This window comes from Saccharopolyspora aridisoli, assembly GCF_004348445.1.
Classification (GTDB): domain Bacteria; phylum Actinomycetota; class Actinomycetes; order Mycobacteriales; family Pseudonocardiaceae; genus Saccharopolyspora; species Saccharopolyspora aridisoli.
The window spans coordinates 1-56,877 of sequence record NZ_SMKV01000034.1; the positions used below are offsets into that span (position 1 = coordinate 1).

At 66.6% G+C, this 56,877-nt stretch carries 54 protein-coding genes, 1 tRNA gene and 1 pseudogene (1 of these 56 only partly in view); 22 read left to right on the forward strand and 34 right to left on the reverse strand.

Annotation, left to right across the window (positions count from 1 at the left end):
* Positions 1-284, forward strand: a 284-nt coding sequence (locus E1161_RS21575) for an integrase core domain-containing protein (RefSeq protein WP_132626160.1), incomplete at its 5' end; no start/stop codon positions are given.
* Positions 285-289: 5 nt separating this feature from the next.
* On the opposite strand, the pseudogene E1161_RS28555 reads toward E1161_RS21575, so the two are convergent.
* The 4 genes and pseudogenes from E1161_RS28555 to E1161_RS21600 all read right to left on the reverse strand — a co-directional run.
* Positions 290-907: pseudogene (locus E1161_RS28555) on the reverse strand (biotin carboxylase N-terminal domain-containing protein); the annotation flags it as partial.
* A 4-nt stretch (positions 908-911) separates the two neighbouring features.
* Positions 912-1,160 (reverse strand): biotin/lipoyl-containing protein, encoded by a 249-nt coding sequence (locus E1161_RS21590; RefSeq protein WP_132626162.1) that lies wholly within the window; start codon positions 1,158-1,160, stop codon positions 912-914.
* Positions 1,157-1,486 carry an AAA domain-containing protein gene (locus tag E1161_RS28560; protein WP_132626165.1) on the reverse strand — a complete coding sequence of 110 codons (330 nt, stop codon included), beginning with the start codon at positions 1,484-1,486 and terminating at the stop codon, positions 1,157-1,159. The genes E1161_RS21590 and E1161_RS28560 overlap by 4 nt, the downstream gene beginning before the upstream one ends.
* Positions 1,384-1,635, reverse strand: a complete 252-nt coding sequence (locus tag E1161_RS21600; protein WP_132626167.1) for a hypothetical protein — start codon at positions 1,633-1,635, stop codon at positions 1,384-1,386. The genes E1161_RS28560 and E1161_RS21600 overlap by 103 nt, the downstream gene beginning before the upstream one ends.
* A gap of 1,250 nt (positions 1,636-2,885) precedes the next feature.
* On the opposite strand from E1161_RS21600, the gene E1161_RS21605 reads away from it, so the two are divergent.
* Both E1161_RS21605 and E1161_RS21610 read left to right on the forward strand, forming a co-directional pair.
* Positions 2,886-3,989, forward strand: coding sequence for a TIGR02679 domain-containing protein (locus tag E1161_RS21605; RefSeq protein WP_132626169.1), 1,104 nt, complete (start codon positions 2,886-2,888; stop codon positions 3,987-3,989).
* Positions 3,990-3,994: 5 nt separating this feature from the next.
* Positions 3,995-4,684 carry a hypothetical protein gene (locus tag E1161_RS21610; RefSeq protein ID WP_132626171.1) on the forward strand — a complete coding sequence of 230 codons (690 nt, stop codon included), beginning with the start codon at positions 3,995-3,997 and terminating at the stop codon, positions 4,682-4,684.
* Positions 4,685-5,131: 447 nt separating this feature from the next.
* Here E1161_RS21610 and E1161_RS21615 read toward each other — a convergent pair whose 3' ends face one another.
* Positions 5,132-6,028, reverse strand: a complete 897-nt coding sequence (locus tag E1161_RS21615; protein WP_132626173.1) for a DUF4231 domain-containing protein — start codon at positions 6,026-6,028, stop codon at positions 5,132-5,134.
* Positions 6,029-6,231: 203 nt separating this feature from the next.
* Between E1161_RS21615 and E1161_RS21620 the strand changes: the two genes are divergently transcribed.
* Entirely contained in the window at positions 6,232-6,996 is a 765-nt protein-coding gene (locus tag E1161_RS21620) for a hypothetical protein (protein WP_132626175.1), read from the forward strand.
* 445 nt (positions 6,997-7,441) lie between these two features.
* Here E1161_RS21620 and E1161_RS21625 read toward each other — a convergent pair whose 3' ends face one another.
* Positions 7,442-8,614: a hypothetical protein gene (locus E1161_RS21625; RefSeq protein WP_235875202.1), complete on the reverse strand. Its 1,173-nt coding sequence runs from the start codon at positions 8,612-8,614 to the stop codon at positions 7,442-7,444.
* Positions 8,615-8,884: 270 nt separating this feature from the next.
* Here E1161_RS21625 and E1161_RS21630 point away from each other — a divergent pair, with 270 nt between their 5' ends.
* Both E1161_RS21630 and E1161_RS21635 read left to right on the forward strand, forming a co-directional pair.
* On the forward strand, positions 8,885-9,097 hold the full coding sequence (locus E1161_RS21630; RefSeq protein ID WP_132626177.1) for a zinc finger protein: 213 nt from the start codon (positions 8,885-8,887) through the stop codon (positions 9,095-9,097).
* Positions 9,094-9,309 (forward strand): hypothetical protein, encoded by a 216-nt coding sequence (locus E1161_RS21635; protein WP_132626179.1) that lies wholly within the window; start codon positions 9,094-9,096, stop codon positions 9,307-9,309. Before E1161_RS21630 ends, E1161_RS21635 begins: the two co-directional genes overlap by 4 nt.
* A 177-nt stretch (positions 9,310-9,486) precedes the next feature.
* Here the strand turns inward: E1161_RS21635 and E1161_RS21640 are convergent, their stop codons facing one another.
* Genes E1161_RS21640 through E1161_RS21660 form a run of 5 tightly spaced genes read right to left on the reverse strand, consistent with a single transcriptional unit; the run spans position 9,487 to position 13,261 of the window.
* Positions 9,487-11,604: an FtsK/SpoIIIE domain-containing protein gene (locus E1161_RS21640; protein WP_132626181.1), complete on the reverse strand. Its 2,118-nt coding sequence runs from the start codon at positions 11,602-11,604 to the stop codon at positions 9,487-9,489.
* Positions 11,601-12,311 (reverse strand): hypothetical protein, encoded by a 711-nt coding sequence (locus E1161_RS21645; RefSeq protein ID WP_408012010.1) that lies wholly within the window; start codon positions 12,309-12,311, stop codon positions 11,601-11,603. Before E1161_RS21645 ends, E1161_RS21640 begins: the two co-directional genes overlap by 4 nt.
* The gene (locus tag E1161_RS21650; protein WP_132626182.1) at positions 12,308-12,643 is read right to left on the reverse strand and encodes a hypothetical protein; all 336 of its coding nucleotides are present in this window, start codon (positions 12,641-12,643) and stop codon (positions 12,308-12,310) included. The genes E1161_RS21645 and E1161_RS21650 overlap by 4 nt, the downstream gene beginning before the upstream one ends.
* On the reverse strand, positions 12,630-12,986 hold the full coding sequence (locus tag E1161_RS21655) for a WhiB family transcriptional regulator (protein ID WP_132626184.1): 357 nt from the start codon (positions 12,984-12,986) through the stop codon (positions 12,630-12,632). Before E1161_RS21655 ends, E1161_RS21650 begins: the two co-directional genes overlap by 14 nt.
* On the reverse strand, positions 12,983-13,261 hold the full coding sequence (locus E1161_RS21660) for a helix-turn-helix domain-containing protein (RefSeq protein WP_132626186.1): 279 nt from the start codon (positions 13,259-13,261) through the stop codon (positions 12,983-12,985). Before E1161_RS21660 ends, E1161_RS21655 begins: the two co-directional genes overlap by 4 nt.
* Positions 13,262-13,380: 119 nt before the next feature.
* Here E1161_RS21660 and E1161_RS21665 point away from each other — a divergent pair, with 119 nt between their 5' ends.
* Both E1161_RS21665 and E1161_RS21670 read left to right on the forward strand, forming a co-directional pair.
* Positions 13,381-13,803, forward strand: coding sequence for a helix-turn-helix domain-containing protein (locus E1161_RS21665; RefSeq protein WP_328591297.1), 423 nt, complete (start codon positions 13,381-13,383; stop codon positions 13,801-13,803).
* A gap of 175 nt (positions 13,804-13,978) precedes the next feature.
* A complete protein-coding gene (locus E1161_RS21670; protein WP_132626243.1) occupies positions 13,979-15,106 on the forward strand; it encodes a tetratricopeptide repeat protein in 1,128 nt (375 codons plus the stop codon).
* Here E1161_RS21670 and E1161_RS21675 read toward each other — a convergent pair.
* The 4 genes from E1161_RS21675 to E1161_RS21690 form a co-directional block, all read right to left on the reverse strand.
* Positions 15,059-15,640 carry an NUDIX hydrolase gene (locus tag E1161_RS21675; RefSeq protein ID WP_132626188.1) on the reverse strand — a complete coding sequence of 194 codons (582 nt, stop codon included), beginning with the start codon at positions 15,638-15,640 and terminating at the stop codon, positions 15,059-15,061. The two genes, E1161_RS21670 and E1161_RS21675, sit on opposite strands and share 48 nt — an antisense overlap.
* Before the next feature lie 106 nt (positions 15,641-15,746).
* Positions 15,747-17,306 (reverse strand): pentapeptide repeat-containing protein, encoded by a 1,560-nt coding sequence (locus tag E1161_RS21680; RefSeq protein WP_165939903.1) that lies wholly within the window; start codon positions 17,304-17,306, stop codon positions 15,747-15,749.
* Between the two features lie 142 nt (positions 17,307-17,448).
* Positions 17,449-18,708 (reverse strand): tyrosine-type recombinase/integrase, encoded by a 1,260-nt coding sequence (locus E1161_RS21685; protein WP_235875203.1) that lies wholly within the window; start codon positions 18,706-18,708, stop codon positions 17,449-17,451.
* 83 nt (positions 18,709-18,791) lie between these two features.
* Positions 18,792-18,867 (reverse strand) — tRNA-Leu (locus tag E1161_RS21690).
* A 266-nt stretch (positions 18,868-19,133) separates the two neighbouring features.
* On the opposite strand from E1161_RS21690, the gene E1161_RS21695 reads away from it, so the two are divergent.
* Positions 19,134-20,438 carry an amino acid permease gene (locus tag E1161_RS21695; RefSeq protein ID WP_132626245.1) on the forward strand — a complete coding sequence of 435 codons (1,305 nt, stop codon included), beginning with the start codon at positions 19,134-19,136 and terminating at the stop codon, positions 20,436-20,438.
* A 121-nt stretch (positions 20,439-20,559) separates the two neighbouring features.
* A complete protein-coding gene (locus E1161_RS21700) occupies positions 20,560-21,171 on the forward strand; it encodes an ANTAR domain-containing response regulator (protein ID WP_093416966.1) in 612 nt (203 codons plus the stop codon).
* 84 nt (positions 21,172-21,255) lie between these two features.
* Here E1161_RS21700 and E1161_RS21705 read toward each other — a convergent pair whose 3' ends face one another.
* Positions 21,256-21,654, reverse strand: coding sequence for a PaaI family thioesterase (locus E1161_RS21705; RefSeq protein ID WP_408012013.1), 399 nt, complete (start codon positions 21,652-21,654; stop codon positions 21,256-21,258).
* A gap of 157 nt (positions 21,655-21,811) precedes the next feature.
* Here E1161_RS21705 and polA point away from each other — a divergent pair, with 157 nt between their 5' ends.
* Together polA and E1161_RS21715 are read left to right on the forward strand one after the other, a co-directional pair.
* Positions 21,812-24,457: a DNA polymerase I gene (gene polA, locus E1161_RS21710; protein ID WP_235875210.1), complete on the forward strand. Its 2,646-nt coding sequence runs from the start codon at positions 21,812-21,814 to the stop codon at positions 24,455-24,457.
* Positions 24,458-24,698: 241 nt separating this feature from the next.
* On the forward strand, positions 24,699-25,085 hold the full coding sequence (locus E1161_RS21715; RefSeq protein ID WP_132626196.1) for a VOC family protein: 387 nt from the start codon (positions 24,699-24,701) through the stop codon (positions 25,083-25,085).
* A gap of 262 nt (positions 25,086-25,347) precedes the next feature.
* Here E1161_RS21715 and E1161_RS21720 read toward each other — a convergent pair whose 3' ends face one another.
* The 4 genes from E1161_RS21720 to E1161_RS21735 form a co-directional block, all read right to left on the reverse strand.
* Complete coding sequence (locus E1161_RS21720) at positions 25,348-27,369, reverse strand: YhgE/Pip domain-containing protein (RefSeq protein ID WP_132626198.1); 2,022 nt, start codon at positions 27,367-27,369, stop codon at positions 25,348-25,350.
* Between the two features lie 16 nt (positions 27,370-27,385).
* Positions 27,386-28,021 carry an ATP-binding cassette domain-containing protein gene (locus E1161_RS21725; RefSeq protein WP_132626200.1) on the reverse strand — a complete coding sequence of 212 codons (636 nt, stop codon included), beginning with the start codon at positions 28,019-28,021 and terminating at the stop codon, positions 27,386-27,388.
* Between the two features lie 48 nt (positions 28,022-28,069).
* Positions 28,070-29,002 (reverse strand): GNAT family N-acetyltransferase, encoded by a 933-nt coding sequence (locus E1161_RS21730; protein WP_132626202.1) that lies wholly within the window; start codon positions 29,000-29,002, stop codon positions 28,070-28,072.
* A 108-nt stretch (positions 29,003-29,110) separates the two neighbouring features.
* A complete protein-coding gene (locus E1161_RS21735) occupies positions 29,111-29,968 on the reverse strand; it encodes a class I SAM-dependent methyltransferase (RefSeq protein ID WP_408012011.1) in 858 nt (285 codons plus the stop codon).
* A gap of 306 nt (positions 29,969-30,274) precedes the next feature.
* On the opposite strand from E1161_RS21735, the gene rpsA reads away from it, so the two are divergent.
* A complete protein-coding gene (gene rpsA, locus E1161_RS21740; protein ID WP_132626206.1) occupies positions 30,275-31,792 on the forward strand; it encodes a 30S ribosomal protein S1 in 1,518 nt (505 codons plus the stop codon).
* Between the two features lie 125 nt (positions 31,793-31,917).
* Complete coding sequence (gene coaE / locus E1161_RS21745) at positions 31,918-33,105, forward strand: dephospho-CoA kinase (RefSeq protein WP_132626208.1); 1,188 nt, start codon at positions 31,918-31,920, stop codon at positions 33,103-33,105.
* Positions 33,106-33,133: 28 nt separating this feature from the next.
* Here the strand turns inward: coaE and E1161_RS21750 are convergent, their stop codons facing one another.
* Together E1161_RS21750 and E1161_RS21755 are read right to left on the reverse strand one after the other, a co-directional pair.
* Positions 33,134-33,640, reverse strand: coding sequence for a DUF402 domain-containing protein (locus E1161_RS21750; RefSeq protein WP_235875205.1), 507 nt, complete (start codon positions 33,638-33,640; stop codon positions 33,134-33,136).
* 116 nt (positions 33,641-33,756) lie between these two features.
* A complete protein-coding gene (locus tag E1161_RS21755) occupies positions 33,757-34,353 on the reverse strand; it encodes a DUF402 domain-containing protein (RefSeq protein ID WP_132626210.1) in 597 nt (198 codons plus the stop codon).
* Between the two features lie 194 nt (positions 34,354-34,547).
* Between E1161_RS21755 and uvrB the strand changes: the two genes are divergently transcribed.
* Both uvrB and E1161_RS21765 read left to right on the forward strand, forming a co-directional pair.
* Complete coding sequence (uvrB, locus tag E1161_RS21760) at positions 34,548-36,713, forward strand: excinuclease ABC subunit UvrB (protein WP_132626212.1); 2,166 nt, start codon at positions 34,548-34,550, stop codon at positions 36,711-36,713.
* Between the two features lie 720 nt (positions 36,714-37,433).
* Positions 37,434-38,993 carry an acyl-CoA dehydrogenase family protein gene (locus E1161_RS21765; protein ID WP_235875206.1) on the forward strand — a complete coding sequence of 520 codons (1,560 nt, stop codon included), beginning with the start codon at positions 37,434-37,436 and terminating at the stop codon, positions 38,991-38,993.
* Between the two features lie 65 nt (positions 38,994-39,058).
* Here the strand turns inward: E1161_RS21765 and E1161_RS21770 are convergent, their stop codons facing one another.
* From E1161_RS21770 to E1161_RS21805, 8 genes are all read right to left on the reverse strand, one after another.
* The gene (locus E1161_RS21770; protein ID WP_132626214.1) at positions 39,059-39,619 is read right to left on the reverse strand and encodes a GAF domain-containing protein; all 561 of its coding nucleotides are present in this window, start codon (positions 39,617-39,619) and stop codon (positions 39,059-39,061) included.
* 37 nt (positions 39,620-39,656) lie between these two features.
* The gene (locus E1161_RS21775; protein ID WP_132626216.1) at positions 39,657-40,229 is read right to left on the reverse strand and encodes a GTP-binding protein; all 573 of its coding nucleotides are present in this window, start codon (positions 40,227-40,229) and stop codon (positions 39,657-39,659) included.
* Complete coding sequence (locus E1161_RS21780; RefSeq protein WP_132626218.1) at positions 40,210-40,569, reverse strand: DUF742 domain-containing protein; 360 nt, start codon at positions 40,567-40,569, stop codon at positions 40,210-40,212. The genes E1161_RS21775 and E1161_RS21780 overlap by 20 nt, the downstream gene beginning before the upstream one ends.
* Before the next feature lie 2 nt (positions 40,570-40,571).
* Positions 40,572-41,012, reverse strand: a complete 441-nt coding sequence (locus E1161_RS21785) for a roadblock/LC7 domain-containing protein (protein ID WP_132626220.1) — start codon at positions 41,010-41,012, stop codon at positions 40,572-40,574.
* A gap of 69 nt (positions 41,013-41,081) precedes the next feature.
* The gene (locus E1161_RS21790) at positions 41,082-42,773 is read right to left on the reverse strand and encodes a sensor histidine kinase (protein ID WP_132626222.1); all 1,692 of its coding nucleotides are present in this window, start codon (positions 42,771-42,773) and stop codon (positions 41,082-41,084) included.
* 305 nt (positions 42,774-43,078) lie between these two features.
* Positions 43,079-43,507 carry a hypothetical protein gene (locus tag E1161_RS27740; RefSeq protein ID WP_207920336.1) on the reverse strand — a complete coding sequence of 143 codons (429 nt, stop codon included), beginning with the start codon at positions 43,505-43,507 and terminating at the stop codon, positions 43,079-43,081.
* Between the two features lie 223 nt (positions 43,508-43,730).
* Positions 43,731-44,657, reverse strand: coding sequence for an ABC transporter permease subunit (locus E1161_RS21800; RefSeq protein WP_408012012.1), 927 nt, complete (start codon positions 44,655-44,657; stop codon positions 43,731-43,733).
* On the reverse strand, positions 44,654-47,386 hold the full coding sequence (locus tag E1161_RS21805) for an alpha/beta fold hydrolase (protein ID WP_132626255.1): 2,733 nt from the start codon (positions 47,384-47,386) through the stop codon (positions 44,654-44,656). Before E1161_RS21805 ends, E1161_RS21800 begins: the two co-directional genes overlap by 4 nt.
* A 567-nt stretch (positions 47,387-47,953) precedes the next feature.
* Here E1161_RS21805 and E1161_RS21810 point away from each other — a divergent pair.
* Positions 47,954-48,922, forward strand: coding sequence for a TerC family protein (locus tag E1161_RS21810; protein WP_207920340.1), 969 nt, complete (start codon positions 47,954-47,956; stop codon positions 48,920-48,922).
* Positions 48,923-48,989: 67 nt separating this feature from the next.
* Here E1161_RS21810 and E1161_RS21815 read toward each other — a convergent pair whose 3' ends face one another.
* Together E1161_RS21815 and E1161_RS21820 are read right to left on the reverse strand one after the other, a co-directional pair.
* Positions 48,990-49,646: an RES family NAD+ phosphorylase gene (locus E1161_RS21815; protein ID WP_207920337.1), complete on the reverse strand. Its 657-nt coding sequence runs from the start codon at positions 49,644-49,646 to the stop codon at positions 48,990-48,992.
* A 35-nt stretch (positions 49,647-49,681) separates the two neighbouring features.
* Complete coding sequence (locus E1161_RS21820; protein ID WP_132626226.1) at positions 49,682-50,266, reverse strand: DNA-binding protein; 585 nt, start codon at positions 50,264-50,266, stop codon at positions 49,682-49,684.
* A 261-nt stretch (positions 50,267-50,527) separates the two neighbouring features.
* On the opposite strand from E1161_RS21820, the gene E1161_RS21825 reads away from it, so the two are divergent.
* From E1161_RS21825 to E1161_RS21845, 5 genes are all read left to right on the forward strand, one after another.
* Complete coding sequence (locus E1161_RS21825; protein ID WP_235875207.1) at positions 50,528-52,219, forward strand: class I adenylate-forming enzyme family protein; 1,692 nt, start codon at positions 50,528-50,530, stop codon at positions 52,217-52,219.
* Complete coding sequence (locus tag E1161_RS21830) at positions 52,216-52,968, forward strand: SDR family oxidoreductase (RefSeq protein WP_132626227.1); 753 nt, start codon at positions 52,216-52,218, stop codon at positions 52,966-52,968. Before E1161_RS21825 ends, E1161_RS21830 begins: the two co-directional genes overlap by 4 nt.
* Position 52,969: 1 nt before the next feature.
* On the forward strand, positions 52,970-53,734 hold the full coding sequence (locus tag E1161_RS21835) for an SDR family oxidoreductase (protein ID WP_268951414.1): 765 nt from the start codon (positions 52,970-52,972) through the stop codon (positions 53,732-53,734).
* 47 nt (positions 53,735-53,781) lie between these two features.
* Complete coding sequence (locus E1161_RS21840; RefSeq protein WP_132626229.1) at positions 53,782-54,393, forward strand: TetR/AcrR family transcriptional regulator; 612 nt, start codon at positions 53,782-53,784, stop codon at positions 54,391-54,393.
* Positions 54,394-54,485: 92 nt separating this feature from the next.
* Positions 54,486-56,045 (forward strand): AbgT family transporter, encoded by a 1,560-nt coding sequence (locus E1161_RS21845; protein WP_207920338.1) that lies wholly within the window; start codon positions 54,486-54,488, stop codon positions 56,043-56,045.
* A 67-nt stretch (positions 56,046-56,112) separates the two neighbouring features.
* On the opposite strand, the gene E1161_RS21850 is transcribed toward E1161_RS21845, so the two are convergent.
* Positions 56,113-56,565 (reverse strand): MaoC family dehydratase, encoded by a 453-nt coding sequence (locus E1161_RS21850; RefSeq protein ID WP_132626233.1) that lies wholly within the window; start codon positions 56,563-56,565, stop codon positions 56,113-56,115.
* Positions 56,562-56,877, reverse strand: the 3' end of a protein-coding gene (locus tag E1161_RS21855) for an acyl-CoA dehydrogenase family protein (protein WP_132626235.1). 782 nt of this gene lie beyond the right edge of the window; only the last 316 of its 1,098 coding nucleotides appear in the window; the start codon falls outside the window, past its right edge — the gene reads right to left on this strand; its stop codon occupies positions 56,562-56,564. Before E1161_RS21855 ends, E1161_RS21850 begins: the two co-directional genes overlap by 4 nt.

Sequence of the window (56,877 nt, forward strand, 5' to 3'; positions counted from 1 at the left end):
GCGCGTGCTACCGCTCCCACGCCTGGCGTGACACCTGTCGCGAGCTCGGCATCACCCACAAACGCACCCGGCCCTACCGGCCCCAAACCAACGGCAAAATCGAACGATTCCACCGCACCCTCGCCGATGGCTGGGCCTACGCCCGCCTCTACGAATCAACCCAGCAACGCAACGCCGCCCTGCCAGCCTGGATCCACTTCTACAATTACCACCGCTCCCACTCCGCCATCGGAGGCACACCGCCAGTCACCCGACTGACCAACCTCCCCGGACATCACACCTAGTCCCCGCTGACGTCCAGGGCGATGACGCGGGCGGCGGTCAGCGCGCAGGATCTGGACGGCGAGGTGGCCGAGCCCGCCGACGCCGATGACCACCGCGGTCGAGCCGGGGACCAGCTTGGGCAGCGAGGGCTTGATCGCGTGGTAGGGGGTCAGGCCCGCATCGGTGAGCGGGGGGCCACGGCGACCGGATCCAGACCGTTTAGCGGGGCGAGGTGGCGCGGGTCGTCGACCAGCATGTACTCGGTCATCGGCACCCCGGCGGCGGCAGCCACCTGCCGGGCGCGCACCTTGTCGCCCATCTGCTCGATCACCGCCGACGCCGGGCCGACGAACGTCAGCCCGGCGTCGGCGACGAATTCCGCGAAGTCGGCGCGCTCGGAGAGGAAGCCGTACCCGGGGTGGACGGCGTCGGCACCCGACTGGCGCGCCGCCTCGATGATCGCCTCGCCGCGGAGGTAGCTCTTCATCGCCGGAGCTGGTCCGATAGGCACGACCCGGTCGGCCAACCGCGCGTGCGCCGCTCCGGCATCGGCTTCGCTGCACACCGCGACCGTCTCGATCCCGAGATCCCGAGCGGCGCGGATGACGCGGACGGCGATCTCACCTCGATTGGCGATGAGCAGCCGCTTATCCGTCCACCTCGATTACCATCAGGACCTGGCCCGCGTCCACCATCGATTCGCCCTCGGTGACGACCTCCTTGACGGTGCCCGCGGCACCGGCGAGAACCGGGTGGAACGACTTTATGACCTCCACCAGGCCGACGGTGTCCTCAGCGGTGACGGACTGGCCCGTCCCGACGTAATCCGGCGCGTCCGGGCCCGGGCGGCGGTAGTGAGGTCGTACAGGCTCCGCTCGTTCTGGGGTTGGCGTCAACGGCTTGCCCTGATCACGTCGTCGGCGTCACCCTGCGGGGTAGACTCCGCGATGTTGGCGATCAGGTTCAGGATGGTCTCGGTCTTGCCGGTGCCCGGAGGTCTCTCGAAGATCGAAACCGAACAGGTGAGCGCGTTTTCCACCGCGGCACGCTGGCTCAGGTTGCAGCGGAACGGGTAGATCGGCGGCGCCGCCAGCTCGCGAGTTTCGATGGGTGAGCCGGTCAGGTACGCGCCCAGCGCACTGCCGGGGTGGATGTAGTCATCCGCTCGTGCGGATCCTGCAGCGGGTCGTCCGGAGGCATCCCGGAGAGAACAGCACGCCAGTACTTGCGCACGTCGGCGGCAGTGCCGGAAGCACCGACATCGGCGCGCACCTCCACCTGCGAGGCGAGGTAGTAGCTGACACCCTCACTACCGTCCTTGCGCTGGTAGACGATGTGCGCCCACTGGCCTTCAGCCGAACGGAAAACCAATACCGACCGCGCACCAAATCTGGCCGTCGAACTCCACTCACGATCCTTCGGGAATCAGGAGCGGCTTCGGCTTGCGCAGCACCCGCACCCGATCACGCCCGTACGTGTAGGTGGAACCCTTTTTTTAAGGTGATCGAAATTGAGCCACCCCGCTGTTGATATCGCGCGATCTCGCTGGTCTTGTCCTCGAACTCCCCGGTCTTGTTCCGGATCACAGCCGCTTCCCGACGCGGATCGAGCACACAACCTCCCCAGGGCGTTATCGCCACCACGCTACTGGCGTGATCGCCGGCGATCCGGCGCGATCGAGATTTCACCGCCTAGGCGCAAACGGCTGACCGCTTCGAGCCGGAGTCGCCGGTCCTCGGGGCGCAACGACCTCTTCAGCCGGTTCGGCGTTCAGCAGGGCTCATCCTGGTTGAAGAGCAGGACAGTGGCGTCAAAAGGAGGCTTGCACAGGCAAGGAGTGGAAAGCGAAATCAGATCCGCATCCGCGCTGATATCCGCAGCTCACCGCCGGTGCGGGCTGGTGAAGGCTGGTGCCCCCGGTGCGATTCGAACGCACACTGGACGGATTTTGAGTCGGCTTCACGCTGTGGCCCTGGTGTATTGCCTGGTCATTGCATGTGTGTTTTGTCTCTCGTCTGGGCTCGTCGGGTTTAGGCGGCAGAAGTTCATGCCCAAACCCATGCCCACGAAAGAACAATGTGGATAGACATGTACGCAATGCTTGGCATAAGCCCCCTGGTCGACGTTTGCGCTCGGGCGGCCGGACCAGAGCGCGGCTCGTCGCTACCCAGGCACCAGGGAGCAGGGGTAGTGCCTCGCCAGGCAATATTGATCACGTAAACGGGGTGACGAAGAGGGAGGCTCTCGTGGGGGACGCTGGCCCCTCCGCCGACTGGCTACCCAGCTGTTAACTCAACCCGGCCCTGTGTCTGGGCCGGTGCAACAGCCCGAGTCTCGCCATCTTCCACAGCACCGCCATCACCCTCGCGTCGCCAAAACGACCACCGGCACATAGCCCAACCCTCTATGTTGGGAAGCTGCAAACTCGACAAACCAGTCAAACTACACTTCAGATTCACCTGAATCAGAGAAGGCAATGTTCGACTCGCCCTACGACCAGGTGGTCATTGCAGTTAGCGAAGCGAGCTAGGTGATTGTCCGCGCAAATATATCTGAGGGTTGCCAATTCGGCTCCTTCGTATGAGATCATCGCTCGCGCGTGACTATGGGCTGGGGGATAGATGGGCACGAATGAAGGCGCGCGGTTTGTCTATGGCAGGGACGAGCTAGCTCCGCTATGGCAGGCGTCGAGGGACGCTAGGGAGGCGCCTCGGCAGCGTCGCAAGATTCAGTTGGATATTAGCGACTACGGTGCGGCCACTGAAATTGGTGCCCTACTCGGGCGGCGTATTCGGCATCCTGCAAGGATTTCTGTCGATCTTGTCCGTCTTGACGAAATACTGCGCGAGCAGCGATTCGGAATGGGGCTGGATGATGTTCTCGAACTAGTGCATGAGCGTCCACTGATGCGGAGGCGTACGGCCGATCAGGAGCGCATGGAAAGGAGGCAGCAACAAATGCAGCTGCTTCTTGGTGCGCTTGATGCGTACGGGCTTTGCGGACATAAATGGGTTGATGAATGGATGGATTTAGTTCTTCAACGATCGCAAGATAACCTGGCAAATCTTGCCCCGGAAGTATCCAGGATCTTGGCTGCCCTTAATCTTGACCCTGAAACTGATCCTTCAGAATGGCGAGATGATCGTGCGCTGGGCATTCCAGGGAACCGTAGCACGGTCACGCGAATGGTTCTTAGAGCGGCAGCAATCGCACATGGGCTTGACTACCCAGAGTCGAGTGAGGATCGACGTCTGCTTTGGGAACGATGCGGCGTGCGCGAACATTCACGATCGGTTTCGATCGCCGCAAAACCACAGTCGCTTAAGCGCGGACGGGATAAGTGCTGGCGAGACGGCTGGTACAGCGGGCAGGAAGTAGAATCACCCAGTGATGGAACCGGTGATTTTGCATTTGTTCCTGATAGAAGTGGTGAGGTGCTGGGTGACCCTGGTCCTGAGACTGACCTATTCATCAGTCATGCTAGTGAGGACAAGTCGGTCATTGTTAAACGACTAGCGGAAGAATTGAGAGAGGCCGGTGTTGAAGTTTGGTACGATGACTTTAGTTTGTCTGCAGGTGACAGCCTTCGAGAGTCAATCGATCACGGAATCGCTACCTCTAGCCTAGGGCTGGTTGTACTTAGTCACAACTTTTTCCGAAAAAACTGGGCGCGCCAGGAGTTAGCGCCCTGTTTTCGGCAACGACTGTGGGGCGTGGGCGTCTAATTCCAGTGTGGCTAGACATCACCGCGGAAGACCTCAACGGCTACTCGCCGCTGCTATCTGATAAAAAGGCGCTGCGTGCCGAAGATGGCTTCGAAAAGCTTATTCGGGATATCTGTATCGCAGTGCGTGACGTGAAATTTCGTAACCTCAACCGCGAAATCGCCATTGCGCCAATTAACTGGAAAAAAGAATCCCGTGATGCAGTCTGTCTGTTTGGTTTTGGTCGAACGCTTGCGGAAGGCGACAAGCTGCCAACCGAACTAATAATTGGGCAGATGGCCAGGCCTTTCGAAGACGGGGGAGCTATTGTTCCTGAGAATCTAATGGTGAACACATCCTTCGTGAATTTCCTGCACTCATTTGTCGCCCGTGAATCCCCGACTGACGAGCAGGCGATCACAAAAGCGAAAGTGATCGGCACGGGTCGATTGCTGGTTATCGATGGCCGGCAGAGTTCAAGTAGGGAGAGCGTTAACCCGGAACAAGTGATCGGATCATTCCAAGTGGATCGCAGCAAAATGGTTCAAGGTTCATATAGAATCAACCCGGATTATTCAGTTTTCACGGAGGATGGGTTTTTCCGGCTTCCGAAGACGCTCGAGGGCAAGCTTTCCGGCGAGGTAAATAGGATTATCGCGGGTGCCAACGCATTCCGAGGTTTGGCAAGGGTGCCAAATAGCCGTAGCGCCCCGTGAGTCGACCTGTTGCCGCACTTCGCCGTCGTCGTGGGCTATAACATGGTTGGTGCTGGTGCCTAGCAGTCGAACCGGCTGCTTCGCCAACGACGTTTGCCCCGCAGCGAAGTTCTCCTCCGAGATCGTGGAGGGAGGAGAACTTCGGACGGCACGGCGATTTGTCGTGAATCCTGGTTTACTCGGCGATCTCCCGGATCGCTGCTTATGTTTCTATTTAATTCTATTCGTGTCGTGGCCGCCGCCCGGAAGAACTCAGAGGTCTTGTCGACCTTGTAAATCAGGCGAACCTTGCCTGCGTCATTGCGGACGCGGCCGTCATAGACAGCGCGAGTGAGTTGGCTGCGGCGGGGAGACGGGTCGTTGAAGTGGTCGATGCGAGCCAACCTTCACTCGGCTCGCTGCTTCGTGATGGGCTTGGTCCCACATGCGAGCGAACGATTTTGGACTTTACTCGTTGTGCGAGGAGCGCCAGGTGCTGTGTTCGCGACTGATGGCTGCCTCGGTGTCAGCAACAGCGTCGGCCCAGGCGTCATCGGTGTGATGGTGGAGTCGTTCGCGGAGCAGGCCAAGGTCGTGGTTGGCTACGACGTATGCCTCGGCAGTGGAGTCGTGCTGGCGGGTGGCTGACCAAGCGGCGATGGCGGCGATGACGGCGGCTACTATCCCGGCGAGGTCAAACGTGATCAGCCCGAGCGCCCGCGACAGTGCAACGGCGATGCCGGTGATTTCAAAGATGATGGTGCCCAGGCGGTAGAGACTGGCGCGTTGTTGATGGAACCGGGCTTTGGTCGCATACCAGCTGCGCTGATCATCGACACGGCCGAGTAGATAGACCCTGCGCCTCTCCGGCAGCGCTGATTGACGCAGGGCACGCATCGGCTCACTGATCGCTGGGGCTTGGGTTGGGAGCAACTGGACGTCAGGAAAATCAGTGTGGAGTGCCTGTAGGCGCAACGTGAAACGTTTGTCAGCCTCGGCCGGCGATAACTCCAGCGGAAAGGGATCGCCTCCGACCGCATAGCGCCAGGTCAGCGATTTGGCCGACTCGGCTAACGCGCGCCCCTGATACCAGGTTTTGCTTGGTCGCCCCCGCAGCACGAGCACTTCCACGCCCAAGGTGCCGACAAAGCACAGCGCTGTGACCACTGCGGCCCAGTCTGCCGGCCCGGATTGCACTGTGAATGCAGCCGAGACTGCCGCCAGAATCGACAGGGTCAAACGTGCCCGTACCGCATGAAGAAAACGCCGCTGACCAGCCAAGGAGGCCTGATCGGCGGCCTGGAATAGGCCAGGATGGTCATCCAAACGCAGTGGCACATCGAGGTGTTGATCAGCCACAGCCATCCCGCTCCCCGTTCATCCATGAGCCATGTCCTGGCGACGGCGCCGAGCCGACACCACCGCTTGCCATGATCATCGACAAGGAACGGCGATTGGGCAACCCTCTTGGTGTGGACGTGGGATGATCAACATGTTGTACCATCCTGAATGGTCATACATTTGGAGTAACCCGGCGAATACGGATTGGACATTCTGTGGAAAATTCAATGGAAGGCAAGGAGTGTTTCGTTGTCTCGCCGATTGGAGCGCCCGGTTCAGATACCCGACGAAGGGCGAATCAAGTATTTAAGCATGTAGTCAAGCCGGTTTTTGAGTACCAGGGGTACAGCTGCACTCGCGGGGACACGATCGAACAGTCCGGGCACATCACGACACAAGTGCTTGAGAAGATATTAAATGCTCAAGTTGTCGTCGCGGATCTCACTGATCACAACCCGAATGTGTTCTACGAGCTCGCAATTCGGCATGTAACAGGAAAGCCGTTTATTCAGCTTATCGCGCAAGGGCAGAATCCCCCCTTTGACATCCACGGGTTCCGCACAATTCAATTAGATCACAAAGATCTGGACTCAGCCGAGGAGGCGAAAAAGTCAATATCTCAAATGCTTGAGGGTATTGAAAATGGTGATCCTGTGCAAACTCCCGTCAACTACGCGATCAACTGGAATCAGCTACGCAAGTCTGAAAATGCCGAAGAGCGTGGAATAGCAGACCTGAAGGATCAGTTCAATCTGCTTCAGCACACTGTTAGAAAAGCCTTGAATGTTTCTGCGCAGAGCGATGCGAATAATGCCGCCATGGTCCGATATATAGAGCACCTCTCCGAAGGCCGGCGGATGCAGTCGAGTGACCGCGAAATCTTGGTGGACGATCGAACTAGTACTTCGCACGACAGGTGGATTGACAATTGTATTGGAAATTCTGATCCATGGCACGATAGGCACGGTTTTTCTGATGAGCCACCCTTTTGAGGGCCTGACGAGACGCTAACTGAGGCGCCATATATAGGAGTTATCTCCGCGCGTTCGGCCATTTTATGGTAATTGCGGCAGCGGTTCTGGCGCGCCGTAGTTCCGTATAGAGAGCTTCCAGGGTCCCAAGATCATCTTCAGAACCAGGACCCCACGTGATCACCTGAACATCTCCCGCATCTTGCCACGGCAACCACCTATTACAGCGACGAGATAGCTAGTGCCACAAGACTTTTCAATAGACGAGCTCGGAGCAGCTTTTCCAGTACCTTCATCCGGCTAGACGCCAGTGAGCAAGCTGTCGGCCCTGAGGCCTTCTTGTACCAGGACCCCACGCCCACATCTCCTCAGGCCCTCAGCCATCCCCATTCCACTGAGATCACCTCAATGGATTTGTCTTCAGTTTGATTCGTTGCATGGCAAGGAAATTGAAGGCGCCCGCAAACTAAGGAAGGAGATTTATGTGGCGTGAGGAGTGTGTCCTGAGTAAGGATGGATCGTCGACATTCTTTCCCTGTTTGGCGGAGGCAAGTCGTTTTTGCTGCCGTACCGAACCGATGGAGGCGGCCAGACGCTCAGCGTGATCGACTTCGGTTCGTACTGCGCGTTCCTCACCTATGGCAGCCAGTGCGGTTGCCAGATCGACTCGCAGCGCCGTTTCTGCGCGGGTGAAGCTCTCGTCTAGCTCACTTAGTGCATGTGACAGCACGTCGACCGCTGCAGGATCGGAGAAGCGGGCGAGAGCATGCCCTCGCCAACGGGTGAGGTGTACGGAATCGAGCACTACATATGGGCTAGCGGGGTCCGCCGATCCGGTCGGTAGAAGTTCAGTGGCAGTGTCAAACGCGCTGAGGCTCTCGCTTCGTCGATCATGGGCGGCGAGTGCTTCACCGTGTGCGGCGGCAAGCCAGGATCGGAGAAGCCGTGGGCATGTTGAGTGGGCCCACCGACGGGCGTCATGCAACAAGTCGACGGCCTTTTTGGTTTCACCGAGGTCAAGCAGTACGAAGGCTTGTTCGGCGGCTGTGTGGATCTCGTACGACTCGGCGCCGGCTTCGCGTGCGGCGTGTTTCGCGCGCTCGTAGTGCCGCCATGAGTTGTGCATCTTACCGAGGTCGAGGGCTTGCCAGCCTGCGAGCGTGTGGAGTTCGGTGAGGATGACGGCGAGTTGTTCGCGCGTGTCTCCGGGGAGGCTGTGAGCGAAGAGTTTTTCCACTTGGTTTGCCTTGGCGCCGACTTCCTCGTACGCCACGACCGCGCCGAGTTGCCGATCGACGCGCCGTATCGAGTCGAGCTGTCCGCGCAGAAGCTCCAAAAGAGTCCCGTCAATGCGACGCGACACGTCGAGCATCTGCCGCAGTTCGGCGCCCTCGTCGTCGCACTGCGGCGTTGACAGCAGTTCATCGATCGACAGCCCGAAGATCCGTTCGAGCAGCCGTGCCGTCACGGCCCGGACAGGCCCGAGCGGTTGTCCGCTGGGTCCACGCCCCGCGATCAGCCTTTGAAGGTGCCGCAGGCTGAGTGTTCCGGGCTCGTCGTGCTCGCGCGCGAATCGTCCAGCGTACTCGGTGAACTCTTCGAGTGTCTGACGCCGTTCCCTAATCTTCTGTTCGAGCACCGTACGAGGCGGTCGCACCGTCTCTACCCCCGTCCGCCTAGTGCATGTCGTCCGTATGTCGTGCCGATGTCGTTCCGCCAATATTGGCGGGTTGAGAAGCTCATTTCAGTGTGACACGCCGCATGGAGGCTGGTCACACGTCAGTCCGGCGGCGGTGCCCACTCCGCGCTTCTGCGCCGTCGCCGGACGCCGGCCGTGGCCCGTGCCGATACCCCGAGTCGAGCACGGGCCACGCGCACACCGAGCAGGCATCGACGCATAGGGACAGCCATGCACCCGTTTCGCTGGACACCCGCCGAGAGGAAGCGACACGCGACAACCGACCGGCGCCGCCTCGCTGGGAACTATCCGGTGTCCGAGCAGATTGAGACGCTGTGCGGCCAGTTCGTCGAGGTCGCCGAGCCAAGCGAACTGGCGTGGTTGTGGGATACCTGCGTCGGCTGTAACGAGGCGGCGCATCGGCTCGTGGCGAGCGAGTCATGACGACCCGTTCGGCAGCGCTGGCGGTGTTGCTGCGCAAGACTCAATGGCTGCTCGACGATCTCGCGTTCGAGGTCGGAGCTGGGCGAGCCGATCAGGTCGACTTCGCCGAGGTAATTGACCTGCTCGAATCCGTGACAGCGATGCTTCGGGACGAACAGCAGCAGACGCCGCATGTCATCGACGGTGCGACGGAGTCGGGCCAGGACGGGTAGTGCGGCCGTCTCGTCGAGACTAATAACAGACCCTAAGCGGGACGGGTGGGACGGGTTCGCGACAACTCGTCCCACCCGTCCTGGTTCTCGTTCTCGCTGGTCGTTGCTTGTTCGGACTCGTCCCGTGTGCGGGGACGGGTTGGCGTCGTGTGACGGGTCGCCGCCCCACCGGGACACCTACCCGTCCCCGCCGTGCTCGGCCGCTGCCGTTCGGAGGCCGGCGGTGTAGTAGCCGCGAACCTGCCGGATGGTGCCGTCCTCGGATGCGGCTCGACCGCGCCGAGGCTGGCAGCCGCACTCGCCCATCTGTCGGCCGAACATGGTCGGTTCGACGTCGAGCGCTGCGACCAGTTCGGCGGTCGGGACGAACTCGCGGTCGTCGAGGTCGTCGCCCAGGTAGTCGAGAACCGATGCGAGTGGTTCCGGGATCGTCACGGCTTCTTCCTCAATGGCTGCGCCGTTGCTGAGCGCCTTCAACACGGCTGCCGGGTCGACGGCTCGTTGCTCGTCGTCGCCCGCGGCGTGACCCGTGAGCGTTCCGGCTTCCTGTCGCAGTGCACGGCCGCGCTCGCAGATCGTCCGCCAGTCCGGGTTCGCCATGAAGTACGTCCGCACCGTCTTCGCGATCATGTCCGCGCCCGTGTCGGTGTCGGCGTCCGGACGCAGGATCCCGACTCCCTTATGTCCCGGAAGCAGCGTCGACGCGTCGAAGCCACGCGTGGTTATCTGCTCGCCGAGGACGATGTTCGAGTCCCGCCAGTCCATGACCCGCAGTGCGAACCGCGACCCCAGTACCGCGCGGAGTCGGGAGGGGATCGTGTTCGAGTCCGGGCGCTGGGTGGCCAGGATGACGACGATGCCGACCGCCGGCCCCTTGCGAGCGAGGTAGGTCAACAGGTCAGCGATGTAGGCGCCGAGCGTGCTCTTCTTGCCTCCTACGTCCTCCCTCACAGGATTTTCCAAGTAGACCTGGACCTCGTCGATGATCACGGCCGTGATCGGCATACCGAGATCGCGATCCTGCGAGATCGCTGGGGTGATCTTCGATTCCGGGCACAGGTCGTCGTCCAGCGTGGACATCCGGGCGTAGCGTGCCTGGACCTCCGCGACCAGTTCGACGAGGTGACCCCGGATCCTCTCGGCGTGCTCAATCTCGTCGCCGCAGACGAACCGGTGCGCAACGTTCGCGGCGGCTTCCCAGTCCTTACCTCCTTTGCCATCGAAGACGTACAGCCGCGCATGCGGGTCGAGGATGAGTCCCGCCGCCGGTAGCCGGGTCGCGAACGTCTTCCCTTGCCGGGGAATCGCACCGATCAGCAGCGACGTCCACACGAGTTGCATATCCACACGACGACTCCGTGCGTCCCTCCCGAATGGGATCGGCTGCCATGCGTCCCAGCGCTCAACATCGAGCAGCGGGAACTGCAGCGGCGGACCGGCATACGGATCGCTGTCGGCCACCCACAGGAACACCCGTCCCGCGTGCCCACCACGGCCGCGCACGCGCTCGGCGATCAGTTGCAGCTCGTCGACCGCCAACGCTGACGCGAGCGCTTCCCGGTTCTTGATAACGTCGGCGGCTTTACGAGTCGCGGGAAGGTCCACCGTCACGGCCCACCCGGCACCGTCGTGCGAGGCTCGCTCGACGAGCCGCAGCGACTCGTCTTTGCCGATCAGCTTCGCGTCGCGGAACGCGTCGACGAGCATTTGCGGATCCATCATCCACGTGAGCGAGCGTGGTCCGGACAACGTCGGGGTGCGGCCGGGAGCGCCGTCCTTGCGTCGACCGAACACGGCCATCCCAAGCCCGACGACGGCCGCCGCGATCCACAACGCCCGTCCGCCGTAGAGCAGATAGACGACGGCTCCGGCCGTGGCGACCGCGACCACGGTCATGCCGGTGACTTTCCAGCGGAACAAGGTGAGTTCGCGGATCTCGATAAACTTGTCCGCGAGCTTCTCTGACTGCTCCGCTGCTTCCCGGTAGTCGTGCACGCGGACCCACTTGCGCCAGGTCCGGAACACCGCGACTGCACCGCGACCAACTGCGCTCACGAACCACCATGGCGACCAAAGCAACAACCCTGCGAGGCGCAGCAGAGCGTTCTTGGCCGCGTGCCGAGATTTCAGCGCGAGCGGCACGTGTCGTGAACGCTGCCACCAGTTCATGAACCTCTGCCACCGTGTCAGGCTCGGAGCCTGCGGGACGTCGTCGATCAGTTCGGCGTCGAACACGGCCGACTCGACCGCTCCCGACTGCCGCTGCGCAGGCAGGGATTCGTCGTACGTGCTCATGCCTCCCCCTCACCTACTTCGGACACGAGCGCGGCGGACAGCCGCGACGACAATCCGCGTGAACAACCGGTGACCTGCCGAATCCATGCCGGGGTGACGGTCACCTCGGGTGTCCACGACTGGCGGGCGCGTTGCAGGTACTCGTCGAAGGAGATCCGTCGAGCGGCTGTCCGGACAGGCTCGACTGCTTCCGGCACGGTGTCCGCGATCGTGTCCGCCTGGTGTTCACGGGCTGCGCGGATCGCCTCGGTGAGCTTGTCGCGGAGATCCGTCACGGCCTCAGCCGCGACGAACACGACCAAGGGCGGCACGGAATGCAGCACGACCATTGCCGTATGTCCGGCCGCGAAGGCGTCCCAGGTGTTCATCACGTACGTGGCGGCGAGCGTGAACCACTTCGCCGTTCGCACCCACCCGCCGGTGCGAACCCCGTAGCGCGCCGTGACCTGCTCGGCGCGCAGGATCGCCAGCAGCACCAGCGAGACCATCGGATCCAGTAGCCAGGCGGCCCACCACTGCAGGGAGCCGACCGGCGAGCCGGCCGCGGCGAACCGCTGCACGTTGGTCATCGTGAACGCCAGCCCGAGCAGGATCCCCGACCAGCACAGCCGATCGACCTGCCGTCGCACCTGTTCCACGGATTCGGCCGGGCCGGGGACAGACGGAACCCGCCCGTCCCCGGCGGCGCTCGACTGCCGGGCGCTCATCGACGCTGCCTCGTGCGCCGGTGGTGCCGGTCCTCGGTGGTGACCGTGAGCGCCCGCACCAACGTGAACGCCGTGATCAGCGCCGGAACCGCCAGCACAGCGAGCAACAGCCCCGTCTCACGGCTGTGGTGGACCACGAGCCACTGCACGGCCACGATCACCGCAGCCGTCACCAGCACTCGCCCGGTCAGCGACACCATCCGCGATCCGGCGTGCGCGGCTTCGGTCGTCCGCCGCGCCACCCTCAGGCTCGAATGCCAGATCGCGAAGACCGCGATCAGCAGCCCGACACCCACCAACGTCTCCATCCGCGAGAGATCAAGCGTCGTCATCGGTGTTCACCTCCTCGGCGGCGAAGTCGTCTTGTCGTCGATCGGCCCAAATCACGAAGAGCTCGCGTCGGTCCGCGTCCGACAGACCGCCCCACACGCCGATGGTTTTCGCGCCGTGCAAGCGGAATTCGAGCTCGATGCAGACGTCCTGCACCGTGCATCCGGCGCAGAGGTCGGCGGCGAGCTGCCGGTCCGGGTCGGGTCCGTCCGGCTCCGGCGGGCCGTCGTCGCCGACGACCCACATGCACGGGTCGTCACGCATGACGATCTCGGCGAGCACATCGGTGGGGACCGCGCGAAGCCGGTCGAGGCGGACGGCGATGGCGTGGAGACAGTCGTTCATCGCGCACTCCCGGTCATCCGAGCGACCTCGGCGGCGGCACGCTGGTCGGCCGCCAGCCGGGCGACGTCGACGCACCCGCCGGACTCGCTCGCCGCCGCGGCGAGCCGGTCGACGGCAGCAGCGGGAACGACGTAACGAGCGCGGACCCGGACAGCGGGAAAAGCGTTCTCCCTAATGGCCCGGTACAGGGTTGACGGATTGCAGCGCATGATTCGGGCGGCTTCCCGAACCGTGTAGAACGTCGGCCTATCGACGTTCTCGTGACCGAATGTCATGTGAAGTCCTTTGGGTAGGAGCGCCTATTTTGGCGAACATTCGAGCTTGTATTAGCGCTACTCGGCGCGAGAGAGGCGAAACGCGGTATTTCTGAGCTGAGGGAGAACCGCGGAATCGCGTGAAGGCGTTAATCTCGGCGGCGAAGCGGAGCGCGGAGGAATACGTGTCGGAGGATTGGGCTGCGGTCGCGCGTGCGATCGATCAGCGAACGCGCGAGCTGGGCTTGCGTCAGCGTGACGTGGCGAAGCGCGCGCAGGTATCGCAGGCGACGGTGCGCGAGTTGCAGCGACACACGGTCGTACGCCGCAGAAGCACGCGGACGCTGGAAGCGCTGTCGCTCGCGCTCGAATGGCACCCTCGGCACCTGCTGGCCCTGTTGGAAGGCCACACGCCTCCCGCTGTCGACGACCCCGTCTTCCCCGAGGACGACGTGCCGACTCGGCTCGACGCGATCGAACGGCATCTGCGGGAGATCACGCACCAGCTCGACGAGCTGAACAACCGACTCCGAGACGACCGTGACGGCAAGCGAGCCGGGTAGCCGACTCGGGTCCGAAGCGGCCGGCCTCGCAGCGAGGGCGGTTTCAGTCGTTGTGGCGCATGCCTCCAAGAAACGGCATCCGAGCGCGTTTTTGCAGGTGGCGCGGGTTAACCGCGTCCCTATTAACCGCAATTAACTTCCCAGGTCAAACCCGTTATTCGGCATGGGTGAGGCGATGACCGGAACCCCCTTGCAACGCGTGCGCAAGCAGCTCGGCTACTCCGCAGACGGCGTGGTCCGACTGCTGCGGCAACGCGCCGACGTGCGCGGCGTCCCGGTGATGACGGCAGCGAGCCTGAAGACCAAACTCTCCCGCTGGGAGAACGGGCACGAGCAGGTCAGCGAGCCGTATCAACGCCTGTTCCGGGAGATCTACGGCCGCACAAACGACGAACTCGGCTTCCCGGCGGACGAGGAAGACGACGACGCGGCGGAGCTGCGGGCGCGGTTGGAGATGGCGCGCACCGTTGACGCGGATACCGTCGCCGTGTTCCGACGACAGATCGACGACGCACGGCGACTTGACCGCAAGTTCGGCGGGGTGACGCTGCTCGATCAGCTGCGCGGCACGATCGACCAGGTCGAAAGCCTGCTCGGCTACAACACCATCGGAGGCAAGCGGGAGCAGCTCGCCGGAGCGCTCACCGAAGCATCCACATTGGCCGGTTGGGAAGCGTTGGACCGCAACGCGATCAGCCAGGCATGGCAGCACTACGAACGCGCGAAAGCCGCGGCGCGCGAAGCGATGTCCCCGGCCTTGCTCGCACACGCGATGGCCGAACAAGCCTTCATCCTGGTCGACATCGGGGAAGCAGCCTCAGCGGTTGAACAGGTCGAGCACGCGCGCCAGGCCGCCGAGAACGCCGCACCGCCACTGCTACGCGCGTGGCTCGCGGCGGCTGCCGGCGAGTGCCTGTCCGCAGCCGGTCAGCGAGGCGACGCGCTCCGCGCTTTCGACGCCGCAGACACGTTGCTTCCGCCTGAACCGATCGACGCCGAGCTGCCGTTCCTGTTCCTTGGCGGATCCCACCTCGACCGGTGGCGCGGCAACGCCCTCGGCAAGCTCGGCGAACCGGAAGCAATCGACCAGCTCACCGACGTGTTGCCGCGCGTGCCCGAAGCGTTCGTCCGCGCGCGCACGGGGCTACTGGTCGATCTCGCGTACGCGTTTGCTGCATCTGGAGACAGAGACGCCGCGCTCGACCATGCAAGGCAAGCGCGGCGTCTGGCGTCCCGAATCAAGTCGGACCGGCAGCTACGGCGTCTGGACGGGCTGATCCTGCCCGGCAGCAGTGCCGCGTGACGTGAGGTAGTAGAGGAGCGCGACCAGCGTCCCGGAACCGAGCAGCTCTTGCCGCTGCGCCAGCTCCGTCACGCGCGACAACGGCACCCACTCGACCCGCCCGACTTCCTCGGTCTCGGTCGGCTCGCCGATGTGCTTCGCGCCGCGCCACAGGTACACGTCGATCGGCGCGGTCACCTGCCCCGGCAACGGCTCGAAGGTCACCAGGTGCTCACCGTCCCCGATTGGCTCCCACCCGCTCTCCTCAGCGGCCTCACGAGCGGCAGTCCCCGCCGAGTCGTCACCGTCGTCGACCATGCCGCCCAGCAGCTCATAACCCCACTGCTCGGTCGGGAACCGGTACCGCCACAGCATCAACGCCCGGTCCTGCTCATCAACGATCAAGGCGATCGCGATCCGCGCCAGGTGCACCACGTGGTACTCCCACCGCTCACCGTTCGGCGCTTCCACGTCGGCCAACCCCAAACGGACCCACCGGTTGTCGTAGACCAACCGCTCCCCGTACGTCTTCCAAGCTCCGCGCTCATTGCTCACGTCTGGAGCGTACGGGTTACGAGGGTGGGACTGCGCATCCTCACGCGAGTCCTCAGGCTCTTCCGAAACAAACTCGGTGCCGGGATCGGTATGACGTCGGTATTCGCTACTCAGGAATGAGCCGATGCCATACCCCACTGCCGCCGTCCAGATCCTTTTGCTCAATGCGCGACTCTTCAATCCATCCGGCTGGCCATATGCGTCTCGACTGTGTCGTGGAATTAACAAAAACCTGTGATCCAGATAGGTTGATTGGGATTCGCGGTTTATGTCCAGACCACTGCGTAAATTTCACATCGGACAAGAATAGAGTGTTGGTAAATTGAGCGGCGTCGCCCTTGAGGATGTACTTGGATTGGTTAAGTGTTGCGTTCGAAAAGTCGGCGTCTCCTTTGAATTCCACGTTAGAGAAATTTGGGCCGTGGGAGAAGGTTGCTCTGTTGAAGTTGGCCTCTTTTTCGAATACTGTTCCACTGAAGCTAGACTCGGCAGGGTTCTGCAGCGTGTTGCCGAAGTGTGCTTTTTCGAAGCTTGCGTCGCCAATAAACTCGGCATCTTCGAAGTCGGCTCCGCCCGGGAACGATGCGCCGTCAAAGCTGACGATTTCTGGCCTGAATTTGACCCATGAAAAGATTGCGAGATTTGAGAATGTTGCGTGGGAGAATGAGGTGTAGCCGTGGAACTCTGCACGCGAGAACTGGGCGTTGCGAATACGTGCCCCGTGTGGAAGATAGAAATCGAGCAAGACCGCGCCCCGTAGATCAATATCGATATCAGGCCAGTAATCATTTGCCGGGTTTTCGGAATTGCCCTCAGTGGACAGGTGGCGAGTGAGAATCTGCTGAGCAGCCACCCGGACGTGAAGCTCTTGTTCTCCCGGAGAGTGCTCGGTGGCCTCTTTATTTTCTCCTACAATGTCAGTCTCGCACTTGCTTGCATTGTTGATCTCGTCTTCCTTTGTGCTTTTGGAGAGTAGGTAGCTTGCTAAAGTCGAGGTGACCGGTATGCGCAGGTACGCGCATACCACATTGACAACAGTCTGCCTTTGTTTGACGTTGTGCTGGGCGAGCTGTTCAAGCGCATATAGTGCGCCGAGTCGTACCGGTGCTTTTTCGTGTCCAAGCTGTTCGATGGACTGCGCGTATAATTCATTTGCTCTCTGTTGTGCAGAGTCCGACTCAGTGTGCATCTGTGCGTGTTCCGCCAGCCATTGTCGCCGCGCGGTCAGCATGAGCGCTATGGCGCCACCCGTGCCTGCTCCAATTGTTAAAGCTGTTCGGATCGCTTCGATGCGTGCGCTGGCGGTATCGGTAGCATTTGACGCCACGCCAAGGAGCCAATTTAGGGCGAGCCAAGTGATCAGCGATATCGCAATAATGGCAAGCGCAACTAATTGCCACCGTAATGGACGTAATTGCTGAGGTGTGGCCTTGGTCGGGTTTTCTTTTGGTATCCTGATTGATCGGGTGAAGGTAAGTGTTAGGAGCGCGAAGGCGCCGAACAATGTGACTAGTGCGGGGGTATCAAAAAGACCCCATGACTTTAAAATTTGAAAGCCCCATCTGATGGGCTCGGTTAAGATGGCAGGTGACCATGCTTGGACTCCTGCCGCTAATGCAACCGCACCGACGGTGGCGAGCTGTAATTCGTAATGTCTCCACTGCATCCATCGCGGGGGTGACTCGGGGCTCATGGAGCTCGATCCAAGCAGATGTGGGCGCAGATGTGCTTTGCTTTGGCCAACATTCCTTCGGGTGTGGAGGCAGTAGGACGGTACTTGGATTTCATGCCGTCGAGCTGCGGAGCTGTCAGCTGGGTTCGCCGTGCCTCTTAGGCAACCGGCTCCCCAGGATCTCTGCGGCCTTGCGATCGGATGCGGCAACCCACGCTGCGTAGACGCGGAGGGTGGTGGCGCCGCCTCCTCCGTGTCCGAGGCGGCCGGACACCGTAGGGAGGTCAACGCCGGCGGTGAGGAGTTCGGTGGCGGAGTAATGGCGCAGGGCGTGGAGGTTTGTGTCGAGGTTGAGGCGGTCGGCCATGTCTTTGTACCGCTGCGTCACTGCGTTGGGTGGGTACGGCTGGACATGGTCAGGCGTCTTGGTACCGGTGAAGACAAACAAGTCGGCGGTGAACTTCCGGCCGAGCGACTCGACGCGTAGGCGGACTCGCTCGCGATGCTCCCGCAGCAGTGTCACCGTCTCGGAATCCACAGCAATGCGGCGGATCTGGTGTGCTTTGGTGTCCTTCTCTTCTCCGAGCACCCAGTTGCGGCGTAGGGCTATGACTTCCTGTTCAAGATCCACATGAGAGAAGCGCAGCCCGACGAGCTCGCCTCGGCGTGCGCCGGTCGTCATGGCGAGCCAGACGAGCGTGCCCCAGTCGTCGTCCATGCGGAACGCTTCCTCGGATAGCCGGGCGGCCTCGGCGGGGGAGGGCGGATCCGGCTCAGGGCGTTTCTGCTTGGGCTTGCGGGCGACGCGTGCCGGGTTGGTGTCGATCCATTCCCAGCGTTCGGCGGCGTCGAGGGTGCCGCTGATGATGGCATGGATCTGGCGGACCGTGGAGGTCTCCATCGGCTTGCACTCGTGCGGCTTGCAGCCTGCTGCTTCGCAGTCGTGCTCGCCGGAGCGCTTGTGCACGACGAAGGGCTTGCCGTTGCAGCGGTTCCGGCAGCGGCGTAGCTCGGTGTAGAGACCTTCGAGGATCCGGGCCGACAGCTTGTTCACTGGCGTCTCGCCGAGTGCGGGCACGATCGTCCGGTCGATGTAGCCCTCGTAGGTCTTCCGCGTGCTATTCGCGAGCTCGTTGGTGCGCATCCATTCGGACAGCGCGTAGGCGAGGTTCACCGAGGACTGCGCCGAACGTTGTTTCGCGACCTTGGCTTGGAACTCGGCGAGCTTGTTCTCCGCCTTCTTCCAGGCGGCCTTGTTGGTGCCCTGGATGGTGTCGCGGTAGTAAACCTGCTTGCCCGTCACCGGGTCCGTACCGGCGTAGAGGCGGACGCGGAGTGCTCCTCCGCGTTCCTCGATGTTGCCCCGCTTGCGGTTTTGATCGCGCGCAGCACTCATGGCCTTGAGCATACTCATGCCCAAGGCCATGCCCACGGATCAAGCCATGATCCACATATTCGCTTGTTTTGCCTGGTGAAGGCTGGTGCCCCCGGTGCGATTCGAACGCACACTGGACGGATTTTGAGTCCGCTGCCTCTGCCGTTGGGCTACGGGGGCTGGTCTTGTTGTCAGCATACGTGACGGCTGATCAGGGTCTTCCGGGAGGGTGTCCGGTGAGTTACCCCTGGTCAGGGTGTTGTTGCGGTGTCCGGGTGATCGTTTTCCGCGTGGGGCTGGTGGTTGTGATCACGGCGGTTTAAGTTCGCGGGTCGTGCAGTGTGTGGTGGGTCGAACGCGCGGAGGCCGTGTTGGTCGATGACAGAACTCAGGTGGAGCCGACGCCCGCTGGGTTGCGGCGGAGTCTGAAGAACCGGCACCTCCAGATGATCGCGCTCGGCGGGATCATCGGGGCCAGCTTGTTCATCGGCAGCGGGGCGGTGATCTCAACCGTCGGGCCGGCGGCCGTGCTGTCCTACGCGATCGGCGGGCTGATCGTCGTGCTCGTCATGCGGATGCTCGGTGAGATGGCCACCGCGGCGCCCACGTTGGGCTCCTTCATGGAGTACGCGCGGACGTCGCTGGGGGAGTGGGCGGGATTCACGCTCGGCTGGCTGTACTGGTACTACTGGGTCGGCGTGGTGGCCTTCGAGGCCGTCGCCGGGGCCGAGCTGATCAACCCGTTGATCCCGATGGTGCCCCAGTGGGTCATCTCGCTCGTTCTGATGCTGGTGCTGACCGGGACGAACCTGGTGTCGGTGCGCTCCTTCGGCGAGACCGAGTTCTGGCTGGCCTCCATCAAGGTCATCACCATCGTGATCTTCCTGCTGTGCGGGACGGTGTTCGTCCTCGGGCTCTGGCCCGGGGCCGAGATGTCGGTCGGCAACATCGGCAAGGACGGGTTCTTGGCCAACGGCGGCTTCTCCGTGCTGCACGGCGTGGTGATCGTGATCTTCTCCTACTTCGGGACCGAGATCGTCACCATCGTCTCCGCCGAGTCCGACGAGCCGGAGCGCTCGGTGGCCAAGGCGACCAAAGCCGTGGTGTGGCGGGTGCTGCTGTTCTACGTGGGCTCGGTGACGCTGCTGGTGATGATCACGCCGTGGGACCAGATCCCCACCGAAGGCAGCCCGTACGCGGCGGCGTTCACCCGGTTCGGGCTTCCCGCGGCCGAAGTGGTCGTCGACGTCGTGGTGTTCACCGCGGTGGTCTCCGTGCTCAACTCCGGTCTCTACACGGCTTCCCGCATGCTGTTCGCGTTGCAGCAGCGGTCGTTCGCTCCCGGCTGGGTGCGCGACCTCAACGGTCGTGGTGTTCCGTGGAAGGCGATCCTGCTGTCCACACTGGTCGGTTACGTCGCTGTTGCGGCCAGTTACGTCGCTCCGGACACGATCTTCTACTTCATCATCAACAGCGCGGGTGCCGTGGCGCTGTTCATCTACGCCATGATCGCGCTCTCGCAGCTGCGGATGCGGCGTCGCCTCGAGCGCGAGGCGCCGGAGTCGCTGAAGCTGAAGATGTGGTTCTTCCCCTACCTGACCTGGGTCACCCTCGCGCTGATCGGCACCGTGATCGCTGCCATGATCTTCGTGCCGGACATCCGGTCGCAGCTCGTGCTGAGCCTGGTCAGCGTCGCTGCGATCATGTTGATCTACCTGGTGTTCGTGCGGAGGAAACCTTCGAAAGCGTGAGCGCTCACGATGTCGCAATGGTCACGCCGCCTATTAACCTCGGCGTGAAGTCACTACCGGTAAGCTGCGGTTTCCGATGCAAACCGCATCGGCGGACCCCGAGTTCTACTGGAGGATCCCGGTGACGACGCCGGCTGCCGAGGACACACGCGAGGCCAAGCCCGTCGAACGTCGCGTACTCGTGGCCGAGGACGAGGCGTTGATCAGGCTCGACCTCGTGGAGATGCTCCGCGAGGAGGGCTACCAGGTCGTCGGTGAGGCTGGTGACGGACAGGAAGCCGTTCGGCTCGCCGAGGAACTTCGACCCGATCTGGTGATCCTGGACATCAAGATGCCGAAGATGGACGGCATCGAGGCCGCTTCCAACATCGCTGGGGACCGGATCGCGCCGGTGGTCATCCTGACCGCCTTCAGCCAGCGCGATTTGGTGGAGCGGGCGCGCGACGCCGGGGCCATGGCCTACCTGGTCAAGCCCTTCGCCAAGCGCGACCTGGTGCCGGCCATCGAGCTGGCGGTGTCCCGGTTCACCGAGGTGCAGGCCTTGGAAGCCGAGGTCAACGACCTCACCGAACGCCTCGAGGCGCGCAAGACCATCGAGCGGGCCAAGGGCCTGCTGATGAGCAAGCACAACCTCTCCGAGCCCGAGTCCTTCCGCTGGCTGCAGCGAACCGCGATGGATCGCCGCACCACGATGAAGGCGGTCGCGCAGGCGGTTCTCGAGAACCTGTCCTAGGCGGGTTTCCGCAGCCGCTCTGCGTGGCGGGTTGATCGCAAGAGGCGGGGTGCCCACGGGCGCCCCGCCTCCTTCGCGTCCTGATCACTTCGGCGGCTGGTCGCGCAGGATGCAGGTGAGCCGCGCCGAGCAGGTGCGGCGGCCCTCATCATCGGTGATCTCGATGTCGTAGGTCGCCGTCGAGCGGCCCCGGTGCAGCGGGCTGGCCACCGCGGTCACCTGGCCCTCCGTGGCCGCCCGGTGGTGCGTGCAGGTCAGCTCCAGGCCGACCGCGATGCGGCCCTCGCCGGCGCTCAGTGCTGCGGCGATCGAACCGGCCTGCTCGGCGAGCACCGCGTTCGCGCCGCCGTGCAGCAGGCCGTAGGGCTGGCGGTTGCCGGCCACCGGCATCGTCGCGACCACCCGATCGGGGCTGTATTCGACGATCTCGATGCCCATCCGGGCGCTGAGCTGTTCGTCGGTGGCGCTCAGCAGCGCCTCCAGGTCGGCATCGCCGCTGGTCACGGCCTCACCGTTGTCGGTAGCGGGCACTGCCGGTCCTCCCCGTCGCCTGCGGTACTGGCTGTCAGAGCTTCAGCCTAAACTCGCGGCCGTGACGCAATCCGAGGACCGACGCCTGCTGTTGATCGATGGCCACTCGATGGCCTACCGCGCCTTCTACGCCCTGCCGAAGGAGAACTTCCAAACCGGCACCGGGCAGCACACCAACGCGGTGTACGGCTTCACCTCGATGCTGATCAACCTGTTGCGCGACGAGCAGCCCACCCACCTCGCGGTCGCCTTCGACGTCTCCCGCAAGACCTTCCGCAGCGAGACCTTCACCGAGTACAAGGCCAACCGCAGCACAAGCCCGGACGAGTTCAAGGGCCAGGTCAGCCTCATCCAGGACATCCTCGGCGCGCTGAACATCCCGGTGCTGAGCAAGGAGAACTACGAGGCCGACGACGTCATCGCCACGCTGACCACCCAGGCCACCGGCGGCGGCTTCAAGGTCGCCATCTGCACCGGAGACCGCGATGCGCTCCAGCTCGTCACCGACGACGTGACCGTGCTGTACCCGACCAAGGGCGTCTCCGAGCTGACCCGGTTCACCCCGGAAGCCGTCGAGGCCAAGTACGGGCTGACGCCCGAGCAGTACCCCGACTTCGCGGCGCTGCGCGGTGACCCGTCGGACAACCTGCCCAAGATCCCGGGGGTGGGGGAGAAGACCGTCACCAAGTGGATCCAGCAGTTCGGCTCGCTCGCCGGTCTCGTGGACCGGGTCGACGAGGTCAAGGGCAAGGCGGGCGACAACCTGCGCGAGCACCTGTCGTCGGTGCTGCTCAACCGGCAGCTCACCGAGCTCGTGCGCGATGTCGAGCTCGAAGCCGAGCCGGAGGACCTGGAGGTGCGCGCCTGGGATCGCGACGCCGTGCACGGGCTGTTCGACGACCTGGAGTTCAGGGTGCTGCGCGACCGGCTGTTCGCCACGCTCTCCAGCGCCGAACCCGAGGTCGACGAGGGCTTCGAGGTCACCGGCGGCGTCATCGAGCCCGGCGCGCTCGCCGCATGGCTCGACCAGCACGCGCGCGGCGGCAACCGCGTCGGCGTGTCCTGCACCGGCACCTGGGCGCGCGGCCACGGCGACCTGGCAGGCATCGCGCTGGCCACCGCCGACGGGGCAGGCGCGTTCGTCGACGTCACCGCGCTGACCAGCGAGGACGAGAAGGCGCTCGCGTCTTGGCTGGCCGACGCCGACGTGCCCAAGGCCGCTCACGACGTGAAGGGCCCGCTGCACGCCATCCGCGACCGCGGCTGGACCATCGCCGGTCTCACCAGCGACACCGCCCTGGCCGCCTACTTGGTGCGTCCCGGCCAGCGCTCCTTCGAACTGCCCGACCTGGTGGTGCGCTACCTGCAGCGGGAGCTGCGCGCCGACAGCGGCGAGGACGACGGCCAGCTGTCGCTGCTGGAGGACGAGTCGGAGAGCCAGGAGAAGGCCGCCGCGGGTGAACTGCTGCGGGCCCGCGCGGTCGCCGAGCTCGCCGACGCGCTGGACACCGAGCTCGCCCGCATCGACAGCACCACGCTGCTCACCGACCTCGAACTGCCGCTGCTGCTGGTCCTCTCCGAGCTCGAAGGCGCCGGGATCGCCGTGGACGCCGAGCAGCTGGCCGAACTGGGCGCGCGCTTCGCCGCGCGCGTCAAGCAGGCCGCGCAGGAGGCGTACGCCGTCATCGGCAAGGAGATCAACCTCGGCTCGCCGAAGCAGCTGCAGGTGGTCCTCTTCGACGAGCTCAACATGCCGAAGACCAAGCGCACCAAGACCGGCTACACCACCGACGCCGAAGCGCTGCAGACCTTGTTCGAGAAGACCGAGCACCCGTTCCTGCAGCACATGCTGGAACACCGCGACGCAACCCGGCTCAGGACCACAGTGGAGGGCCTGACCAAGTCCATCTCGGACGACGGCCGCATCCACACCACGTTCAACCAGACGATCGCCGCCACCGGCCGGCTGTCGTCGACCGATCCGAACCTGCAGAACATCCCGATCCGCACCGAAGAGGGCCGCCGGATTCGCGAGGTGTTCGTCGTCGGCGGCGACTACGCCGAGCTGATGACCGCCGACTACAGCCAGATCGAGATGCGCATCATGGCGCACCTCTCCGGCGACGAAGGGCTCATCGAGGCGTTCAACACCGGCGAGGACCTGCACAACTACGTCGCCTCGCAGGCGTTCGACGTGCCGATCGGCGAGGTCGACCAGGAGCTGCGCCGACGGGTCAAGGCCATGTCCTACGGCCTGGCCTACGGTCTGTCGGCCTACGGCCTGGCGCAGCAGCTGCGCATCTCCGCCGAAGACGCCAAGGCGCAGATGGACGCCTACTTCGCGCGCTTCGGCCGGGTCCGCGACTACCTGCGCGAGGTCGTCGACCAGGCCCGCAAGGACGGCTACACCTCCACCATCATGGGGCGCCGCCGCTACTTGCCGGACCTGCTCAGCGACAACCGGCAGCGCCGCGAGATGGCCGAGCGGATGGCGCTCAACGCCCCGATCCAGGGCAGCGCCGCCGACATCATCAAGGTCGCCATGCTCGGCGTGCACGGGGCCCTCAAGGCCGAGGGCCTGCGCTCGCGGACCCTGCTGCAGGTGCACGACGAACTGATCATCGAGGTCGCCGACGGCGAGCGGGACGTGGTGGAGAAGCTGGTGCGCGAGCAGATGGGTTCGGCGTACCCGCTGGGCGTGCCGCTGGAGGTCTCGGTCGGGTCGGGTCGCTCCTGGGACTCCGCCGCGCACTGAGCGGCGAGGGATCTCGACTCGATCACGGAACCGCCGTTTCGGGGTTGCGCTCCGGCGTGATGTTGTGCAATGGCGAACATCACCGCTGGTGGGGCCCGAACGCGGGTACCGAACACCGGTGCGGATAGCCTGCGGTACACGCTCCGGCCGGGCTCGGCCGCTGCGGCGTTGTGGCCGGCGGGGCGTCACCAGGGCGTGAGCAGCACCCCAAGAGCTGACCGCGCCGACCCCGAGGAGGAGCATGATCAGCATCGACCGAGTCGACCACTTGGTCCTCACCGTCGCCGATGTGGATCGGGCGGTCGAGTTCTACCAGGGCGTGCTCGGCATGGAGCCGGTGGAGTTCCCCGGCGAGCGGCGTGCGGTTCGCTTCGGCGATCAGACCATCAAGCTGCACGCGGCTGCCGAGCTGGTCGAACCGACCGCGACCCACCCGGTCCCCGGCTCCGCGAACTTGTGCTTCGTCACCAGCCAGGCGCTGGCCGACGTCCAGGACCACCTGCGCAACAACGAGGTCCGCATCGAGGAGGGCCCGGTCGGGCGCATCGGCTCCCGGGGCCCCATCACCTCGCTCTACCTGCGCGATCCCGACGGGAACCTCATCGAGATCGCCCGCTACGACGACTGAGAGTTGTTCGGTGGTCACCCTGCTCGGCGGTGCGGTGGCGGAACCTGACACGCCTGGACTCCGTGGCTCACTCCTTCCGCATGCCGATGCACGGCGTCGCGGCGTACTCGCCAGTTGTCAGGGTCCCCCCAGAAGGGGAGTGCCGCGTGCCAGCTCAGTCCCACACTTGGTGCAGCGGCTCGCCGCGTTGAGTGGACCGCTCCTGACGATCAACGCAAATGCGGGCCTCCGCACAGATCCGGAGGCCCGCGTTTTGCGCTGATCAGAGCGACAGCTCAGGTTTGAGGCGGGTGGGTGTCCAGACCCGCTGGCGCCAGGCCGAGACCGTGGTCAGCAGCAGGGACGCCACCAGGTAGCAGAGCAGGACCGCCACGGCTTGGACGACCGAGCCCTCCGTGCCGCCGTAGATGAGGTGGCGCAGCCCCGTCACCACGTAGCCCAGCGGCAGGACCTGGTGCAGCGGGTGCAGCGGTTCCGGGATCGTCTGCCACGGGAACGTGCCGCCCGCCGTGACCAGCTGCAGCACCAGGACCACCAGGGCGATGAACTTGCCCTTCGGGCCGAACGCCGCGTTCAGCGAGTGGACAACAGCGGTGAACGCGAACGAGGTCAGGATCAGGAAGCCGAGCGTCCGCCACTGGTGCGCGGGGTGCACCCCGATGACGAGCACGACCACCGAGAACAGCAGCACCGCCTGCACGAACCCGATCAGCGCGGCGGGCAGCCAGCCGCCCAGCGCGACCCGCCACGGCGCCACACCGGCCGCCAGCGCCCGGTTGGACATCGGCCGCATCAGCAGGAAGAGGACGAACCCCCCGACCCACAGCGCCAGGCCCATGAAGTACGGCGCCAGCCCGGCACCGTAGGTGTCGGCCTTGACCTGCGCCTGCGTGTCCACAGCGACCGGGTCGCCGATGGTGTCGGCGGTGGTCTGCCGGGTCGTGTCGTCGGGGTTGGGGATGTCGCCCGCGCCCTTGCCGAGCTCGGTGGCCAGCGTGTTGGAACCGTCGACGAGCTGGCCGGAGCCGGCGTGGAGCTGCCGGGTGCCGCCGACGAGCTGGTCGGCGCCGTCGGCGAGCCTGCTGGTGCCCGACAGGGCCTGCTGCTCGCCGTCGCGCAGCTGCACGGCTCCGTCGTCGACCTGCCCGGCGCCGCTGGTGAGCTGGCGGATGCCGCTGGTCAGCTGCGGGGTGGCGTTGGCCAGCGCCCGGTTGCCGTCGGCGACCTGGCGGGCGCCGTCGGCCAGCGCGTTGAGCTGTCCGACCTGCGTTCGCAGCTCGGTGTTGGCGTCGGTGGCGGGCCTGCCCAGATCGTCGAGCCCGGTGACGATCTTCTGCACGGTGGCTTCGTCGACGCCTGCCTGGCGCAGCTGCGCGGCCGTCTTGGCCTTGGTCTGGTCCAGGTCGTCGACGATGCCTTGGGAGAGGTCGCCGACGACGTTGGCCTTCTGCGCGAGCTGCTCGTTGCCCTGGGCGACCTCCTCGGCGCCGTCGGCCAGCTTCGCGGTCTGGTCCGGCAGCTTCGCGGTCGAGGACTGGAGCTGCTGCAGGCCGGTGTGCAGCTGGCCGGTTCCGTCGGCCAGCCTGTTGGCGCCCGAGGCCAGCTGTCGCTGTCCGCTGAGCAGCTGGTGCGCGCCGTCGGAGAGCTCGGTGCCGCCTTGCTCGGCCTGGCCGAGCCCGTCGCGCAGCTGCCCGGCGCCGTCTGCGAGCTCGCCCGCGCCGTTGGCGGCTTCGACGGTCTTGTCGTGCACCGTGGAGAAGCCGAGCAGGAACTGCTCGGCGGCGGTCGATCCCGCGTTGGACGCGACGCCCTCGCGGACCTCACCGGCGAGCTTGTCGGCGATGGTGCCCACCAGGTAGTTGTTCGCGTCGTTGGTGATCAGCTGCAGCTTGGCCTGTCGCGGTTCGAAGTCGGCGGGGGAGACCAGGGCGTCGGAGAAGTCCCGGGGGACCACCAGGGCGAAGGTGTAGTCGCCGTTGGCCACGCCCGTCTGGGCGTGCTGGAGATCGGTGCGGGTCCAGGAGAACGTGCCGGAGTCCAGGAGCTCGTCGTAGACGTCCTGGCCGGCGTTGAGGGGCTGGCCGTCGTCCACCTCGGCGCCGGTGTCGTCGATGACGACCGCGGCGGGCACCGAGTCGAGCTTCCCGTAGGGATCCCAGTTGGCGTAGATGTACATCGCGCCGTAGAGCAGCGGCACCAAGGTGACCGCCAGCAGCGCGAGCTTGGGCAGCTTGCCCGAGGTGAGTCGTCGCAATTCCGTTGCGGCGAGCCGGAAAGTAGTCATCACGGACCTTCAGGTGTCAACCGGCCGAAGTGGATTTCTGGGCGTCGTCCGCGCCGATGCGGACGGCGGGCGCTCCGAGCTCGTCGGCGGAGCGCGTGGAGCAGAGCACGACCACCGCCATGCCTTCTTCGGCGCGGGCGGTGGCCAGGGAGTACCAGAGCTGCGGGTCGCCGCCGTGGCGGTCGGGGCAGTCCAGCACCAGCGCGCGCGTGGTGCGGGACTCGCAGGCAAGGTCGACCAGCAGGCGGGTGCGCTGGTGCGAGGTGAGGTTCTCGAACCGGACGTCGCCGGGGAGTTCGCGGTCGGCCAGCCAGCCGCGCACCTCGCGGCGGGTCGAACCGCGCCGGGCCAGCGCCAGACCTTCGGCGGTCACGTCGCGGACCTGCAGGGAGTCCTCAGGTTCGGTGATCTGTGGGGCGTCGACGACGGCGACGGCGCGGCGCAGCCGGACCGCGTCGGCAGAGCCGTCCAGCCGGACGCTCCCGCTGCTGGGCTTGAGCCGCCCGGACAGGGCCAGCGCGAGCGCGGTCTTGCCGGTGCCGGCTTCGCCGGTGACCAGCAGGGTCTGACCGTCGGCGACCCGGAGCGAAGTGGGGGCCAGCAGTGGCCCGTGCGCGCCGATGACCTCGACGCCGGTGGCGACGATCTCCACGCCTCCTCCTCGATCTCGTAGGACCTGCGCGCAGGCCCCGGACCGGGGTCAGCGCAGTGCGGTGGCCGGGCGCACCTCCCACATCGTCCACAGTGGCCGGTAGCCCTGGCGGGGCCAGAACACCGAGGACAGCGGGTTGGGCGGGTTGTAGTACAGGAAGCTGCCGATGGCGCCCCGGCGCACGAACTCGTTGTGCACCACCGACATCAGCTGCCTGCCGATGCCGGTGCCACGCGCCTTCTCGTGCACCGACACGCAGTTGATGTACCCCCACGAGCCGGGGCGCAGCCGGTAGGCCCGCGGGGACTTGCCGGTGTCGATCCAGCCGCATTCCGCGACCGCGACGGGCGTGCCGTCCTGCTCCGCGAGCCAGACCGGATCGTCGGAGTGCAGGCGCACTCGGGCGGCGGTCCGCTTCAGCTGCGCGGCATCGGAGCGGTACGTGGCGGTTCCGACGAGGGCGGCGTATTCGAGCTCGGTGAGGGTGAGGTCGACGACGGCGTCCAGGTCGGCCGGTCCGGCGCGACGCACCTTTACGGTACCAGACAGTTTCGTATCTGCGGCCGGGGTGGGTGATCGAATCGCGAGCACCGACAACGGCATGAAGCCGTGATCGAGCAACGCTCGCGTGGCCTGCACGTCACGGCTCGGCCAGACCACCATCGCCGAGGAGTTCGGTCCCGGGTCGTCCTGCTCGCCGAGCCGTTCCCGCCACGCGCCCAGCAGCGAATCCATTCCCGCGCGCGGGTGCTCGCCGATGATCGGGAACAGTTCGAAGGCCTCGCCGGCCTGCCACAGGCCGCGCGCCGAGCCCTCCGGGTTCGAGGTGTGCGTGACCAACCCGGCCACCGCGTGCCCGCCGGAGGTCCGCGCCGCCACCGGCTCGGCGTCGGTCGGCACGAACTGGTCCTGCGGCAACTGCGGGTCCAGGGCGGCGAACCGCGCGAACTGGGCCTGCATCAAATCCTGCGCGGTCGCCACCGGGGGCTCCTCACATCTAGGCGAAGCGACGAGGTCGCTCCCTCTTCTCATCACCTGATCAGCTGGCACCACTACCCGAACCGCTGAGCGAGCCGACCACGGAACGCCTCAGTCGAGCGCGCACACGAAGATCGCGGTCCCGGGGAACAGCCTGCCGCGAAGCGGGCTCCACTGCCCCCAGACCTGAGTGTGCCCCTCGGGCCACTCGGGTTCGATCAGATCGGTCAAGCGCATCCCGGCGCCCGACAGCGCCCGCACGAAGTCGCCCAGCGTGCGGTGGTGCTCGACGTAGGTGGCGCGGCCATCGCCGTCGATCTCCAGGTAGGGGGTGCGGTCGAAGTAGGAGTTGGTCGCGGTCAGGCCCGTCGGCCCCGGGTCGTCCGGGAAGATCCACCGCATCGGGTGAGTGACGGCGAACACCCACGTGCCGCCCGGACGCAGCACCCGGGCCACCTCGCGGAACACCGCGCCCACGTCGGCGACGAACGGCACTCCGCCGAACGCCGAGCAGGCGAGGTCGAAGCTGTCGGTGGCGAAGGGCAGCAGATCGGCGCTGGCCTGGACCAGCGGCACGTGCGTCCCGCTGCGCCGCGCGGCGTCGACCCCGTGCCGCAGCATTCCGGCGGAGATGTCCAGGCCAACGGCCTCGGCGCCCTGCCCGGCCAGCCAGCGCGCGCACGACGCCGCACCGCAGCCGACCTCCAGGATCCGCTTGCCGCGCACGTCCCCGAGCAGACCGGCGTGCTCCTCGCGCAGTCCCTCCGGGCACCACACGAAGTCGTCGTCGCCGAGGAAGTCGCCGTGCTCGGCGTGGTAGTCGTCGGCGTCGGCGTCCCACCACAACCGGTTCGCCGAACGCGACTCAGCAGCGTCCACGCTGCGCTTGCGGACACCGACCGTCCCCAGCAACTGCTCTGCCGAGCTATCCTGAGAGCTGGCGTTTTCCGGCTCGTCGGGACGTGTCAAGGATTCCCCCGGGTGAAGGTGGTCAGGGCGTGGACGTGAAGGGATTGTGTCGTGCGTCCGAAGCCCGTCTGCCATCCAGGGGTACCGCGGTTTGCCCGGCGATCGAGAAAGCGCGTACGATACCGCCCGCGCCGTGGGTCTTTTTCTCGGCGGCTTCCGCGTCCCGGGTCAGACCGGGTAGTGGAGGTCGTTCGGCAAAACGGAATCCGCAGGTCCGGCTACCCGCTGGGCCGGACTTGAGCGGCCATGGCGCGGCACAAGCTTAGAACCAGCGACCAACCTATCCGTACCGGAGCAACCCACCTGATGTCCACCGACACCACCACCGTCCCGACTGCAGCCGCCACCAAGCCGCAGGTCGCAGTGAACGACGTCGGGACGGAGGAGGACTTCCTCGCCGCCGTCGACCAGACCATCAAGTACTTCAACGATGGGGACATTGTTGAGGGCACCATCGTCAAGGTCGACCGTGACGAGGTGCTGCTTGACATCGGCTACAAGACCGAGGGCGTCATCCCGTCCCGGGAACTGTCGATCAAGCACGACGTCGACCCCGCCGAGGTCGTCACCGTTGGTGACTTCGTCGAGGCGCTTGTTCTCCAGAAGGAGGACAAGGAAGGCCGACTGATCCTCTCCAAGAAGCGCGCCCAGTACGAGCGTGCCTGGGGCACCATCGAGGAGCTCAAGGAGAAGGACGAGCCCGTCAAGGGCACCGTCATCGAGGTCGTCAAGGGCGGCCTCATCCTCGACATCGGGCTGCGCGGCTTCCTGCCGGCGTCCCTGGTCGAGATGCGCCGTGTCCGCGACCTGCAGCCCTACGTCGGCCGCGAGCTCGAAGCCAAGATCATCGAGCTGGACAAGAACCGCAACAACGTGGTCCTGTCCCGTCGCGCCTGGCTGGAGCAGACCCAGTCCGAGGTCCGCAGCGAGTTCCTCAACCAGCTGCAGAAGGGCCAGGTCCGCAAGGGCGTCGTGTCCTCCATCGTCAACTTCGGTGCGTTCGTCGACCTCGGTGGGGTCGACGGTCTGGTGCACGTCTCCGAGCTGTCCTGGAAGCACATCGACCACCCGTCCGAGGTCGTCGAGGTCGGCCAGGAAGTCACCGTCGAGGTCCTCGACGTCGACATGGACCGCGAGCGCGTCTCGCTGTCGCTGAAGGCCACCCAGGAAGACCCGTGGCGTCAGTTCGCCCGCACCCACGCGATCGGCCAGATCGTGCCGGGCAAGGTCACCAAGCTGGTGCCGTTCGGTGCGTTCGTCCGCGTCGACGAGGGCATCGAGGGCCTGGTCCACATCTCCGAGCTGGCCGAGCGCCACGTGGAGATCCCGGAGCAGGTCGTCCAGGTCGGCGACGAGGTGATGATCAAGGTCATCGACATCGACCTCGAGCGTCGCCGGATCTCCCTGTCGCTGAAGCAGGCCAACGAGGGCTTCAGCCCCGACTCGGAGTTCGACCCGACCCAGTACGGCATGGCTGCCGAGTACGACAACGAAGGCAACTACATCTACCCCGAGGGCTTCGATCCGGAGACCCAGGAGTGGCAGGAGGGCTTCGAGTCGGCTCGCGAGGAGTGGGAGCGCCAGTACGCCGAGGCGCACACCCGCTACGAGAAGCACATCGCGCAGATCACGAAGGCCCGTCAGGCCGACGCCGAGGCCGCGGCTGCCGCGGCCGCCGGTGGTGGCGAGGACGAGCAGCCGGCTCCGGCCGGTGGTGGCGGCAACTACTCGTCGGCTTCGAACGACGAGCAGCAGGACAGCGGCTCGCTCGCGAGCGACGCCCAGCTGGCCGCCCTCCGCGAGAAGCTCTCCGGTGGTGCGTGAGCACTGACGCCTGAAGGCTGAAGTCCGAAGCGGCCCCGCATCCCTCGTGGACGCGGGGCCGTTTCGCGTCCGGACACCAGAACTGCCCCCTCACAGACGGGTGATCAGCTGGCAGGATGTAGCGCATGTTGCGCGTGGGATTGACCGGAGGCATTGGATCGGGGAAGTCGACCGTGGCGCGGCGGTTCGCCGAGCTCGGCGCGGTGGTGATCGACGCCGACGCGCTCTCGCGCGAGGTCGTCGAACCCGGCAGCGCGGGGTTGGCCGAGCTGGTCGAGCGTTTCGGCGAGGCGATCCTGGACGAGTCCGGTTCGCTGAACCGGCCGGCGCTGGCGGCCGCGGCGTTCGCCGACGACCAGTCCCGGCTCGACCTCAACGCGATCGTGCATCCCAAGGTCGCTGAGCTGACCGCGAAGCGGATGGCCGAAGCCCCCGCCGACTCGGTGCTGGTGCACGACATCCCGCTGCTCGTGGAGGCGGGATACGCTCCGCATTATCACCTGGTGATCGTCGTCGATGCAGATGAGGACGTCCGGGTGCGGCGGCTGATCGAGCGCGGGCTCGCCGAGCAGGACGCACGCGCGCGCATCGCCGCGCAGGCCACCGGCGAGCAGCGGCGCGAGGCCGCCGACGTGTGGCTGGACAACGCGGGCTCGGTCGAGGACCTGCTGACGAGCGTCGACCAGCTGTGGCAGGACCGCTTGGTGCCCTTCGAGCAGAACCTGCGGCTCCGGCAGCGCGCCGAGCCCATGCCACCGGAGCTCGTCGACCGGAATCCGGAGTGGGCGGCCCAGGCTCGTCGGCTGATCGCCCGCGTGGAGCGAGCGGCAGGGCAGCGGGCGGTGCGCGTGGACCACGTCGGCTCCACCTCGGTGCCGATCATCGCCAAGGACGTCATCGACCTCCAGCTCACCGTCCGCACCCTCGCCGACGCCGACGCCCTGGCGGACCCGCTGGGCGATGCGGGCTTCCCGGTCGTGCCCGGCAGCGACCACGACCACTCCCACGACTTCGCCCCGGAGCCGGAGCAGTGGTCCAAGCGCTTGCACGCCGCAGCGGACCCCGGCCGCCACGTGCACTTGCACGTCCGGGTCGAGGGCACCGCGGCCTGGCGGGTGGCCCTGCTGTTCCCCGACTGGCTCCGGGCGGACCCGCAGGCCCGCGAGGACTACCTCGCGACGAAGCGGCAGGTCGCCGAAGCCCACGCTGGCGACCCGGACCACGAGGGCTATGCCGAGGCGAAGGAACCCTGGTTCGCCGCGAACCTCCCCAGGGCCATGACCTGGGCGGAAACCACCGGCTGGACCCCCTGACGCTCGCACCGGGGCAACTGGGCGAGGGTCACCAGGGGTCGAAGATGCCCCGGTGGGCGAGCCACTGGTTGATCGACCGGTGGTGGCTGATCTCGTCGAGCGTGCGGTGGACCGTCTGGAACGCGTAGTCGGCCTCGCTCTGGCGGATGGCACCGGTGGCCACCGCGGAGGCGAACTCCGCTGCCCTGGTGATGCGGGGCCGGCCTCGGTCCGAGAGCTCCAGGCCCAGCAGGAGGTCCGTGGTGGCCCAGGAGCGGGTGTCGCGGTGGATGGTGACCGCGGTGAGCGTGCTTGGGCTCGGTTGGGAGTGCCGGTTGCGCGGGCGGAACTTCGTCAGGCGCAGGCCCAGGTCGGCCAGCAACCAGGTGATCTCGACGTCGTGCTCCGGGGCCTGCGGGGTCGGGCACTCCACGGCGAGTCCCCACCGCTCGACGTGGCAGACCTCCAGCTGGTGCACGTACCCGGAAGGATGTCTGCGCTGCGAGCTGAAGAGATCGATGACTTCCACCATCTTGGGGGAGATCGCAGCGCTCACAGTTCTAGAGAGTAGCCGCGAAAACCGGCAACGAGATCATCAGCACCGGCTTTTCACGTAACTTTTGCGCAATGGTCGGCCGGCGCCGGGAATTGCGCCGGGTCCAGCGGTGGTGATCACTCCGTTGGCGGTAGCGAACGTTGGCCGGGTACGGGAGCTTGGGTGGGTTGCCCACTCCACGACAGCTCGATGTCGTTGGTGCGCAACCACTTCGGCAGATCGTAGCCGCAGTGGGTGATGCCCTCCAGCGCCGCGCAGGCCCGCCGCATCGCGCGCTCGGCCGTTCCGGGTTCGAGGAGTCCGGATTGGACCGCGAGCACGAATTCGTCCACGTCGAGGAGTTCCACGTCCCGGGCCTGGCGCACTTCCAGGTCCAGGTAGTGGTCGACGGTCCGCCATCGGGTGTCACCCGGTTCGACGTCAACGAGATCGAGGTAGAAGTCGAGGTCCCGTTCGTGGCCGGGCCGCCAGTGCCAGCGCGTCACCCGCAACCCCAGCGAGGGCAGCAACCACGACTCCAGCCCGGCGATCTTCGGCTGCCCCGGCAGCGGCCGGGCGAGGTAGAGCCCGAAGGGCTCGCGGCGGAAGCGGCTCACGGTGCGCACGTGGCCCTTGGGGTCGGTGTTGGTGCCCGCCGCGAGGTCGAAGACCTCGGTCTTCGGCGGGTGCACTGGCAGTCCCAGCCGCTCGGCGATCTCCCGCTGAGTGGTCACACCGACACCATAAGCGACCGCATGAGGCGGGCGCGACGTCCGAAGCACGCCGCGCCCGCTATCTCTCTTCCACTGTTCGCAGGTCACCTCCCTAGTGGTCGGGGCCGGTGACGCATCCCATTGTCCGCCCTCATCGGCCTGGTGGCACCCCGTGACGGAACATGATGTCAGTGGTGCCTCGTACGCTGGGGAACGTGGCTTTTGCGACTGAGCGCCCCGACGACTCCGTGCTGGCGCACTCCGAGTTCCGCCCGGTTGGCGACATCCCCCGGACCGACGCCCGGTTCCGCATGGTCAGCGACTACGACCCGGCCGGTGACCAGCCGCAGGCCATCGAGGACCTGGAACGCCGGATCAACTCCGGCGAGAAGGACGTGGTGCTGCTCGGCGCCACCGGCACCGGCAAGTCGGCCACCACCGCGTGGCTGGTCGAGCGGGTGCAGCGCCCCACGCTGGTGCTGGAGCCCAACAAGACGCTGGCCGCCCAGATGGCCAACGAGCTGCGCGGATTCTTCCCGGACAACGCCGTGGAGTACTTCGTCAGCTACTACGACTACTACCAGCCCGAGGCCTACGTCCCGCAGACCGACACCTACATCGAGAAGGACTCCTCGATCAACGAGGACGTCGAGCGGCTGCGCCACTCCGCGACCTCGAACCTGCTCTCCCGCCGGGACTGCGTGGTGGTCTCCTCGGTCTCCTGCATCTACGGCCTCGGCACGCCGCAGTCCTACCTCGACCGCGCGATCCCGCTGGCGGTCGGCGGCGAGATCGATCGCGACGTGTTCCTGCGCGCACTGGTGGACGTGCAGTACAGCCGCAACGACATCGCCTTCGCCCGCGGCACGTTCCGGGTGCGCGGCGACACCGTCGAGATCATCCCCGCCTACGAGGAGCTGGCGGTGCGGGTGGAGTTCTTCGGCGACGAGATCGACCGGCTCTACTACCTGCACCCGCTCACCGGTGAGATCGTCCGCGAGGTTCAGGAGCTGCGGATCTTCCCAGCCACGCACTACGTCGCCGGTCCGGAGCGGATGGACAAGGCCATCCGCGCCATCGAGGGCGAGCTCGAGGACCAGCTGGGCCGCTTGGAGAAGCAGAACAAGCTGCTGGAGGCCCAGCGGCTGCGGATGCGCACCCAGTACGACATCGAGATGATGCGCCAGGTCGGGTTCTGCTCGGGCATCGAGAACTACTCGCGCCACATCGACGGCCGCGAGGCGGGTTCGGCGCCGGCGACGCTGATCGACTACTTCCCGGATGACTTCCTGCTGATCGTCGACGAGTCGCACGTGACGGTCCCGCAGATCGGCGGCATGTACGAAGGCGACGCCTCCCGGAAGCGGACGCTGGTCGAACACGGCTTCCGGCTGCCCAGCGCGCTGGACAACCGGCCGCTGACCTTCGAGGAGTTCTCCGACCGCATCGGCCAGACCGTCTACCTGTCGGCCACGCCCGGTCCGTACGAGGTGGCGCAGGCGGGCGGCGAGTTCGTCGAGCAGGTCATCCGCCCGACCGGTCTGATCGACCCGGAGGTCGTCGTCAAGCCCACCGAGGGCCAGATCGACGACCTGGTGCACGAGATCCGCGAGCGCGCCGACCGCGACGAGCGGGTGCTGGTGACCACGCTGACCAAGAAGATGGCCGAGGACCTCACCGACTACCTGCTGGAGCTGGGCATCAGGGTGCGCTACCTGCACTCGGAGGTCGACACCCTGCGGCGGGTGGAGCTGCTGCGGCAGCTGCGGCTCGGCGAGTACGACGTGCTGATCGGCATCAACCTGCTGCGCGAGGGCCTGGACCTGCCGGAGGTCTCGCTGGTGTCGATCCTGGACGCCGACAAGGAGGGCTTCCTGCGCTCCGGGACGTCGCTGGTGCAGACCATCGGGCGCGCTGCGCGCAACGTCTCCGGCCAGGTGCACATGTACGCCGACCGGATCACCGACTCGATGCAGCACGCCATCGACGAGACCAACCGGCGCCGAGCCAAGCAGATCGCCTACAACGAAGAGCGCGGCATCGATCCGCAGCCGCTGCGCAAGAAGATCGCTGACATCCTCGACCGCGTCTACAGCGAGGCCGAGGACACCGAGGAGTCGGTGTCGGTGGGCGGTTCGGGCCGCAACACCTCGCGCGGGAAGAAGCCTTCGGGCGAGGCGGTGGCCAGCGCCGGCCTGCTGGAGGACCGCGACATCTCCGCGATGCCGCGCGCCGAGATGGCGGACCTGGTGCAGCAGCTCAACGACCAGATGATGAACGCCGCGCGGGAGTTGCAGTTCGAGCTGGCGGCCAGGTTGCGCGACGAGATCGCCGACCTGAAGAAGGAGATCCGCGGGATGGACGCCGCAGGCATCGAATGAAGCTGCGATCGCGGAAGGTGATCAAGGTCTCGCCTTCTGCGATCGGGCGTTCCCGCCGCGTTCCGACCCGCGACGCGCGTTTCGGACTTACCGTCTAGTTCTGGTCTTGACCTCGGACAATTCCTGTTTTCGTCCACAAAGGACTCTGATTTGCAAGAATCCGCTCTCCGGTCGAGTTGATTTCCTCACAGAGCTCTCAGGTTCTCGCCACCAGCGGTGATTACGGTCCGTTGTTCGACTCACCGTAAAGGGGGTACCCGGCATTGGTGAGCTACGGTAATTTCCCACTCCGGCTGTGCTCACGTGGACAGTACCGGCTTGTGAGGAAACGGAGTTTTCGCCATGGATCTCGACAGATCGCCAAGACCTCGTTCCCTCCGGGGTCCGACGGCGATCCGACCCGAGATCGAGCCTGCTCCACGTGAACGCGCCAGGACTGGGCAACCCCAACGTCCCCAATGCTGAAGACGTGCCACCCCCTTCTCTCCCGGTAGATCAACGTTGCGCCCCGGGCACCCCCACTGCTCGGGCCGGTGCCTAGCGCGCGTTTGAAGGTGGGGCCGCCCTTTCACCTCGGAACGAATGAGACGACGAACGCGGTAACCCACCCGCGCCGAATTCCGGTGCGCGACCGGTTCGTCCTATCAAACGTGCCTGAATCCGCCCTCATTTCGCGAACCACCCCCTCGCGAGAGCCTTTCCCAGGAAGGACCACACGGAATGGAGTCGACCGAAAGCGGTTCCTCGAACCCCGGCGCGGCGTCGGAGATGCTCGATTTCCTGCGCAGGTACAGCAGAGAGCAACTCGATTCCCGGCGGATGGACGAGCGTCGGGGCTTCCAGCTGTCCCTGATCCCCGACCTCGCCAACGCGGGCCTGCTCGGCCTGCAAATTCCCGAGCGCTACCAGGGTCGGGAACTCTCTCACTCCGACACCGTCAAGGTGATGCGGCAGGCCGGTGCGATCGATTGCAACCTGCTCATCCTGCTCGCCGTGCACAACACGCTCGGCGTGCCACCGATCCAGCACTTCGCCGGCGAGGACGTGCGTTCGGCGGTGCTGCCCGAGCTCGCGCAGGGGCGCAGGCTCGTGACCAGTGCGGTCAGCGAGCAGAGCATGGGCTCGCACGTGCGGGCGATCACCAGCAGGGCCACCAAGCAGTCCGACGGCTCCTACATCCTCAACGGCGACAAGCAATGGATCTCGCTGGGCGCCGACGCCAACTTCATCAACGTCTTCGCCCGCCTGACCGACGAGAACGGCCAGGACGCCGGGATCACCGGGTTCCTCGTCGACACCGCCTCGCCCGGTTTCGTGCGCGGCCCCGAGGTGGTCACGCTCGGCCTCAAGGCCGTGCCGCAGAACAGCCTCAGCCTGGACAACCTGCGCGTCCCGGCCGAGAGCCTGCTCGGCGAGGAGGGCTCGGGGCCCCTGGTCGCCAAGACCGCGTTCACCCGGGGCAGGCTCGTGCTGGCCACTGGCGCCCTCGGCGCCGCGATGCGGGCACTGGAACTGGCCCAGCGCTTCGCCCGGCGGCGCGAGGTCGCGACCGGCAACCTCGCCGAGAACGGCCGCATCCAGCAGATCATCGCCGAATCGGTGGCAGCGGTCCAGGCCGTGGAGACCCTGATCGAGCACATCGCCGACCTGCTCGACTCGGGCCGCCAGGTCCCCGAGCCCTTCTACTTCGCGGTGAAGATCCTGGGCTGCGAACTGATGTGGCAGGTGGTCGACCGCTGCCTGCAGCTGCTCGGTGCTCGCGGGTTCGTCGACACCAACGTCGTCGGCCAGTTCTACCGGGACTACCGGCTGTTCCGGATCTTCGAGGGCAGCACCGAGGCCATCACGGTCTACCTCGGGTCGACGATCCTCAAGCACCCGCAGCAGTTCTTCTCGATCTTCGACGACTTCGACGTCGACCCGAAGCTCGCCGAGCACGTGTCCCGGATCGACAAGCTGACCACCACCACGACCACCGGTGGACAGCAGCGGCACATCCTGGCCAGCCAGATCGGTGAACTGGCCTGCTGGGCGATCATGTCGGTGCTCACCGCCGACGGGCGCAACCGCTCCGCGATGTACTCCCACACGGCGTCCTGGAGCGAGCAGCAGCTCGTCGACAAGCTGCGCATCGCCGAGGACAGCAGGCCGTTCGTGGAACTGCCGACGGTGGAAGAACTCGCCCGCCACATCGGCGAGTTCGAGCTGACCATCGGCAACGTCGAGCAGCGCAGGCCTGGTACCCAGCACGACCTGGACCTGCTCCTGCGCCGGGGCTGAGAACCGCGCGAAGCATTGAGGGGGCGGGACCGCTTTCCGGTCCCGCCCCCTCGTCGCAGGTGTGTTCAGCCCGCCTGGAGGTCGCGCTCGCGGCGGTGGATCAGGTCGACGCCTTCACTGGCCAGCGCCTTGATGGCGTTGAGGCCATCGCGGCCCCACGGGCGCACCTCGCTGTCGATGACGCAGACCGTGCCCAGCGCCATGCCGGTGCGGTCGATCAGCGGAGCACCCAGGTAGGAGCGGACGTTCATCTTGTCCACGACGTCGTTGCCCGCGAAACGCGGGTAGTCGCAGACGTCTTCGAGAACCAGCGCCATCCGGCGGGCGATGACGTGCGGGCAGTAACCCGTCTCCATCGGAGCCGAACGCGGGTCGGCGTCGGCGGTGGGGTCTTCCATCCCCGCCACCTTGGTGAACAGGCCACCCAGGTACTGGTGGGTGTCGGTGATGAAGTTGACCATGGCGTTGGGCACGCCGAGGGCTTGGGCGACGCGCTGCGCGAACGCGTCGAACTCGGGATCTGCGGCGTCGCCCAGGCCGAGCTGGCGCAGCCGCGCGGCACGGTCGTGCGCGTGTGAGTCGACGGGGCTGAGGTGCCGGTGTCCGGCAGCATCGAAGGTCGTCACGAGAAGCTCCGATTTCGGTGGGGGATTCGGGACGGGGTCATAAGGCGCGGGTCTCCAGCACGTGCTCGATCAGCTGCACCAGCACCGAGGCCGCGGAGCGGCGGTCGCGCGCATCGCAGAGCACGACGGGGATGTGCGGTTTGATGTCCAGCGCTTGCCGTACCTCCTCGGGTTGGTAGCGGAAGCTGTTCTCGAACTGGTTGACGGCCACGAGGAAATCGATTCCGCGTCGCTCGAAGAACTCCACGGCCGCGAAGCAGTCCTCCAGCCGACGCGTGTCGGCCAGGACGACCGCGCCCAGGGCGCCGTCGACCAGGTCGTCCCACATGAACCAGAACCGGTCCTGACCCGGCGTGCCGAACAGGAACAGCACGATGTTCTGCGGGTCGAACGTGATTCGACCGAAGTCCATCGCCACGGTGGTCGTGGTCTTGTCGCCCACGCCGGTCAGGTCGTCGTGCCCGACGCTGGCGACGGTGAGCGTCTCCTCCGTGGTCAACGGCTCGATCTCGCTGACCGAATGGATGAACGTGGTCTTCCCGACTCCGAACCCACCCGCTATGAGGAACTTGAACGAGGTCGGGAATGGCTCAGAGCTGTTGGAGCCCATTCAGCAAAGCCTCCAGTTGATCGCGCTTCGGCACGTCCGCGGGTGCGTGGGTGGTGAGCGCTCCCCAGTCGATGAGATCGGAGAGCAGGACTTTGGTGACTACGGCGGGTTGCCGCAGGTGAGCAGCGACCTCGGCTACCGAGGTGGCGTGCCGGCAGAGCGTCAGCATCTTCGCGTGAACCGGTTCGATGCGTTCCGGTGAGAAGCGCCCGGTCGACCGCACCAGCGACTGCAGCGACAGCGGCTCGCTGGGTTCGGTCCTGCCGTTGGTCAGCGAGTACGGGCGCAGCAGCGGTCCGGCTTCGTTGTCCAGCCACGGCTTTTCCGATGGTCCGGGCATGATCACCTGCCCGTCTCACCGGCGTTCCGCGCGGCGGTGGGCTGCCGCATGGGGGTAGCCAGGTGGTTCGGGACGCGCTTGACGAGCTGGGCGATCTCGTAGCCGAGCACCGCGGCGTCGGCCTCCGGGGTGGCCAGCACGACCAGAACGGCTCCGCTACCGGCGGCGGAGACGAACACGACCAGGTCGTTGAACTCGACGACGACCTGGCGGACGCCGCCACCGTTCATGCCGAACCGGCGACCGCCGTTGCGGGCCAGCGAGCACTGCGCGGCGGCCCAAGCGGCGAGGGCGTCGGCTTCGTCGTTGTCCAGGCCTCTGTAGTACCGCTTGATTCCGTCGGTGGAGGCGAGCAGGGCACAGCGGGTGTGCGGAACTCGTCGGAGCAGGTCGGCGAGTAGCCAACTCAGGTCGGACGACGAGCCCGCTGCGTCATTGGCCATTGTGGAAAACGTCTCCTGACTCTTCTCACTGCGCGGGGGCAGATTTGTGCGGGGGAGGGGTGGGCGGTGTCAGCCCTGGCCCTGTTCGTCGTCCGAAACGCCGCCCTCGACACCCGAGCGGAAGGACGCGTACAGGCTGGGGCTCGGTCCGCCCTGCGGCTTCTCCTCGGGCGTTGAGGAGTTCTCCGCGAGCTGCGGGACCAGGTAGCTGCGCGTGCGGTCGCGCCGGGGCAGCGCGGGCCGTTCGGCGTTGTCGGCGTCGACCGGACCGGATGTCTTCACCGGGGGAGCCTCTGGCACGGCGCCGGAGTGGCGCCCGTAGGGGTTCTGCTGCTGCCGGGCGGGGCGCTCCTCGCGGACCGGCGGCTGCGGCCCGGTCGTGTAGACCGGCTGCTGGCCGGTGTGGCGACCGTTGTTGAACGTCTGCGCCGGCGCGGGCATCAGCGATCCGCGCGCTTGGTGGCCGTTGGCCTGCGGCTCGACGGTGGTCAGCACGCTGCTGGAGCTCTGCGCGGCGGACTCGTCCGGCTCGACGTCGGTCTCGCCCAGCAGGTTGTTGGGGATGACCACGTGCGCGTCGGTGCCGCCGTACATGTTGTTCTCGAGCTCGACGCCGATGTGGTGCCGGTGCGCCAGCTGCGCCACCACGTACAGGCCGATGCGGCCGTCGCGCAGCTGCGCGTCGCGGTCGACGTCGTCGGGGTTGGTGAGCAGCCCGTTGAGCATGACGCGACTGCGCTGGTCGATGCCCAGGCCCCGGTCGCGGATGTCGATGGCCAGACCAGCGGTGACGATCTGGCTGTTGATGCTCACCTGCGTGTCGGGCTCGGAGAACGCGGTGGCGTTCTCCACCAGCTCGGCGATGAGGTGGATGACGTCGGCGACGGCGTGGCCGTGCAGCGTGCCGTCGACCGGCGGGATCACCTTGACGCGGGCGTAGTGCTCGACCTCGGCCACCGCGGAGCGCAGCACGGTGTACATCGCGACCGGCTTGCTCCACTGCCGCCGCGGCATCGAACCACCGAGCACGGCGAGGGATTCGGCTTGCCTGCGGACGCCGGTGACCAGGTGGTCGACCGCGAACAGGCCCTTGAGCAGGTCCGGGTCCTCGACCTGCTGCTCCAGGTCGTCGAGCCGCTGGATGGCGCGGTGGGCCAGGGACTGCACGCGTCGGGCGAGGTTGGCGAAGACCGCGACGCTGGGGTCGATGTTGGTCTGCGAGGGCGCGCTCTGCATGCGCACCAGCGCGAACTCGACAGCCATCTGGGCTTGCCTGAGCTCGTGGGCGAGCAGCTCGTAGGGGTTGCCGGTGACCGGCTCGCCCGTGGGCCACTTCGGCGCTGGCTGCTGGCCGGCTTGGATCTGCTCGACGAGCTGGGGGAGTTCGCGGGTTCCCTGGGCGACGGTGCCGCGCAGCGACTCGATCCACTGGTGGGAGTTGCGCAGCGACTCCTGCAGCCGGGCCTGTGCGTCGTGGCCGGATTCGTGGATCCGCCGGTCGACGTCGTCGGCCAGCTTGCTCGCGCGCAGGTATCCGATGGCCACGACGGCGATGCTGGCGACGATGCCCACCGCGAGGACGGTGTAGCGCAGTTCAGGCGGAGGGACGAAGATCAGCGTGACCGCCGTGGCGGTCCCGATCAGCGCCGTCGCGCCCAGGGACGCCACGACCAGCCGCTGCAGCCTCGCCCGAAGATCGTTGTGCGGTGGGGCTTCGGGGGCTCGGTCGGTTTGAATCGCGAGTAAGGGGCTTTCAGACATCAGCGTCCTTGGTACGGGGGTTTCGGTGACGGGCACCGCGGTGCCGAAACGTCGGGGGCGTCACCGGGGACTACTGGTGCTCCACTAATGATCAAAAGTATCACTCGGCGGGATGATAGTGCGCTCGGCCGCTGAATTGGACCTCTCTGCCCAACGATGCCTCCACAGAGGGGATGGACGAGGCGGCCGTATACCCAGGAGGAGGCCGCCCACCTCGGAAATCGAGGCGAGCGGCCGTTTCCCGCGGCTCCCGCGGGAACTTCTCGTCGAAACTGAGCAGTTGCGAGCGCAATTCCCCGAACCAATCACGCTCCGGCGGAAATCCTCACGCGAAGGCGCCGGCGATCAACGCGTTCACCGCCCGGGAGCCTTCGCAGGAGCAGACCGCCTCGGCGTCGGCGGAGAACATCGCGACCTCGTGGTCCTAGAACGATTCCGCTGCCGCCGTGCAGTTCCCGGGCCCAGGACACGACCTCGCCCATCTTGGTGGTGGTGACGGCCTTGGCCAGCGCGGCTTGCTCGGCACTCCGGGAACCCTGCGCCACGAGTTCGTTGCACCGAACCACGACGCCGAACATGGCGGTGATGCCGCCCAGCGGAAGTTGTTGCCTGCTGCAGCCGGTTCGCTTCGGGAACGCGCACGTCGGTGAGGTGACGGCGTTCTGCACCGTGCGCAGCGCGATTCCGAGCAGCAGTTCGCGACTCCCGCCGGGCCAGCGCTCCAGGTCGCACACCTCGGCGCAGCGCGGGTGAACCCCGTCAGCCGTTCCCGCAACGTCGAGTGCAGACCGGGGCGGAACACCGAGGTGGACGACGGGCCGGTGCCCTTCGACCGGGCACCCGGAACACCGCCGTATTCGGGTCCCGGGAACGGCCGTATTCCGGTACCTGATCACGGCGGTGATCGGCGCTTTGAGCACGGCCGCAATTCGGGGGAGCGTGGGCGGGTGGAGGAGGTTAGCTGGTGATGTCCTTGCGGTTGAAGCGCCAGATGGCGAGGGTGGTGAAGACCGCGGCGTAGGACAGGGCCGAGAAGCAGCCCGTGATCATCGACGAGGGGTCGATGTCCTCGCTGAGCAGGTCCGAGTAGGCAGTGGAGAAGTGGGTGGGGAGGTAGTTGCGGAGATCGCCGAGGGCGGAGATCTCGTCGATGATCTCCGAGAGGATGGAGATCAGGACCGCTCCACCCACCGCACCCAGCGGAGCGTCGGTGTTGACGCTGAGGAACAGCGCGAGGCCGGCGATCCAGCTCAGGTGGACCGCGACGTAGAGCGTCGCTGCGGCCAGGCTCAGCACCCCGCGCGGGAAGGTCAGCGCTTCGCCTGTGGTGCTGATGAGGTCACCGGTTCCGAACCAGAGCACGCCCACCGCCAGCGCCACGCCGACCAGCAGGACCACGCCGAGGACCGACAGCAGCGCGGCGACCTTCGCCTTCTGCCGGAGCAGCCGCATCCGCGGAACCGGCGCGCCGAGCAGGTACTTCAGGCTCGACCAGGACGCCTCGCTGGCCACGGTGTCGCCGAAGAACAACGCCACCACCACGACCAGCAGGAACCCGGTCGAGGCGAACAACGTGAACACCGCGAAGTTCAGCCCGCTGGCGGTGGCGATGTCGGCGAAGCTCCGCCCGCCGCGCGAGTCGTCCTCGCCGTGCTCGAACGCGGCGAGCAGCAGCAGCGGCAGCAGCACCAGCAACGCCAGGGTCAGCCGGGTGCGCGCCCGCCGCAGCTGGCGCGCCAGCTCCACCCGCAGCGGCAGGGTGCGCTTGGCCGAGTAGCCCTCCGCGGCGCCGTCGGCCTGCGGGACTCCCAGCATCGGCGCGCGCACCAGCGCGGTGTCCGTCTCCGGTACCGCGACCTCGGTGGGGGTTTCGTCGTCGCTCACCGCTGTTCCTCTCCGACGAGCTGCAGGAAGGCGTCCTCCAGGCGGCGTCTCGGACCCACCTGGTGAACCGAGACGCCCGATGCGACCAGCACGTTCACCGCGATCGCCGCCTTGTGCCCGGCGAGGTCGGCGTGCACCAGGTCGTCTTCGATCTCGACCAGGCCCAGCCCTTCGATGGTGCGCAACGCCTCGGCGGCCTCCTCCGGATCGTCGACCTTGAAGGTCGCCTCCCCGTTGGCGGCCATGATGTCGGCGACGCTGCCTTCGGCGACGAGCGTGCCGTTCTGCATGACGATCACGTGCGTGCAGGTCTGCTCGACCTCGGCGAGCAGGTGGCTGGAGACCAGCACCGCGCGGCCGGTGGCGGCGTAGCGGCGCAGGATCTCGCGCATCTGGTGGATCTGCGGCGGGTCGAGCCCGTTGGTCGGTTCGTCGAGCACCAGGAGCTCCGGCAGGCCGAGCATCGCTTGGGCGATCGCGAGCCGCTGCTTCATGCCTTGGCTGTAGGTGCGCACCTTGCGCTTGGCGGAGTTCTCCAGTCCGGAGATCTGCAGGACCTCGTCCAGGTGCGCGCGCAGCATCGGACGGCCGGTCGCCGCCCAGTAGTGCCGAAGGTTGTCCAGGCCGGACAGGTGCGGCAGGAAGCCGGGCGATTCCACCAGCGCACCCACCCGCGACAGCACCGGAGCACCCGCCTGCAGCCGGTGACCGAAGATCCGGACCTCGCCGCGAGTTGGCCGCAGCAGCCCCAAGAGCATTCGCAGCGTCGTGGTCTTGCCAGCCCCGTTGGGTCCCAGCAGGCCGACGATCTGGCCGCGCTCCACCCGGAAGCTCAGGTCGTCCACGGCGGCCTTCTTGCCCGGGTAGGACTTCGTCAGCCCGGAGATCACCAGCGGCGTCTCCGCCATCCGCGCATCCGGGTCGTCGGTGAACTTGCGGCGGATCGCCGAGATCACCCGCAGCAGCAGGGCCAGCACGAACACCAGCCCGATGCCCACCAGCGGGCCGACCGGGACCGAACCGGCGCTGGAGGACGCCGCGCGCACCGAGGGAATCGACACCGACCGGTCGCCGGCCAGCGCCACCAGGTGCGCCGACGGTTCCCTCGGCAGCGCGTACGCCTGGTCGGTGGTGGCGACCGCGAGCTCGATGCGGTGCCCCGTCTCGATCGGGTGCACGACCCCGGGCAGCGCCACGTCGAACTCGACCGGACTGCCGTCCGCCGGCACGTTGCTGATGTGCAGCGGAGACACGGCGTTGCCGAGGAGCTGTCGCTTCCCGTCGGGGCCGACGTCGTAGAGCTTGGCGAACAGCACCGCGTCCGTCGGCTGCGATTGGCCCGGCACCGCGGCGATCGCCAGCCGCGTGCGCGGCGTGCCGGAGATCAGCGTCTGCTCCTCCAGCGGCTGGGTGCGGAACACCGCCACCTGGCCGGGCAGGTCTCGGGCCAGGGACTGGCCGAGGCTGCCCGCCGCGTCGAGCACCTGTCCGGCGCCGGGCAGCGCGCTCGTGGCCGCAGGGGACCCGCCGGGCGGGTTGATCACCGGCGTGACCGGGCCTTCCAGCGGCATCGAGTAGCGCGGCGTCCGGGAGTCCCGCAAGCCCGGGTAGGACGGCGCGGTCATGGTGCGCACCGGGATGTCGCCGTCGCGCTGCGGCCGCCCGGCGATGTCGAACTGGAAACCGGAGCCGGGGTCGGGAACCGGTGGCACGCCGCCCAGGTGGAAGGCGAACCAGTCGGCGATCCGTCCGCGCACCTCGGGACCGGGCGGGTTGCCGTCGTGGCCGCCGGCGAACCAGATGGTCTTGACCTCGCCGCCGGCGGCGGAGATCTGCCGCGCGTTGGCGTCGGACTGGTCGAGCCCGAACAGGGTGTCGCGCTCGCCCTGCACCAGCAGCGTCGGCTGGGTGACCCGCGAGTTGTAGGTCTTCGGGGAGGACTTCGCCAGCAGGTCCAGGGTCTGCTGGCTCGCGCGTCCGTACTGGGCGACCTCGGAGTAGGCCGCGCACACGGCGGGCATGAAGTTACCGCAGGTCAGCGGCGTTCCCGGGGTGGGGCGTGGGGCACCTCCCGCGGAGAACAGCAGCCCGGTCCACGCCTGCTTGAACACACCCTCGGGGTTGAACGAGCCGCCTGCAGGGGTGGCTCCGCCGATGCGCACCTGGCTGGCGCTGTTGGGCAGCAGCGCCTGCCCGAGGTCGTTGTAGGTCATCACCGGCGAGATGGCGTCCACTCGCGGATCGGTGCCCGCCAGCATCAGCGCCAGCGCGCCGCCGTAGGACGCGCCGGTGACACCGACGCGCGGATCACCGTCGCGGTCGCGCAGCACCTCCGGCTGGCGGGCCAACCAGTCCAGCAGCTGCCGGGCGTCGGCTACCTCGTAGTCCGGGGAGTTCAGCGCGATCTGCCCGGTGCTGCGGCCGAAGCCGCGCGCCGAGTAGGTGAGCACCGTGAAGCCGCGTCCGACGAGTTCCCGCGCCTGCTCGGCGGTGTCGGCCTTGCTGCCGCCAAAACCGTGGGCGAGCAGGATCGCCGGAGCCGGGGTGTCGACCGGGGAGTGGAGCGTGACGTCGATCTGAACCCTCTCGGCGCCGCCGGGGCCGTCGAGCACGTCGACCATGGCCTCTCGGGGAGCCGGGGGTTGCGCCGCCGGTTGCAGCGGTTGCACCTGGCCGGACCACAGGAAAGCCCCCAGCACCACTAGGAGGACGCAGGGCAGGGCAAGCATGGCCAGGCCGGTACGGCGACGGGGGGAGGCGGACACGCCATTGACAGTAGGTGAACGGAGCGGCACCGGTTTCATCCAGACGCGGAGGGAAGGCAAGACGCTATGAACCAGAGACCAAAGCGCAATCGGACACCTCGTCGTGCCCCTTGTCGTGTGGTCCTGGCCGCATCCCCGCGTGCGGTGCCCGAGTGATCAGGCCGACGCGATACTAGCGATCACCGGTGTGAACGCAACGCCCCGGACCGGCGATCGCGCGCTGCCCGCATTGCCCCGTTCAGCGGTCCCACTTAGGTTCGAGCCGTGACTTGCGTTGCAAGTGGTCACCCCACCTGGTGCGGGGACCCCGGCATAAGTGACAATCTTGGCGAGTGGTGGAGGGGAGTATTCCTTCGCGACGGTGTCGTCATCACGGAACTTGCCTGGTCAAGCCCGGTGCCGTCGACCGATTCCCTAGATCGGTGGAAGAGACCTCCGGTCCCGGACGTGTACGCCCTGAACCGGAGGTGATCGATGGGTGCCGACCTGATGTTGCGCGCGGCCCCTGCGCAGCAGCCCGCAGTCGACACGATGCACGTGCACTGGTGGGTGTGGGCAGCCACGCTCGGCGGGCTCGCCCTGTTGTTGCTGCTCGACCTGGTGATCGTCGACCGCAAGCCGCACGAGGTGACCACCGCCGAAGCGGCGAAGTGGGTCACCTTCTACGTCGGCTGCGCGATCCTGTTCGGCATCGGTGTGTGGATCTTCGGTGATCAGCACTTCGCCATAGAGTTCTTCACCGGTTACATCACCGAGTACTCGCTGAGCGTGGACAACCTGTTCATCTTCATGGTGATCATGTCCAGCTTCGCGGTGCCGTCGATCCACCAGCACAAGGTGCTGCTGATCGGCATCCTGCTCGCGCTGCTCATGCGCGGCATCTTCATCGCCGTCGGCGCTGCGCTGATCGCGCAGTTCGTCTGGGTGTTCTTCATCTTCGGCGCCTTCCTCATCTGGACCGCGGTCAGCATGGTCCGCAAGAAGGACGAGGAAGAGGAGTACAAGGAGAACGCGCTCGTCCGCTGGGTCCGCAAGATGTTCCCGGTGACCGACGACTACCACGAGGCCAAGTCGACGGTGAAGATCGACGGCAAGCGGTACCTGACGCCGATGTTCGTGGTCATCGTGGCCATCGGCAGTGCCGACCTGCTGTTCGCGGTGGACTCGATCCCGGCGATCTTCGGCATCACCCAGGACCCGTTCCTGGTGTTCACCGCCAACGCCTTCGCGCTGATGGGCCTGCGGCAGCTGTACTTCCTGCTCGGCGGCCTGGTGGACAAGCTGGTCTACCTGTCGGTCGGTCTGGCGGTCATCCTCGGCTTCATCGGCCTGAAGCTGATCCTGCACGCCTTCCACGAGTACCACCTGGTGCCGGAGTGGGCGGAGATCAACAACTGGATGTCGCTGGGCTTCATCGTGCTGACCCTGGCGATCACCACCTGGGCGAGCCTGGCCAAGTCCAAGCGGGACGCGGCGACGGCCGAGGCCAACCGGAGCTGACGCTCGCAGCAAGACCAGAGATCCCCTCCGGACGCGTGGTCCGGAGGGGATCTTCTCGTGCGCGCCCTCAATCCAGGAGGGTGTAGCTGAGTTCCTGGCAGACGCGTCCCAGCGGGACGTCGAGACCGGGATGGTTCAGCGGGAGCAGGACGTCCGGGCTGTCCGGGAGCGCGGTGTCCGCGGGCGGCTCCCAGAGGCAGACCGAGGGTTTGCCGGAGTCCATCGCGGACCGGTACCAGAGGCCGTCGAGCTCCGGGTAGGACGCGCGGATCGCGCGGGCCCACGCCTGGGTGCGTGATTTCGGCCCGCTGCTGATCGCCTGCGAAGCGCCTGCCCTGGTGGGCCAGAGCCCGGTGAGGTCGAGCAGCCGCAGCGTCCGGCGTGGACGGAACAGCACCAGGTGCGGGCTGCGGGTGCTCCGGTCCACGGTGGACGTCGCCTGGTACACCTCCGCGATGCAGGTCTGCACCGACAGCGAGAAGTACAGGACGCCGTGCTCGCGGGTGATCGTCGGCCCGCCTTGGGAATTCGGCAGGTGCGGGTCGAACCGAGCGTGCGGCAGCGGTCCGGCGTAGCGAAAGCTGTTCCAATGCTGCGGGTGGTTGCCGGCGGAGGTGAACACGCGCGCGAGCCTGGTGCCCGAGGGCACCGCGATCACGTCCTCTGTTCGGCGGAGGATCGCCTGCAGCGCTGCAGGAGCAGGCGGCTGTGGTAGCCGTGCCAATGTGTGGTCCCAGGTGGTGGTCGCGGTGGGGCTGGTCAGGCGGGGGTGCCGATGGCGGCGGCGAGTTCGGCGACCCGGTGCGGATCGCCGCCGGCCAGCAGCCACTCTCGCGGACTCACCGGTCTGTCGTGGATCTCCAGATCCTCCTGGGGCGTGGTCATGAAGTTCGCCAGCACGAGCGCGGGTTGATCCGACGGCATCCACGCGAGCACGACGTCCAGGCCCGGCAGCGCGTCCGAATCGGTGAACTGCCACGCGGGCAGGCGCCAGCCGCCGCGGTCCTTCCAGCCGATCAGGCGGTGTTCTCCGATTCGGTGGCGGACCCGGCTGGTGTCGACCCCGATCCGCTCGGCGGCCTGACCGACCGACAGCGCGGTGTCGCGCAGCACCGTCTGCTCGGCGACGGTGCGGGCTCGCGGGTCGACCTCGGTGTCGCCCAGCGGCGACAGGTCCAGCCCTGTGGCCGCGAGCGCGGTGCGCTGCGGGTCGGTGAAGTGCGCGGCTGGGTCGACCTGCGGCGAGGTGAGCTTTCTGGCTGCGTCCTCGACGAGGGTGAGGAACTCGTTGGCGGTGACCTTCAAACCGGCCCTGGCCAACACGGTCTCCAGCGCGGCTGACATATGGCGAGGATACCGCAGAGCGCACGATGTGCGTGCGCGAACGTGCGCGGCCCCATCTGGACGTCACTGCTGGTGCCACCAGTGGTGCGGATGGTGGTCGTGTGGCTGCTCTGGCCGGATTCCCCGCACTGCGCCGTGTGCCGATGCCCGGCGGCGGGCGTCGGCGACTGCGAGATGTCGGCGGATCGCCTCTTGACGGGAGCGCCGAAGGATCGTTGACTGGCCGTACCGACTGGTCGGTCTCACAATGGAGGTGGCGCGTTGGGCAGCGTGTACGACGAACGACCGTGGTTGGAGCTCTTCGACGGTGATCTCCCCGCGGAGATCGAGCCCGAGCACGCCACGATGCTCGACCTGCTCGCCGACACGGTCCGGGACCACCCCGACGATGTCGCGCTCACCTACTTCGACGGGCGGTTGACCTTCGCCGAGCTCGACGAGCTCAGCGACGGACTCGCCTGCCACCTCGTCGAGCGCGGGGTCGCCGGAGGCGACCGGGTCGCCGTCTACCTGCAGAACGTCCCGCAGTTCGCCATCGCCGTGCTCGCCGGGTGGAAGGCCGGGGCCATCGTCGTCCCGCTCAACCCGATGTACCGGTTGCACGAGCTGACCAAGATCCTCGGCGACGCCCGCCCGACCGCCGTGATCTCCTCCGAGCAGGGGTGGCACGACGTCGTCGGCGCGGTCGCGACCGCGCTGGAGATCGGCATCGCGGTCACCACCAGCGAACTGGACCTGCAGACCCGCGACGACCAGCGGCTGTTCGCCAAGTCGCGGCGCAACCCCGCCGAGGGCTGCGCCGACCTGCTGGCCGTCGCCCGCTCCTACGCCGGGAAGCGCCCGCCCGCGGTCTCGTCGTCCGCATCGGACATCGCGCTGCTGGTCTACACCTCGGGTACCAGCGGAGTCCCCAAGGGAGCCACCAACACCCACGGCAACGTCGTGTTCAACGCCGAGGGCACGGCGCTGCGGCTGGACGAGGACACCCCCGGCGGGATCTTCGCGCTCGCCCCCCTGTTCCACATCACCGGCCTGGTCGTGCAGTTCGCCGCCGCGCTGGCGGCCGGGCGGCAGCTCGACCTGGCCTACCGGTTCGAACCCGGTGTCGTGCTCGACGCGCTCGCCGAGCACGAACCCGCGTTCATGGTCGGTCCGTCCACGGCCTACATGGCGCTGATGAACCACCCCGAGGTCTCACCGGAGCACTTCGCCTCGCTGAAGATGGTGCACTCCGGCGGAGCCCCGCTCCCCTCGGCGGTCGTCGAGGCGTTCCGCGCCCGATTCGGCCTCTACATCCGCAACGGCTACGGCCTCACCGAGACCACCGCGACCGCCACCTCCGTGCCGCTGGGCAAGGAAGCACCGGTCGACGCCGCCTCCGGGACGCTCGCGGTCGGCGTGCCCACCTACAACACCGTGCTTCGGGTGGTCGACGAAGAGGGGTCCGACCTGGCGGTCGGTGAGGTCGGTGAGATCGTCGTCGAGGGGCCGATGGTGGTTCCGGCCTACTGGAACAAGCCCGAGGAGACCGCGGCGAGCATCCGGGACGGTCGGCTGCACACCGGCGACGTCGGGTTCATGGACGAGCATGGTTGGTTCTACGTCGTGGACCGGAAGAAGGACATGATCAACGCCTCCGGCTTCAAGGTGTGGCCGCGCGAGGTCGAGGACGTCCTCTACGGACATCCGGCCGTGCGGGAAGCCGCCGTCGTCGGCGTGCCCGACGCCTACCGCGGCGAGACCGTCAAGGCGTTCATCAGCCTGGCCCACGGCAGCACCGCCACCGGCGAAGAGCTCGTCGAGCACTGCAAGCAGCAGCTGGCCGCCTACAAGTACCCCCGGAGCGTCGAGATCATCGACGAACTCCCGAAGACCGCAACCGGGAAGATCCTGCGCCGACAACTGCGCGACACGGCGCGCGCGGGCGAGCAACACGGGAGGAACGAACAGTGAGCAAGCGTTTCGACGGTCGAGTGGCGATCGTGACCGGAGCCAGCCGCGGAATCGGGCTGGCCATCGCCGAACGCCTGGTCGCCGAGGGTGCCAAGGTCACCATCACCGCGCGCAAGCCCGAACCGCTGGCCGAAGCCGTCGAGAGCCTCGGCAAGGACAACGCGCTGGGCATCTCGGGCAAGGCCGACGACCTGGAGCACCAGGCCGAGGCCGTCGCCAAGACCGTGGAGGCCTTCGGCCGGGTGGACCTGCTGGTCAACAACACCGGCATCAACCCCGCCTACGGCCCGATGATCGACCTCGACCACGGCGTCGCGCAGAAGACCTTCCAGGTCAACGTGCTCGCCGCGCTGTCGTGGACCCAGCGGGTCTTCCGCGCCGGGATGGGCGAGCACGGCGGATCGGTGCTCAACGTGTCCTCCGTGGCCGGTCTCAACCCCGCGCCCGGGATCGGGTTCTACGGCGCCACCAAGGCGATGCTGGCGCACATGACGCAGGAGCTGGCCGTGGAGCTCGCGCCGAAGGTGCGCGTCAACGCGATCGCGCCGGCCGTGGTCAAGACGAAGTTCGCCACCGCGCTCTACGCCGACAACGAGGCCGAGGTCGCCGCCGGATACCCGCTTGGTCGCTTGGGAATCCCATCGGACATCTCCGGTGCGGCGGCGTTCCTGCTCTCCGAAGAGGCGTCCTGGATCACCGGTCAGATCCTCGTGCTCGACGGCGGTTCGACCCTGAAGGGCGGTATGTGACGTGCAGTTCGCCGATTCGGTCGTGGTCATCACCGGTGCCGGCAACGGCATCGGTGCCGCGATGGCCCGCAAGTTCACCGCGCTCGGCGCGAGAACGGTTCTCGGTGACCTCGATTCGGACGCCGTCGGCGAGGTCGCGGACGCGGTCGGCGGCATCGCCGTGCCCGGTGATGCCGCCAGCGAGCGGGGCGTGGCCGAGCTCGTCGACGCCGCGATGGGAGAGCACGGCCGGATCGACGTGTTCTGCGCCAACGCCGGCATCGGCCGCAACGGCGGACCGGAGGCCGACGAGGACGCCTGGGCCGCCTCGTGGGAGGTCAACGTGATGTCCCACGTGCGCGCGGCCCGCGCGGTGCTGCCGCACTGGCTGGAGCGCGGCGAGGGCCACTTCCTGGGCACCGCCTCGGCCGCCGGGCTGCTCACGATGCTCGGGTCCGCGCCGTACTCGGTGACCAAGCACGCCGCGGTCGCCTTCGCCGAGTACCTCAACATCACCTACGCGGACAAGGGCGTCACGGCGCAGGCGCTGTGCCCGCAGGGCGTGCGAACCCAGCTGCTGGAGGCCAGCGGCGAGACCGGGCGGATCTTGATGGGCGACACCGCCATCGAGGCCGAGGACGTCGCTGAGGTGGTGGCCGAGAAGCTGGGCGGCGAGGAATTCCTGATCTTGCCGCACCCGGAGGTCGCCGACTACTACGCGTTGCGGGCGGGCCAGCCGGAGCGTTGGCAGGCGGGCATGCGCAAGCTGCAGCGGAAGGTCGAGTAGCGGCCCGACTAGGCTTGCCCGAGGGCATCGACAAGGGGAGGAACGAGATGGCGCGGTCGGCCAACGCACGCACGGGCACGGAGGTGGGCACCGAGCCGGTTCCGCAACGATTGCTGGCCGTAGCCACCCGGCTGTTCGCCGAGCAGGGCTTCGAAGCCACCTCGGTGCAGCAGATCGTCGATGCCGCGGGCGTCACCAAGGGCGCTATGTACCACTACTTCGGTTCCAAGGACGACCTGCTCTACGAGATCTACGCCCGGGTGCTGCGCGATCAGCAGGCGCGGCTGGAGAGCGCGGCCGACAGCGATTCCCCGGTGGAGGAACGGCTGCACGCCGCGGCTTCGGACGTCGTGGCCACCACGACGGCCAACCTGGAAGACACGATCATCTTCTTCCGGTCGATGCACCTGCTGCACGCCGACAAGCAGGCCGAGGTGCGCGCCGAGCGCCGCCGCTACCACGAGCGCGTGCGCGGCCTGATCGAGGAGGGGCAGACGACCGGTGTGTTCCGCACCGACAAGTCGGCGGACCTGGTGGTGGACTTCTTCTTCGGCGCGGTGCACCACCTCGGCACCTGGTTCCGCGAGGACGGCAAGCTCACCGGTCAAGAGGTCGGCGAACACTTCGCCGACCTGCTGCTGGACTCGCTGAGACCGTAGCTTTTCGGTCGTGTTTCGTTCCGCCCGCGGGGCTTGTGGCCCGGCGGTGCGGAGGGGTTGGCTGACGCCGGCATGTCGCGAGGCCGACGGGAGTGACCTTGACCGAGACCGAATCGGCGCGCTCACCGCGCCTGGACCGCGTGCTCAACCTGATCGAGCGGGTCGGCAACAAGCTCCCCGACCCGTTCATCCTCTTCGGATTGCTGTTCCTGCTGGTCGCGGTGGTGTCCACGGCGATATCGGCGTTGGGCGTGACCGTCACCGTCCCCGGTTCCGACGAGGTGACGCCGATCCGCGGCGCCTTCACCGGCGACGGCCTGGAGTTCCTGCTCACGACGATGGCGGAGAACTTCATCGGGTTCCCGCCGCTGGAAACGGTCGTCACGATCATGCTCGCGGTCGGCCTGGCCGAGCGCACCGGCATGCTGACCGCCCTGATCCGGTCTTCCTTCGGCAACGCCCGGCGTTCGGTACTGCCGTACGCGGTGGGCCTGGTCGGGGTCAGCGCGAGCGTGATGGCCGACTCGTCGATGATCATCGTTCCGCCGCTGGCGGCGCTGGTGTTCAAGGCCGCCGGTCGTCACCCGGTGGCGGGCCTGCTGGGCGGGTTCGCCGCCACCGGCGCCGGGTACTCGACGTCGATCGTGGTCACGAGCTTGGACGCGCTGTTCTCCGGGATCAGCAACGAGGTCGCCGAGACGCTGCCGAACCCGGGCACGCTGGTCACCCCGGTGTCGAACTACTACTTCAACGCAGTCTCGGCGGTGCTGCTCGGGCTGCTCGCCGGACTCCTCATCGATCGGCTCATCGAACCGCGCATGATCCGCAACGGCGTTCCACGCGAGGTCGCCGACGGTGAGGAGTCCGACCTCAAGGTCGCGCTGGAACCAGCCGAGCGCCGCGGCCTGCTCTGGGCCGGGGTGTCGATCCTGATCGCGACGGCGCTGGTGCTGGTGCTGGTGTTCTGGCCGGACTCCCCTCTGGCCAACGCCGACGGCGGATTCCTGCCGGACTCGCCGCTGATGGACTCGGTGACGACGCTGATCTTCCTCGGCTTCGCCGTCCCGGCGATCGCCTACGGTGCCAAGGCCGGTTCCATCACCCGGGCTGCCGACGTGCCGCGGCTGATGGCGCTCGCGCTGCGCGACCTGACCGGGTTCCTGGTGCTGGCGTTCATGCTCGGGCAGTTCATCGCGCTGTTCAACTGGACGAACCTCGGTTCGCTGGTGGCGGTCTCGGGCGCGGACCTGCTGCAGTCGATGCACCTGGACGGGTATCCGGCGTTCCTCGGGTTCATGCTGCTGGCCTCGCTGCTGAACCTGTTCATCATCTCCGGGTCGAGCCTGTGGACGCTGATGGCGGCGGTGTTCGTGCCGATGTTCGCGCTGCTGGGGTTCGAGCCCGGATTCGCCCAGGCGGCGTTCCGCGTCGGCGACTCGGCGACGCAGATCATGACGCCGCTGAACCCGTACATGATCATCATCTTGGGTTACCTGCGCCGCTACGAACCCGGCGCGGGCATCGGAACCCTGGTCGCCCGCATGGTGCCCTTCGTCGTCCCGTTCTGGCTGCTGTGGGCGCTGGTCATGACGGTCTTCTACTTCGCCGACCTCCCCCTGGGCCCAGGCATGGACATCCACATCCAGCCGTGAGACCGGCCTCAGGAGGTGTGTGGGGGAGGTTTCCGCGGAAACCTCCCCCACCACTCGGAAATCGCTGCTAGAGCAGGACGCGGGAGAGGAACTCCGCGACGCAGGCGGGCTTCTCGGCGCCCTCGATCTCCACCGTGGCCTTGACCGCCAGCTGGAGGCCACCGTCGATCTCGGTGGCGCTGATCAGCTCAGTCGTCGCGCGCACCCGTGCACCAACCGGGACCGGGGAGGGGAACCGGACCTTGTTGAGGCCGTAGTTGATGCCCATCTTGACGTTGTCGACCCGGAAGGTCTCCGAGTTCAGCTTCGGCAGCAGGCTCAGCGTCAGGAAGCCGTGCGCGATCGGCGTGCCGAACGGTCCCCGCTTCGCCTTCTCGACGTCGACGTGGATCCACTGGTGGTCGTGGGTCGCGTCGGCGAAGGTGTTGACCTGCTCCTGGGTGATGGTCAACCACTCGCTGGTGCCCAGCTCCTCGCCCTGGGCGGCGAGGATCTCCTCCTTGCTGGTGAAAACCTTCATGCGCTTCCTCCGGGAAGGTCGACGAGTTCGGCGATGCGGGCTCGGTGGGCCTCGGCGATGCCGAAGGTGAGCTGGGTGCTCTTAGCGCGCCCGAGGTACAGGTGCGCGGGGTGCTCCCAGGTCATGCCGATGCCGCCGTGCAGCTGGAGGTGCTCCTCCGCCGCGTGGACCACCAGGTCGGAGACGGAGGCCTGCGCCATCGCCACCGCCAGCTCCTCGTCGGTGCCCGCGGCCAACGCGTCCGAGGCGTTGCGGGACACCGTTCGCGCCATGCTGATCTTGGTCCACAGGTCGGCCAGCCGGTGCTTGATC

Coding starts and splice junctions, on each gene's coding strand:
- coaE (WP_132626208.1), top strand. CDS start 31,918: ATGTTGCGCGTGGGATTGACCGGAGGCATTGGATCGGGGAAGTCGACC.
- E1161_RS21660 (WP_132626186.1), bottom strand. CDS start 13,261: ATGACATTCGGTCACGAGAACGTCGATAGGCCGACGTTCTACACGGTT.
- E1161_RS21810 (WP_207920340.1), top strand. CDS start 47,954: ATGCACGTGCACTGGTGGGTGTGGGCAGCCACGCTCGGCGGGCTCGCC.
- E1161_RS21680 (WP_165939903.1), bottom strand. CDS start 17,306: ATGCAGTGGAGACATTACGAATTACAGCTCGCCACCGTCGGTGCGGTT.
- E1161_RS21765 (WP_235875206.1), top strand. CDS start 37,434: ATGGAGTCGACCGAAAGCGGTTCCTCGAACCCCGGCGCGGCGTCGGAG.
- E1161_RS21615 (WP_132626173.1), bottom strand. CDS start 6,028: ATGGCTGTGGCTGATCAACACCTCGATGTGCCACTGCGTTTGGATGAC.
- E1161_RS21840 (WP_132626229.1), top strand. CDS start 53,782: ATGGCGCGGTCGGCCAACGCACGCACGGGCACGGAGGTGGGCACCGAG.
- E1161_RS21650 (WP_132626182.1), bottom strand. CDS start 12,643: ATGACGACGCTTGATCTCTCGCGGATGGAGACGTTGGTGGGTGTCGGG.
- E1161_RS21620 (WP_132626175.1), top strand. CDS start 6,232: ATGGAAGGCAAGGAGTGTTTCGTTGTCTCGCCGATTGGAGCGCCCGGT.
- E1161_RS21790 (WP_132626222.1), bottom strand. CDS start 42,773: ATGTCTGAAAGCCCCTTACTCGCGATTCAAACCGACCGAGCCCCCGAA.
- E1161_RS21655 (WP_132626184.1), bottom strand. CDS start 12,986: ATGAACGACTGTCTCCACGCCATCGCCGTCCGCCTCGACCGGCTTCGC.
- rpsA (WP_132626206.1), top strand. CDS start 30,275: ATGTCCACCGACACCACCACCGTCCCGACTGCAGCCGCCACCAAGCCG.
- E1161_RS21670 (WP_132626243.1), top strand. CDS start 13,979: ATGACCGGAACCCCCTTGCAACGCGTGCGCAAGCAGCTCGGCTACTCC.
- E1161_RS21630 (WP_132626177.1), top strand. CDS start 8,885: ATGCACCCGTTTCGCTGGACACCCGCCGAGAGGAAGCGACACGCGACA.
- E1161_RS21645 (WP_408012010.1), bottom strand. CDS start 12,311: ATGAGCGCCCGGCAGTCGAGCGCCGCCGGGGACGGGCGGGTTCCGTCT.
- E1161_RS21775 (WP_132626216.1), bottom strand. CDS start 40,229: ATGGGCTCCAACAGCTCTGAGCCATTCCCGACCTCGTTCAAGTTCCTC.
- E1161_RS21685 (WP_235875203.1), bottom strand. CDS start 18,708: ATGAGTGCTGCGCGCGATCAAAACCGCAAGCGGGGCAACATCGAGGAA.
- E1161_RS21785 (WP_132626220.1), bottom strand. CDS start 41,012: ATGGCCAATGACGCAGCGGGCTCGTCGTCCGACCTGAGTTGGCTACTC.
- E1161_RS21635 (WP_132626179.1), top strand. CDS start 9,094: ATGACGACCCGTTCGGCAGCGCTGGCGGTGTTGCTGCGCAAGACTCAA.
- E1161_RS21695 (WP_132626245.1), top strand. CDS start 19,134: ATGATCGCGCTCGGCGGGATCATCGGGGCCAGCTTGTTCATCGGCAGC.
- E1161_RS21715 (WP_132626196.1), top strand. CDS start 24,699: ATGATCAGCATCGACCGAGTCGACCACTTGGTCCTCACCGTCGCCGAT.
- E1161_RS21780 (WP_132626218.1), bottom strand. CDS start 40,569: ATGCCCGGACCATCGGAAAAGCCGTGGCTGGACAACGAAGCCGGACCG.
- polA (WP_235875210.1), top strand. CDS start 21,812: ATGGCCTACCGCGCCTTCTACGCCCTGCCGAAGGAGAACTTCCAAACC.
- E1161_RS21605 (WP_132626169.1), top strand. CDS start 2,886: ATGGGCACGAATGAAGGCGCGCGGTTTGTCTATGGCAGGGACGAGCTA.
- E1161_RS21640 (WP_132626181.1), bottom strand. CDS start 11,604: ATGAGCACGTACGACGAATCCCTGCCTGCGCAGCGGCAGTCGGGAGCG.
- E1161_RS21820 (WP_132626226.1), bottom strand. CDS start 50,266: ATGTCAGCCGCGCTGGAGACCGTGTTGGCCAGGGCCGGTTTGAAGGTC.
- E1161_RS21720 (WP_132626198.1), bottom strand. CDS start 27,369: ATGACTACTTTCCGGCTCGCCGCAACGGAATTGCGACGACTCACCTCG.
- E1161_RS21805 (WP_132626255.1), bottom strand. CDS start 47,386: ATGCTTGCCCTGCCCTGCGTCCTCCTAGTGGTGCTGGGGGCTTTCCTG.
- E1161_RS21850 (WP_132626233.1), bottom strand. CDS start 56,565: ATGAAGGTTTTCACCAGCAAGGAGGAGATCCTCGCCGCCCAGGGCGAG.